This window comes from Chryseobacterium limigenitum (genome assembly GCF_900114875.1).
In the GTDB taxonomy this organism is placed as follows: domain Bacteria; phylum Bacteroidota; class Bacteroidia; order Flavobacteriales; family Weeksellaceae; genus Chryseobacterium; species Chryseobacterium limigenitum.
In genome coordinates this window covers 288,357-346,027 of sequence record NZ_FPKW01000002.1, presented here as the reverse complement: position 1 = coordinate 346,027, position 57,671 = coordinate 288,357, and the positions used below count along the sequence as shown (strand labels likewise).

The following is a 57,671-nucleotide window of genomic DNA, read 5'->3' as shown; positions in this document are numbered from 1 at the left end:
AGTTTAAAAATGCAGAATTGAATGAAGAAGTTACAAACTTGAAATACAGTTTGCAGAACTATCTTTATGCAATTGATGCTAGCAATATATCAGGAAAAAACAGATCTATTAAAAGCTTTGAAAAGTCTTATAAAAAAATTCAGAAACTGAGACAAAGTCTTAACAAAGATGACGACGAAGTACTTAACAGGTATTTGGTAAGATTAAAAACCAATATTACCGTTATCGAAGATTCCTTAAAAGGAAATTAAAACAACAAACAACAATTGAGCTTTAATGATTAAAATTCAGGCGGAGGCCAATGTTCCTACAGAACACGGCAGTTTCCGAATGATTGCTTTCTCTGAAAATGAAAATGATTGGATGCCTCACATGGCTATTATTGCCGAAAATACAGACTTTTCTAAGCCTGTAAATGTACGTTTCCACTCAGAATGTATTACCGGAGAAGTTTTCCATTCAAAAAAATGTGAATGCGGGCAGCAACTTGATGCCGCAATGAAATATACCCATGAAAATGGAGGAATGATCATTTACCTTCGACAGGAAGGAAGAAATATAGGAATCATCAATAAGCTTAAAGCTTACTCTCTTCAGGAAAAAGGATTTGACACCGTAGAAGCCAACCTAAAGCTAGGGCTTCCGGCAGACGACAGAAATTTTGAGGTAGCCATTGAGATTCTTAATATATTAGATGTAAAAGATATTAACTTACTTACAAATAATCCTGAAAAGGTGAAGCACGTAGAGAGAAGTAATATCCATCTCAACTCAAGGATACCTTTACAGATTCCGGCCAACGAGAATAGTAAAGAATACTTACAAACAAAGAAAGATTATTTTGGTCATCTTCTTGATGACAACGATAATTAATTAAACTTAATAAAAGCAAAGGCTCCGAAAGAAATTCTTCCGGAGCCTTTTTAATTATAAAAAATTGAAAAGATAATATTCTTAATTTACTTTAGTGTTAGTAACGTTAGAATCATTAAGATTGAAATATTTAACTACAGCATTATAATCGTTGTAGTCTACACCAGCAGATTTAGCTGATTTAGAATTTTTACCTGTAGCGTTAGCAGGAACAAGAACAACTCTAAATGTTTGATTGGATAAATACTGAGCTGTTTCGGTTGCATTTAAACCTGTTGTTAAATTAAAATTCTCGTCATCTATTCTAATCTGCACTTTTTTAGTATCAAAAACAAAATTATACTGAAAAATTCTATTACTAGGCATTCCTGCTACATCCGGTAAGATAACTAATTTAGGAATAAGCTGCCAAGCATCACCTACATGTTTGTATACTAAAACTACATCTGTACTTTCAATATTAATATCCATTATTAGTTGAAAGTTATTAGCACTCGAAAATGTTCCTGTAGCGTCTTTCATTACAGCAACCGTATCACTGTCAACATGATTATCATCATTATTATCACAGCTAAATATAAATAAGCTTACAAAAGCTAATAGTAAAATTGGAAGAAATTTTTTCATTTTATAAAAGTTTAATTATTATTGATATGACTTATTCAAAACATATACCAAAAAACTCAAAAACTTTGTTTTCATCATTTTTTTAATTGTATTTTTGTTCATATTCAAAAAGTCATGAAGAAAGTAGTTTATATTTCCCTCTTTGCATTCTTATGTATTGGCACAAAAATCACAGCGCAATACCAGCCGAAAAATATTTCACGTGCAGACATAGATAAAGCCAATCAATGGGTTGATACAACGTATAAATCTCTTTCTCAGGATGAAAAATTAGGCCAGCTTTTCATTGTTGCTTTATACACCAATAAAGACGAAAATCACATCAATCAGGTAAGAAACATTGTTTTAAACGATAAAATCGGTGGTTTGATTCTGATGCAGGATGATGCAGCAAGAGAAATTAATTTAGTTAATGAATTTCAGCAAAAATCTAAAATCCCATTAATGATCGGGATGGATGCAGAATGGGGTTTATTCCAAAGAATTGCTGCAGCACATAAATTCCCTTGGGCAATGACTTTGGGAGCTATTCAGGATAAAAATTTAATTGAGCAGATGGCTGCCAAAATAGCCGAAGACTGCCATAGAATGGGCATTAATTGGGACTTTGCCCCAGTTGTTGATGTCAATACAAATCCAAATAATCCCATCATCGGAAACAGAAGTTTCGGTTCTGAGGTTAATAATGTAATTAATTCAGCATTATCTTACTCCAACGGACTTCAAAATAACAATATTCTTGCTGCAATAAAGCACTTTCCCGGACATGGCGATACGAGTACAGATTCGCACCTTGATCTTCCGGTTGTTTCTCATAGTTTAGAAAGATTAAATACCATCGAATTGGCACCTTTCAAAGCCTTGATGAATAAAGGAATCGGCGGTGTTATGGTGGCGCACTTGTATGTTCCAAGTTTAGAATCAGGAAAAGGAATTCCGGCTTCCGTTTCTAAAAATATCATCACAGGTTTATTGAAAGAAAAATTAGGCTACAAAGGTTTAATCATCACAGATGCTCTAAATATGGGAGCTGTAGCCAACAAATACAATCCGGGTGAATTAGATGCGATGGCTTTCAAAGCTGGTAACGACATTATGCTTTTTTCTCAAGGTGTAGCAAACGGTAAAAAATTAATCCAAAAGGCAATTGACAACGGAGAAATTCCTCAATCAAGAGTTGAAGAAAGTGTAAAGAAGATTTTATTGACAAAATATTATTTAGGATTAACTCAATACAATCCAAAAAATCCTGAAAATGTAAATCAGGATCTTAATAATGATTCTCATAAAAATTTAGTCCAAAACCTTTACTCAAATGCTCTGACCTTAATAAAAGATGATAAAAAACTGCTTCCATTAAACGGAAAACAAGTGTATTACGTTCCTTTGGAAGAAGCACCTTATCAAACATTTGCCTCTCAATTGGGTTCAAATATAGTTATTAAAAAAGCTGGAGAAATTAATTCAATTCCAAAAAACTCTACGGTAATTGTTGGTTTTCACAAAGACAATTCAACAGCTTATAAACCTTATAAAATTTCAGATTTATCTAAAAAAGTTTTATCTGATTTAACGAAAAATCAAAAAGTAATTTTAAATGTCTTCGGAAGCGCTTACGCGTTGAAAGATATTGACATTTCAAAAGTTTCAACTGTTCTCGTTTCTTATGAAAACAATGATGATTCAATGACTGCAACAGCCAATGCATTCAACGGAAAAACAAAAATCTGGGGCAGACTTCCTGTTTCAGTTAACGATAATTTGAAAGCAGGAATGGGGATTGATTTAAACCCTACTTCCGCTTCCAATACAAAAGTAAGTTCAACAGTATTTACAACATCCAAAAAACAACAATAAACTAATGAAAATAGGCATACTTTGCTATCCAACATACGGCGGAAGCGGAATCGTGGCAACAGAACTCGGAATGTCTCTTGCCAACAAAGGTTATGAGGTTCACTTCATAAGTTCCGCGCTTCCTGCAAGACTAGATATTACCAATCCGAATATTTTCTTCCACAGAGTAAATGTTCAGACCTATCCGCTTTTCCAATATCAGCCTTATGATATTGCGTTAAGTTCAATGATTTACCGTGTCGTAAATCTTTATAAACTGGATTTGCTTCACGCTCATTATGCGATTCCTTATGCTTATGCGGCTTTTACGGCTAAGCAAATGTTACAAGAGGACAACAACGACGTTCCATTGGTAACGACACTTCACGGGACAGATATTACGCTTGTCGGGCAACATCCAAGTTACAAGCATGCAGTGGAATTCTCGATTAATCAATCAGACGCGATCACTTCCGTTTCTGAAAGTTTAAAAAGAGACACACTGCAGTTTTTCAAAATCAAAAAAGAGATTCAGGTGATTACCAATTTTATTGATAATTCTGAATTTGACGAGCCAAGTGATTGCCAGAGAACTCAATTTGCCAATCCGGACGAAAAAATATTGATTCATGTTTCCAATTTACGTCCTGTAAAACGTGTAGAAGAAGTTCTTCAGATTTTCAAAAATGTTCAGAATAAAGTAAAATCTAAACTGATCATCATCGGAGAAGGTCCGGATATGGAAAAAGTTAATCAGTTTTTAGAAGAAAATCCGGATCTGATTTCGAAAATTCGTCTTTTAGGAAAAGTGAATGATTTGTATAGAATTCTTCAGCTTTCAGACGTTTTTTTATTGCCTTCAGAGCAGGAAAGTTTCGGTTTGGCAGCATTGGAAGCAATGGCAGCAAATACTCCGGTTATCAGTTCAAATGCAGGTGGAATTCCGGAAGTAAATATTCAGGGAGAGACAGGTTTCTTGGCCGAAATTGGAAATGTAGAGGCGATGAGCAACTACACGATCAAATTGTTGAGCAATGAAGAACTTTTAACCCAAATGAAGAAAAACGCGAAAGAACAGGCGATAAAATTCGATTTAAAAAACATTCTTCCTATATATGAAGAAATGTATAGAACAACGATAGAAAATTTTAAAAAGGAGTTGTCTAAAGTGTAGCAGTCTGCTATATTTGTAAGACACTTATGACGGAAAAACTACTTCAATATCTTTGGAACTTTAAGGTTTTTAAAAATTTTGACTTCAAGGATATTGAAGGAAATTCCGTTGAAATATTAGATTTCGGCAAATGGAATACTGATTCCGGACCCGATTTTTTATTGGCAAAAATTAAAATCAACAATGTAATTTTTGCAGGAAATATCGAGCTTCACGTAAAATCCTCCGACTGGATATTTCACAATCATTCTATAGATCCCAATTACCAAAACATTATTCTTCACGCTGTTTTTCAAAACGATGCTGATATTGATGAACTGAAAAATAAAAGTATTCCAACACTGGAATTGAAAAGTTTCATTGATGAAAATATTCTCTGGAAATATGAAAAACTGGTTAGCGAAAATCAATTTATTCCCTGTGAAAATATTTTTGACCAGACCAAAATCCCCATCCATTTTCATGAGGAAAATGTTTTGAAAAAACTGGAACAGAAATCTTTGGAAATAGAAAAAAGTTTAGAATTATATAAAAATAATTTTGAAGCTGTTCTTTTTCATCACCTCGCCTACTCTTTTGGATTAAAAGTGAACGCATTTATTTTCAAACAAATTGCAGAAAGCATCAACTTCACGATCATCAATAAAATCAAACAGAACGAAACTCAGCTTGAAGCTTTATTCTTTGGAATTTCCGGTTGGCTGGAAAATCAGGAAGATGACCAAATGCAAATTTGGAAACGAGAGTTTGATTTTATTAAAGCTAAATTTAATATTTCTGAATTAAAATTTCGTCCAAAATTTTTAAGACTGAGACCTCCCAATTTCCCTACTATTCGTTTGTCTCAATTGGCTAATCTTTACCATCAGCATCACAGTTTATTTTCAAAAATCATTTTTGCGAAAAGCTCTGCGGAATTATTTGAAATTTTTAAAGAAGTAAAAGCCTCAGAATATTGGGACAACCGTTTCAATTTCGGAAAAATATCAACAGTAGATCAACCTAAAATTTTGACCAAAGATTTTATTGAATTAATTATTTTAAATACAATTCTTCCTTTAAAATATACCTATCATAAATATCACAATGAAGAAAAAACAGATGAGATCTTAGCATTTTATACAAATATTTCATCCGAAAAAAATTCAATTATTGATCAATGGAAAAGTCTTGGTTTAAAAACTAAAAATGCCCTGGAAAGTCAGAGCCTGATTTATCACTATAAAAATTTCTGTGAAGAAAAAAATTGCTTAAATTGCGGTATTGGATTTAAACTTTTAAAAGAAACCTAAAATGTTCGATAATATCCGCCATAAAATGGAAAGAGAATGGTTTGGCGTTCTTACAAGAATGGGTGCTAAATTGGGAATCCCTGTGTCTAAATTGAGGGTTTTCTTTATCTACTCTACTTTTGCCACGGCAGGTTTTTTCTTTCTTATCTATTTAGGATTGGCGTTTACCCTTTGGATCAAAGATATTTTTATCACAAGAAGACCCAGCGTTTTCGACTTATAATCTATGGAATTTTTACCGATTACATCATCAGACGACTTTAGAGTCGAGGAAATTTATACTTCTTATTCAAGCTCCTTCCCCGAGGATGAAAGACGGGATTGGGATAAATTTATAAAGCTTTTTGAAAATTCAAATGTCAAAATAATTTCTGTTTTACACGAATCAAAAACTATCGGTTACCTCATCCTTTGGGAATTGAGCAATTTTGTTTTTGTTGAACATTTTGAAGTATTTAAAGAATTTAGAAGTCAGAAATTCGGGTCACATATTACCGGATATTTATTTGAAAATTATCCAAGAATTATTTTAGAAATAGAACCTGAGCATTTAGGTGAAGACGCAAAAAGACGCTATTCTTTTTATCAGAAAAACGGCTTTAAGCTTCTTGATGAAATGTATGTGCAACCAAGTTATGGTGAGGGGAAAAGCCCAATTGACATATGGCTGTTATCAAATTATTCTCCTGAAAATTTGAAGGAGGTTAAAGATGAAATTTACGATATTGTTTATCATTAAAAATATAAATCCGAAGTTTTAATGCTCCGGATTTTTTGTTTTTTCCAATTGATAATTAATAGAAAAATTAATTCACCTCATATTCCAACTTAATCGTAATACTCGCTTCTTTTTCTTTAGAAGATGTATTGAAAGTTCCTCCGTAGGAATAATCTTCATTAGAATTTGGAGCTGTAATCTGGATAACTCCCATTGTTGCTTTTTTAAGATTTCCTAATTTACTTCCAGAATTTTCAGCAATTTTTTCGGCTCTTTCTTTAGCATCTTTCGTTGCAGAAGCAATCATTTCCTGCTTTACAGTCGCCAATTTTGTATAAAAATAAGAGGGTGACGAAGAAGTAAATTCTATTCCACGATTGATAATTTCCGTAATATTTCTGGAAAGGTTTTCAATTTTTGCGACTTCTTTACTTTCAATAGAAACTTTCTGCGTCAGATTATATCCCGAGAATTCTCCCTGAACATAATTTCCGTTAGAATCATTATAACTTCTGAATTGTTTCTGAATATCTACCGAAGAAAAAACGATTTCATTCTGTTTAATCCCTTTTGAAATCAGATAATCATTGATAACTTTTCTGTCCATCGCTAATTCATCATAAGCAGATTTCAAGTCGGCATTGTTTTTAGAAAAACTTCCCGACCATGTAATCAAATCGGAAGTAAATTGTTTTGTTCCCAAACCTGTAATAGAAATGGTATTTTCAGATTTATTTCTGTTTTTAATAGCGTTTCCTAAAAGTCCAAGACCAATAATGAAGCCTAAAGATGCAACCGCGATTGCAATAATGTTTTTATTCATAAAAATTCGTGAATTTGGTTGATTTTAATTCTATGAGTATATCAATTTCCATTCCGAAAATTTAAGATTTTATTAACATTTTAATTATTGTTTGATTTGATTTAACCTTTCAACATAAAGAGGGATTGTCTCCTCAAGGCTTAATAACACTCCCGATAGGTTTTTGGCTTTAACATAAGTCCTCGTATGAGGTTTTGTAAGAAAAGAAAACTCAATAAACTCCGAAATTCTTTCAGCAGGAATTCCTGCTTTTGTAAAATAATCATCATCAACTCTATTGCGGATCCACATAATATGCTCCTGCAGATCATCATACCGATATTGACGTTTTTGCCTTCTTGCTTTTCCACTTACAAGGTCGTAAACGCCCTGCACATTAAGATTTCCTAAAAGAATCGGAAGCAAAACGCTTTTCACTTCTGCAGGCTTTTCCCTCATTTTACCGATTGGCTGAGGAAGTCCGACTGCCTGTTGAACGATTTCTCCTTTATTCACTTTTGCGACAGCTCTGGAATCATCGGCCAAATCACCTGTCAATTTTTTGGCGACTTTAACCTCTTCTATTTCTTCAGGAATTTTAATGAGTGTAATAAATAATTGAGAATTGATTCCGTCTGTCATTACTTTTTTGGAAACTCTTTCGTATCCGGCTCTTACAAATCTTAATTCATTATTATTAAAGGCTTCAATAGAAAATTCACCCTGAGAATTGGTGTATACTTTTTGATCAGTCGAAATATTAATGACCGTGACAGAACCAAGATTAATACCATTATCATCTGTAATTTTCCCTGTTACTATCTGTTGTGAAAACACATAATTACACAAAAAAACAAGGAACAGAAAAAGTTTTTTCCAGCCTGATAAGAATGTATATTTATTATTAAACTTCACTATTTTTTCTTTACTAATCTCCTATTTTTTCAGTTTTCTTGTATAATGCAAAAGCTACTCTCAATTCAGTTTCAACAGTATCTGTATTGAAATTTTTTCTGTATTTTTTAGCTAATCCTCTTGTATCATTAGCATACAGCAAGAATTTGTCAATCTGCTCCTCTGTCATTCCATACTTTTTAAGAAACTCCAGATCCATTTCTGTTTTGAGTTTATTGATAAAATCCCGACTTTCAAAATAATCTGGTTTTGTAATTTTAGGCTGAGTTGCTTTTTTTACTAAACCTATTGCAGAACCAATTAGCTTTACCATATCAACTTGTCCCACACTGAAATCATGTCCTTGAAAGGTTTTCGAGATTGAATTATTCGGTAAAGCTTCATTCAACGGACTCTTCATATATTTTTCCATTGAAGAATTCAAAGAAGCAATTTTCCTCGAACCATCAAGATATTTACTGTCTTTTTCAAGATTTCCTGTAGGTTTATAGGTAATTTTAACTTCAGGAATCACAGTTTCGGCTTTTAAAAGCGTTACATTAAAAGGAATATTTACATTTCCATTCGTGATCTTTTTATCAGTACGATAATATCCATCTTTCACAAAACGGACTTCATCATTTTCCTGAGCTTCAATCACAAACTGTCCGGAAGGGTCACTGTGAGAACTTTTATTACTGGAAATATTTACAATTAAAACAGAATTTAGACTAATATTATTCTCATCAACTATTTTACCTGTAATTTTCTGCTGAGAAAATAAGTCTGCAAAAACAAAACAAGGAATAACAAAAAGGCTTTTTCTTATAATACAAGTATTCATCTTTGCCTATTTTTGAGTTTGAGGAGCACGATAAGACGAAATTCTCGTTAAAACAAATCGTTGAAATCTATACAAATCTGCATCACTGCAATAACCATATTTTAAAATATTATTCCTCTCAAAACCACCTGCAAAAACATAATAAATGAAATTCTGAGTCAATGCTTTATCTATTTTAAGATCTGTAAAATACTGCTCTCCCAAAGCTTTTGTAAGATAATCCATTAAATCAACATCATCCCATTTATTTTTAATTTTTCCGATAGAAAATCCCTGTCCTTTTGGCTGGACAAATTCTCCTGGTCTCGCAGCCAGAATTCTTGGATCAGATTTTTGAGACATATAAACAGCCAGATCGCTTTTTAGTTTCTCAACTTTTTTAGGAGGATTAAGATTTTTAGAATCAATTTTTAAATCTCCTGTGAGTCCTTTTTTAATTTCAACCTCAGCAATTAATGCGGCAGATCTTATCAAGGTAATATTAAGCGCAGAACTGATATTCTCAGACGTCACCTTTTTATTAAGTCTTTCATAACCGGCTTTCACAAAACGGAGTTCATCTCCTTGTCTTCCAAAGATCATAAAATGTCCGTCTCGGTTGGTAGATACCCTTTCATCAGTTCGGATATTAATTACCGTAACATCGGGCATTTCAATATTTTCTTCAGAAGATATCTTCCCAAAAATATAATCCTGTGCATTGATATTGATGAAAAATATGGTAAATAATAAAAAGAGTAGTTTAAATTTCACGGAACGTTTTTTATAACGCAAAACTAAAGCTATTTTTAAATTAAAATACAAGTTTAACCACAGTTAACGCGTTTTAGGAAATTTTTGTGAATTTTCTATTTCCAAATTGTTAAATAGGGAATTGAATTTGTTAAAATTTCACTTAAAAATTAGCTAACTTGCACTCTCAATTCTTTCAAAAAAATGCAAAATTCTTATACAGTGATCAATGCTTCTGCGGGCTCAGGGAAAACTTATGCCTTGGTTCAGAGACTTTTGATGATCTGTCTTCGGTATCCTAATCAACAGCACGCCATCAGAAATATATTGGCTTTGACCTTCACTAATAAGGCCGCCAATGAAATGAAAGAAAGGATTTTATCCTGGTTGAATAATTTCGCCGCAGAGACTTTTGCTAAAAATGCAGATTTAAAAAATATTCAGAAAGAATTTGAAGAACAAGGTTTAAGAATAACGATTGATGAATTGCATACTCGTTCTAAAAAACTGCTGGATTATGTTCTCCATAATTATTCCACATTAAATATTGGCACAATTGACCGCTTCAATGCCAGATTGGTAAGAAGTTTTTCTTATGAATTAGGCTTAGCCAAAAATTTTAATCTTGAAATTGATGCAGAACCTTTTTTGATCGAAGCTGTAGACAAAATGCTCGATCAGATCGGTGAAAATGAATCTATTTCTAATTCTTTCATGGATTATGTAGATTACAGCCTTGAAAATAATGAAAGAATTAACCTTAATAAAAACCTTTACGACTCGGCAAAAGAATTTGTAAAAGACATTCATTACGAACAACTGAAAAACAATAAAAGTTTTGATGATACAAACTATGAAAGTATAAAAAATACGATCCGAAAAGAGATCATTTTCAATAAAAAGCATTCTTTAGAGATTGCAACAAAATCAATTGAGTTATTTAAATCAAGAAATATTGAGATTGAGGATTTTGCTCAGGGAAAAAATGGAATCGGAGGATTTTTTACCAAAGTTTTAGATTTTTACAATCAAAAAAGACCTGGATTTCCGTTCCCGACGACTCAGGAGGAATCGGTTGTGAATAATTACAGAAAAGGCGCTTCTGCAAAATCTAAAAGCAAAGAATCAGAAATTTTTGAAATTCTAGAACAATTGTTAGAAAACAGAATGCAGCTGATTCTTTTATTCATCGAAACTCAGAAAAAAGAGAAAATTTTATCTGCACTTCTTCCTTTGAAGGTTAATAAAGATATTCAGGATGAATTGAAAAAAATTGAAGATGAGAATGATCTTGTCTTGCTTTCAAAGTTTAATATTTTAATTAATGAAAATCTTAAAAATGAGCCGTCAGCTTTTATTTATGAAAAAGTAGGCTCACAGTTCCAGCATTATTTCTTTGATGAATTTCAGGATACTTCTGAGCTTCAGTGGCAGAATTTTGTTCCGTTAAGAGATCACAGTGTTTCAACGGAAAATACTTCTTTTACGTTAGTTGGAGATCCGAAGCAAAGTATTTACCGATTTCGTGGCGGAGAAAGTAAATTGATGCTCGATATTATCAATAAAAAAGAGATTTCACCTAAAGAAGCGCAGTTACTTGTTTTAAAAGACAACTGGCGAAGTGCAAAGAATATTGTTCAGTTCAATAATGAATTATACGAATATCATTCTAGAGATCTTGAAGAAGAGCATAAAAATATTTTCGGAACCGATGCCGAACAAAACGCCAAATCAGCACATGAAGGCCGCGTTAAAGTAAATCTTATTGAAAATCTTACCAACGAAGATTTTTACAACGATACTTCCGAAAGGATGAAAACAGATATTCAGGAATGTCTGAATAATGGTTTTAAGTTTTCTGATATTACAATTCTTTGCCGTGGAAATTTTGATATTTTCAGTTACTCTCAAAAACTGGGGAGTCTGAAAGTCAATTATCGTGGCGAAGAAACGAATATCAAAACTATTTCTGACAAAGGACTGACCTTAGAATTATCAAATACTTTACAGGCTGTTATCGAGTTTTTGAAATGGGAAACCAACCCGAAAAACAAACCTAATCTGATCATGATGATGTATCATCTGAATACATTAGGAAGAGTAAACATGGCTGATTTCACATTGGAAATGAAGGAAATTCTGGATATTGAAACGCATGAGGAGATTTTACAATTTCTTCAACTAAAATATTCTTTACAATTAAAACAGGAAAATTTCCCTAGGTTTAATTTATACAACTTTGTAGAATATTATGTCAACGAATTTTCCCTTGAAAATAAAGAAACCGATTTTCTTCTGAATTTTTTGGAAATGCTTTTCAACTTCACACAAAATGCAGGAGCCAGTACCAAAGAATTTTTGAAATATTGGGATGAAGAAGCTTCTACTTACACGATTCAGGCTTCGGAAAATATTGATGCGATCCAGATCATGACTATTCACAAATCTAAAGGACTGGAATTCCCAATTGTTTTTATTCCGATGATGAATAAGAATCGTGACAGCGAATTTACCAACTGGTTTGAAACAAGCAGTGATGAAGCTTTGAAGTCTGTTAATATCAATCAGTTCAGTAAAAATCTTGAAGTTTACGATCAGGAAATTGAGAAATTCAACAAGCAAAATTCTTACAAAAACCTTGTCGACAGGCTTTGTCTGCAATATGTAGCCACTACCCGACCTGTTGAACAGTTATTCTTTTATCTTCAAAAAGCAAATAAAACCTCAAACAATCTTGAGCTTTTAGAATTTCTGCAAACTAAAAATGTTAATGAAAGTGATGAGTTCGATTTATATGAAGTAAAGCCAGAAATGCTGAAAAAGTATTCGAAAGATAAAACTTCATCCTTCAAAACAAAAAATATTGAAAATCTTAAAAATATCAATGAAAAAAGCAATTCTATAAAAATTGCCACTCCATCTAAAAACTATCAGGTTCGAAATGAGAAAGTGAGAATTGGACTTTTCGTTCACGAATTATTATCAAAAATCAATACCGAAAAAGATATTGCGAAAGTTCTTGAAAGTTATCTATTGGAAGGACAGATTACGTTGGAAGAAAAGAATGACATTCAGCAAACTCTAGAAGAGATCGTCAATACTTATTCAGAATTTTTTGACGAAAAATGGGAAGTGATCAATGAGCAGGACATCATGATCTCAGAAAATGGAGAAAGCAGAATCTACAGACCCGACCGAATTTTGAAAAATAATGATGGATATATTATTGTGGATTTCAAAACGGGTGAAGAAACGACGAAGAATGATCGACAGATTGAACAATATAAGAATGTGTTGGAGCATTTGGGAAGAAAGGTGTTAAGGACTCAGCTTATTTACTTGTAAAAGAGTTTCGGCGGCACCTTTGGTGCCGCCGAAACTGGTTATCTTAAACTTATTTAAAGTTAAATCTTAAGCTGTTGCATTCGCAACAAAAACTCTCTGTGACAATTCCTGATCAAAAAGATATAATGCTGATGGATTATCAGACACCATTTTGATTTTCGTAACATATTGAGAAGCGCTTGCTTCCTCTTCTACCTGCTCGTTGATAAACCACTGTAGGAAAGAAGTTGTAGCAAAATCTCCTTCGTCATTCGCATTTTTCACGATGTTAAAAATACTTTTCGTTACTTTTTTCTCATGTTCCAATGCCTTTTCAAAAATGTCGATGGCATTTGCAAATTCGTGTGGCGGTTTTGCAATTTCCCCGATAATAATTTGTCCTCCGACATCATTTAAATAATCAAACATTTTATCAGCATGCATTAATTCCTCTTTGCTTTGTACTCTGAAATAATTGGCGATCCCGTCAAGGTCTTTGCTGGAAAACCAAGCAGACATTGAAAGATAATATTGTGCGGCGTATTGTTCGTGAGCTATTTGTTCGTTAATTAGTTGTGCAATTTTATCGCTTACCATAATAATAAATTTTACAGTAAAATTATGGAATAAAACCCCGAAATCAAAAGATTTAATCAAAATTAATACAAAAAGGACGGAAATACATCCGCCCTTCATACATTAAAAAATCAAAACTGAAAACTCTTAATTCGCAGCAGGAGCAGCCGTATCCATTGATCTCTTCATTTTTCCACCCTTCATTCCTCTATCTTTCATTGCTGCTTTTCTTTGCTCCATTTTAGCCTGTCTGTCAGCTTGCCATTTACCGTACTGCTCAGGAGTTAAGATTTTTTTCATATCTGCATCCATTTGCTCTCTTTTGCCTTTCATCTTCTCCATTTTAGCTTGCCTTTCTCCTTTGTTTTTATCAAAATCAGCTTTCATTTCAGCTTTTCTCTTTTCGTGAAGATCTTTTATCTGAGCTACCTGTGATTGATTTAAGTTTAAATCTTTCTGCATTTTATCTAAATGTTCCTGCTCCTTTTGTTGCATTTTCTGCTGCATTTCTGCTCTTTTAGCTTGCTTGTCCTGAGGAGTAGTTTGTTGTGCCATTGCAAAACTTCCCATTCCGATAAATGCTATTGCTAATACTAATTTTTTCATCTTTTTAAATATTTAATTATTAATTAATTGTTATACATCTTTTTGATACTTAATTAAAACAGAAGTTAAATACTAATATTCATAAAAAATGTTAAATTTTAATATCAAAACAACAAAATAAAAAAAATAAAAAAAAGGACAGATTATAAAAATCTGCCCTTCACACCACTTAAATATAATATATGAAAATTAATTACTTGTTAATCTGAAGCCTCCGGAAGCACTTCTGTTTCCACCTCCATTATTACCTTGTCTTGGAGCAGAGCTCTCAGATCTTTGTTGTCTGAAACCTCCGTTGCTTTCTCTTGGCGCAGAACTCTCTCTTCTTGTCTCATTTCTAAATCCACCCAAACTTCTGGTTCCATCGCTATTTCCTGTAGTTCCTCTAAAACCTCCGTTATTTTCTCTAGGAGCAGAAGGTTCTGTTCTTACATCATTTCTGAACCCTCCTGTGTTTCTGGTTCCCCCACTGTTTTCAGTTCCTGCTCTAAAACCTCCGTTATTTCTTGTTCCGTTATTTCCGGAATCACGGAAACCTCCTGAATTATTATTAGACTGATTACGGAATCCTGAGTTATTATCTCTTCCAGATCCTCCTCTAAACCCATTGTTTTCTCTTTGGCTCGTTCTTACAATATTAAAGGAAGGATTGTTATTCCCTCTAAATTTAGCTCGGTCTACTCTGTAAATATTGATATTTACGCTTCTATAACGAGGCATCGGTCTGCAGATGGAAGCATAATGTGTTCTTCTGTAATTTTGAAAATACACAACCGGGCTAGCTCCTCTATAATAATTGTTTTGAAAACTAACAAAAATCTGAGGTCCCATAATTCTTTGTAACGCATAGAATCTATCATAATACCATCTGTCCGGATTGTATCTGTAATAGTTATCCCATGTTGAAAAACTTACATACAGATTATTCAATCTTAAGATTTGATCAATTTGCCAACGGTTCAATCTATTTTGATTAAAGAACACATTCCAGTTGACATTTACGATACTGCTTCTGTAATCGTTATAGTTATTCTGATAATAATCTGTTGGATAATAATCCTGAGGATAGTTGTAGTAATAATCATCAGGGAAATAATTCTGATCATCTTCGTTAGAATAATATCCGTCATTACTTCCATAGTTGTTATTTTCATAACCATTATTTCCGTAACCGTTATTGTATCCGTCGTTACCATTACCGTAACCGTTGTTTGGATATTGCTGAGCAAACGACAAAGTCGCCAAACTCAAAGCAAATCCCAAAAATATTTTTTTCATTCTTATTGTCGTTAATTGGTTAATATATAGTAGACTATCTCTAATCTATCTTTTGGATATAAATAAAAAAAAGAAGTTAAATCTTTCGATACAACTTCTTTCATTTTATTATTAACTAATTGATAATCAAATGTTAAATTTACAATCTTCCACTGTCTTTAACCCAATATTTTATTTTTTGGTTAAAATCTGTACTGTTTTTTAAATCTTTTAAATTTAAATGCATTCTGTAACGCCAATAATGCGGAAATACTGCAGGATTATTAATCCTTTCATTATCCATTTTAGGATTGGTAAGCTCTTTATCCGTTGCAAAAAACTCCTGAATCGGGAAAATAGCCAGCATTGCATCCGTATAAAGATGCTGCTTCATAATAATCTCGGCTAAATGAGCATCCAATTCTTCCGGCGCTTTTCCGTATTGAATTAATTGTTGGTTAAAATATTTCTGGGTCAAAGCCGGGTCTTCTTTCCACCATTGTCTTAACGTTGAACTGTCGTGCGAAGAAGCAGTAATTACATTCAGATAACTCGCATTTTTAGGATTATAAAAAGGAATATTATCTGAAGGCATACGCTGAACTTTCAGTGCTATGATCGCCAATTCGTCCATTACAGCAGGTACACAATCAGGAACCATTCCTAAATCTTCACCACAAATCAGCATTTCTGTAGCATTTAAAATCATTGGAAGCTTTTCCATTGCTTTTTCACTCCAAAGCTTATCCTGTCTCTTGAAGAAATAATCGTGATACAGATCGTAAATAGATTTCTTTTCCCAATCCGACAAATATTTGTAAGACTCGGTATTATAAACATTAAATCTTGGATGATAAACGGTTTCGCCTTCTCTTTCTTCGGTTAAAAATAAAACATTCGCACAAAGGGCAATCAGTTGTTCTTCAACCGAACCTCTTGGATTTTTCTTAAAGAAATCAGATAATTTTCTCTGTGTATCAAACTCTTCTTTAAATGAATATGTTCCATTATGATTATTATTGATAAACTCTAGTGCCTTACCATGATCTTCTCCGAAATAATTCCAAAGAATCTGATCATTGATAAACGGTTTGCAATACCTGTTAAAATCAAAAGGAATATGCCATGCCTTAAATTCCTGTTCAGTAATCGGAACTGCAGGATAAAAATACCCCAAAATCCCTTGAGTAGCAGAAATTGGCATTCTCCAGATTCTGAAAAACCCTAAAATATGGTCAATCCGCATTGCGTCAAAATACTGTTCCAATGCTTTGAATCTGTTTTTCCACCATGTATAATCGTCAGCTTTCATCGCTTCCCAATTATAGGTTGGGAATTCCCAATTCTGACCCAATTCCGTAAATTGATCAGGCGGTGCTCCGGCTTGGAAATCCATACCGAATAATTCAGGCTCCGTCCACGCTTCAACAGAATGGCGATAAATCCCGATTGGCAAATCTCCTTTTACGGAAACCCCTAAACTATGGATATATTCAATCGCATCTTTCAACTGCTTATGAAGCTGATATTGTACCCAGGCATGAAGCATTGAGGCATCATATTCTTTATTTTTTACTGAAAAGAATGGTGAAATTTTTCCTGCGATATATTTTTTATGCGTCTTCCAGTCATTGAAATTTGGAGTTTTGTATTTATCTCTCAACACACAGAATGCAGAATATGGAATGAGCCAATCTTCATTATCTTTTATAAATTTTTTGAAGTTTCTGTCTTTATAAACTTTCTCTTTTTCTGTATTAAAAATGGCTTTTAAAAATTTCCATTTTCCGGAAATCATTGCTTCGTAATCAATTAATTCTAAAGAATTTAATTTTAATTTTTCAGTATTATATTCTTCAACTAAATCCTTCGGCAATTTAAAATCAAGATTATCAATAGAAATATATTGTGGATGTAAAGCATACACAGAAACCGCTGCGTAAGGGTAAGAATCTGTCCAAGTGTAATTGGCCGTTGTATCATTGATCGGAAGAATCTGGATAATTCCTAAGCCTGTTTCTTTTGTCCAGTCCGCCAATTCTTTCATATCAGAAAACTCTCCGACACCAAAACCATTTTCACTTCTCAAAGAGAATACAGGAACCGCAACTCCTGCATCGTGATACATTTGATATAGTTTGAATTTAAAATAATGACTCGAAACGATCTGCAAAACATCTTTCTGTTGATTCGCAAGGGCAAACCGGTTTTCTCCGGTTTCTATATCAATTACTTTACCTTCTTTTTTGTCGTAAAGACAATATTTGAATTGAATAAATTCGTTTTCAGGAATTTCAACCGAAGTTTCCCAAATACCGAAATCCGTCTGAGATAAATGAATCACTTTCTCATAGTCCCATTTTCCAAGAGACTCTGTACTCCCGAACAATACAATCTTCCAATTCGGATTGTACACCGGAGCTTCTAATCTGAATAAATGAGTATGTTTTTTTAACACCGAAATCTTTTCAGGAACAAACTGATTCAGCTTATTGTAAAGAATTTTATTGTTTAGATAATTTTCCGGGAAATTTTTATTGTTCCACTCATCGAAAATAGAAAATTCTTTATAGTTATGAGGGAAATTAAGATGATGCAAAACAAATTCTTCTCTAAGAATACTTTCTTTTTCACCTGTAAGCTGATATTTATAAGAGATCGATTTTGAAAAATAGTCTACTTCACATTTCCACAAACCGTTCTCGGTGCAAAACATTTTATGAGTTTTGGGTACAGCTCCTTCTTCATTGATGACCAACTGCAAAGATTCCCCTGTTTTTGCGCTGTAACCTATATTAAAGTATAATTTCATCTATATTTTTTTATAAAAATACATTTTAATCTCGAAAAACAAAACTTATTGAATGTCAAATATTCATTAAAAAAGCCTTCTCAGATATTTGAAAAGGCTATAATTTATAAGAAAGCTAAAAGATTATTCTGTTATAATGATTTTCTTGCTTAATAATATTTTTCCGGACTCATTAGCGACACTCACAATATAAGCTCCATTAATGAGATTTTTCAAATAAATCTGTTGGTTTAACGAACCGTCTTTTACGGATAAATTCTGTTGCATTACATTCTTGCCCGAGATGTCAAAAATAGTAAGTTTGAGATTTCCTTTTACCGATTTATCATTCACATTTACGTTGATCAATTCCTCATCAACTCTCGTAGGATAGATATCTAAATTTGCTAAGGCGTTATTTGAAATAGCTTTATCATTAGCGAAATATTTACTCGCCAAATCATAAATATGTAAATTTAAATTTCCGGGAAGTTGTTTTGCCTGTAAATCATTTAAATTCACTTCATATAAAGGCGCTCCTTTTGCACTTGCAATCACAACTTTTCCTTTGGAATTCACCGCTGCTCCGTTTACAGAATATCCTTCAGGAATTCCTGTGATTTTTCCGACAAATTTTGCTTTTAATTCTTTCGTTGAAACTTTGAAAACATTTCCTGATGTTGCAAAAACATAGAAATTATTATCTGCATCAGCAATCATATCACCTCCAAAGCCAGTTTCTATCATTGTGAAAGAGTTTTTCCCGTTTGAAGAATCATCTTTTACGATTCCGAGGTCATTAACAACATATTGACTGTTCTTTTTACTGATTTGTAAAAACTGCGTTCCGGAATTATTCATCGCGTAAATATTTCCGTCATATCCTGTCGCCATTCTCGTTATGTGAGAATTGATATCGCAAGAAGTTACTCTCACAACAGTGTTTTCAACCAGAGTGATTTCTTTCGTTTTAGAATTTAAAACATAGATATTTGATGAAAACATCGGCATGTACACCAGATTATTATTTCTAGAATCATATGCTAAAGTCGCCATTGACGTAGCTTGAGAATTGTTGTAAGAATTTTTATCCTCAGTTACAGAACCGTTTCTTGTCTGTGAAAATATTTTTGCAGAAGAATCAGCTGTGAAAACAGCTTCTCCGGAAGTTCCGTTTACCGCATCAATGGCACGGAAATCATTGAAAACAATACCGGGAGTATCTTTTCCCGTCAATGCAAAAAAATCTTGCTGGGCATGAGCGTTTGCTCCAAGTAATACCAAAAATAAAGGGAATAAATGTTTTTTCATAATAAGTAGAATTTAGATTCGTAATGATTTTACTATTACTAAGTTACATAATTTTCAAATTGAATGACAAAAAATATCCATTAATTGAATAACATTTACAATAATTTAATTTTAATGATGTGATTATGATAATTTAGAGAATATTTTAACTTAACAAATTCTTTTACATTTAATTTTTAACCAATAAGATTTTTGTTTAAAGTTTTAAGATTATTAAGATAGGGATTTCTCCTTCGTCGAAATGACAAACAATACGCATAAAAAAACTCCCACAGAGTTGTGAGAGTTTAAGTATATACTATTTTTTTGAATTTTAATTTAAAACGTAAGTTGTTCCGTCTCTTCCGTCCTTCAATTCGATACCTTCAGCAAGGAGCTTATCGCGGATTTGATCTGAAAGGTCAAAGTTCTTAGATTTTCTAGCCTGATTTCTCAGTTCAATTAAAACCTGTAAGGTCTGATCCAGTTTTTCATTATTATTTTCTTCAACCGCCTGAAGTCCTAAAACATCAAATATCAAAGCATTTAAAGTTGATTTCAAATCCTCTAAATCTTTCGTTGAAACGGTTTCTTTTTCATCATTTAAAGCAAAAATAAATTTCACAGCTTCAAACAAATGAGCAATCAAAACCGGAGAATTGAAATCATCATTTAAAGCATCATACGCTTTATTTTTCCACTCTTCCAAATTAAAACCAGATTGTTTTTCATCATTCGGAGTGATTGAATTTAATACTTTTACCGCTTCCATTAATCTGATGAAACCTTTTTCACTTGCAATCATCGCATCATTAGAAATATCCAGGACACTTCTGTAATGAGCCTGTAGGAAACAAAAACGTACAATCGACGGATGGAAAGGCTTTTCAAAGAAATCGTTATCTCCTGTTACCAACTGCATCGGTAAGATGTAATTTCCTGTTGATTTGCTCATACGCTGCGTATTCATTGTCAGCATATTGGCATGCATCCAATAATTTACCGGAGCGGTATCATTGCAAGCTTTTCCCTGAGCGATCTCACATTCGTGGTGTGGGAATTTCAAATCCATTCCACCACCGTGAATATCAAATTTTTCACCTAAATATTTAGTACTCATTGCAGTACACTCAAGATGCCATCCCGGGAAACCTTCTCCCCAAGGCGAATTCCATCTCATAATGTGTGCAGGTGAAGCTTTTTTCCAAAGGGCAAAATCCTGTGGGTTTTTCTTTTCACCCTGTCCATCTAGATCGCGGGTGTTTGCGAAAAGCTCTTCAATATTACGCTTTGAAAGTTCGCCGTAATTCAGTCCTCTTTTATTATATTCAAGAACATCAAAATATACAGATCCGTTGCTTTCGTAAGCGAACCCTTTTTCAATTAGTTTTTGAGTTAATTCTATCTGCTCAACAATATGACCAGTGGCGGTAGGTTCGATGTTTGGAGGAAGTAAATTAAACATTTCCAAAACCTTATGAAAATCAACCGTGTATTTTTGTACGATTTCCATCGGCTCCAGTTTTTCAAGACGAGTTTGCTTTACAAATCTGTCGTTATTTACGTCTCCATCGTCTGTAAGGTGCCCAGCATCGGTGATATTTCTTACATATCTTACTTTATACCCCAAATGCGTTAAGCTTCTGTAAATAAAGTCGAAAGAAAGGAAAGTTCTCACATTTCCCAAATGCACATTGCTGTAAACAGTTGGTCCACAGACATACATTCCGACGTTTCCTTCTAAAATGGGGTTGAATATTTCTTTTTCTGCTGTAAGCGAGTTGTATATTTTTAATTGCATTTTTTTTAAATTAAAAGATTCAATGATTAAAAGATTTAAAAATTAGATAAAATAATAATCAGCAACAACAAATAATTGTCATTACGAAAATTTTATCTGAGCTTTTTTTAAATTTTATCATTATTAAATTGCTTTTAAGTGATATTTTAAATGATCAACATAATCCTGAATAATAAATTCCAAAGTGAAATTCTGAGGATTTGTTTTTGTGGTATCACAAGTTCTTTGTAATGCCTCATCAGGAATATTTTCAACGGTATGAACAATTTGAAAATTCAAAAATTTCCAAAGATTAATCACATCCTGAGTCGGAATATTCTGATAATTTTGAGCCTGTACCCAAAAATCCTGATCATAAACAATATTCTCGTTTTCTTTATATTGAGTGACTACAAATCTCCTGATGTTTGTAATTGCACTATCACAAAGATGACCTAAAATTTCTTTTTTTGACCATTTTTCAGGTGAAATTTTATAACACCAATCTTCTTCATAAATAGTTTCAAACCTTAGAAGTTCTTCTTCAATAATATTTTTAAGAATCTGATAGTTCATTACAGTCAAATTTAATCCAATTTAGCATGGCTTCCTACATAATGTAAGAATTCCTGTCTTGTTATTGGGTTTGTTTTGAAGATTCCGCTTAATTCCGCTGTTATTGTAGAACTTGCTGTGTCTTTAATTCCTCTGCAATTTACACAAAGATGTTTAGCATCAATGATACAGGCAACATTTTTTGTTCCCAAAGCTTCTTTTAAAGCGTTCACGATCTGCATCGTTAATCTTTCCTGAACCTGAGGTCTTTTCGCGTAATAATCTACAATCCTGTTAATTTTTGAAAGCCCAATTACCTCGCCATTTGAAATATAGGCAACATGCGCTCTACCAATGATCGGTAAAAAGTGGTGCTCACAAAAAGAATATACGGTGATATCTTTTTCAACCAACATTTGGCTATACTTGTATTTATTGGAAAATGTAGAAATTCCCGGTTTATTTTCAGGCAGTAATCCTCCAAAAATTTCATTCACATACATTTTAGCAACACGCGTTGGAGAATCTTTCAAGGAATCATCCGTCATATCCAATCCAAGTGTTTCCATAATCTCACCGAAAAGTTCAGTGATCTTTTCTATTTTTTCCTGTGGCGATTTATCAAAAGCATCTTCCCGTATAGGCGTATGTTCTTTTCCTGTGAAAATATCATCGTCGTTATCAGTAAAATCAACCATTTTTTATTTAATTTGCAACAAAAATACGGATAATATCTGTTCGTATATTTCAATTTAACCCAAAAATATTACCTCATCTCCTCATTCGTATAAAAGTTATGATTATTGCTGAAGAAGTACACCATGAAAATCAGAAAAAGGAATTTCTAGAATTCCCTGTCAGACTTTATCAACATGACAAAAACTACATCAGACCTTTAGATAAAGACATTGAAGCTATTTTTGAGCCTCAAAAAAATAAATTCTTCAAAACCGGAGAATGCAAAAGATTTATATTTAAAAATAAAGACAATAACACTGTTGGGAAAATCGCGGTTTTTGTCAATCAATTATACGAACAAAATCAACCAACCGGAGGAATTGGATTTTTTGACTGCATTAATGATCAGGAAACAGCTAATTTTATTTTTGATTATTGCAAAAAATGGCTTCAGGAAAGAGGAATGGAAGCGATGGACGGACCTATAAACTTCGGTGAAAGAGACAAATTCTGGGGATTGCTCATTGACGGATTTGTAGAACCTTTATACGGAATGAATTATAATTTCCCGTATTACAAAGAACTTCTTGAGAATTATGGTTTTCAAATTTATTTTGAACAGCTTTGCTTTTCAAGACCAATTTTTGCAGAAGTTTCGAGAGTTTTTACAGTAATGCATGCAAAACACAGTAAAAATCCTGCAATTTCAGCAAGGCCATTGAAAAAGAATAATCTTGAAAAATTTGCAAAAGATTTTACTGAAATTTATAACAAAGCCTGGGCAGCTCATGGAGAAGGAAAACAGCTTGAGGAAGCAAAGACATTGAAAATGTTTAAAACGATGAAACCAATCATCAATGAACATATTTCATGGTTTGTTTATGAAAATGAAAAACCCGTTGCGATGTGGATGAATATTCCTGATTTGAATCAATGGTTTAAATACATGAATGGAAAATTTGGATTTATCGAGAAGCTAAAGTTTCTATGGATCAAGAAATTCAAAAAGAATGAAAAAATGGTTGGTCTTGTTTTCGGTGTTGTCCCTGAATGGCAAAAAAAAGGACTTGAAGGTTATATGATATGGGAAGGCACCCAACATCTAAGAAAATACACCGATTTTAAAGTTACCGAACTTCAATGGATCGGTGATTTTAATCCTAAAATGATAAAGATTGCCGAAAATCTGGATACGGAAGTGACTAGGAAATTGGCGACTTATCGGTATTTATTTGATAGGGAGAAGGTTTTTGAGAGGCATCCGATGCTATAAGATATAGTTTCGGCGCAGCCTTTGGCTGCGCCGAAACTATTAAAATCAAATATTTTAAAACAGCTCACCAGCCACTTTTTTAATATTATCACTTTTACCCATCGAATAAAAATGTAAAACAGGCACTCCAAAGTCAAGCAATTCTTTACATTGATTGATTGCCCATTCTACTCCGATTTGTTTTACGGCTTCATTGTTTTTAGCACTTTCAACTTCATTAATTAAATCTTCCGGTAAATCAATCTTGAAAACCTGTGGCAATAATTTTAAATGTCTTTTTGTTGCAATTGGTTTAATTCCTGGGATAATTGGAACCGTAATTCCCATTTCTCTCGCTTTTGTCACAAACTCGATAAATCGTTTATTATCAAAAAACATTTGGGTAACGATGTAATCCGCTCCGGCATCTACTTTTTGCTTTAGCCATTTTAAATCATAATTCATGGAAGGTGCCTCCATGTGTTTTTCAGGATAACCCGCTACTCCAATGCAGAATTTGTTATTTTCTTCACAAGCCTGCTCGTCATGAAGATACTTCCCTCTTCCTAAATCATTGATCTGATGAACCAAATCCATTGCACTTTCATGACCTCCTTTTGTTGGTTCAAAATACTGGTGTCCTTTCATCGCATCACCACGAAGCGCCATTACATTATCAATTCCAAGATACATACAGTCTACCAAAAGGTATTCTGTTTCTTCTTTTGTAAATCCTCCGCAAAGCAAGTGTGGAACCGTATCTACATTATATTTATGCTGAATTGCCGAACAAATACCCAATGTTCCGGGACGCATTCTGGTAATTTTTCGTTCCATCAGACCGTTGCCTTTATCAATGTAAATATATTCTTCGCGAGAAGTCGTCACATCAATAAAAGGAGGTTTAAACTCCATCAAAGGGTCTATATTCCTATACAAGTCTTCAATTCCAATTCCCTTTTGTGGCGGAACAACTTCTAAGGAGAACAAAGTTTTTCCGTTTGCATTTTTTATGTGTTCTGTTATCTTCATTTTATATTTTTGTTGCTTGTTGAGAGTTATTAGTTGATAGTCATTATTAAAAACTAGAAACCAACAACTCTCAACTATTAACTTTTAAATTAATCTGCTAAATTCGGTGACAACCATTTTCTGGCTTCCTGTAAAGAAATTCCTTTCCTTTTAGAATAGTCTTTTAACTGATCTTCTGTAATTTTTCCGAGTCCAAAATATTTTGCATGCGGACTTCCGAAATAATATCCGGAAACCGCTGCTGTCGGGAACATCGCTAAACTTTCCGTAAGATACACTCCGATATTTTCTTCCACTTTTAAAAGATCCCAAATGGCATGTTTTTCCAAATGATCGGGACAAGCCGGATAGCCAGGTGCCGGACGAACTCCTTTATATTTTTCGGCAATCAAGTCTTCATTGCTTAAACTTTCCTGATTGGCATATCCCCAATATTCTGTTCTTACTTTTTTATGTAAAAATTCGGCATAGGCTTCTGCAAAACGGTCGGCCAAAGCTTTTACCATAATTGCATTATAATCGTCATTGGCTTTTTCATATTCATCTGACAACTCATCAGTCCCGAAACCTGTGGTCACACAGAAAGCTCCCACATAATCAGTTTTTCCCGAACTTTGAGGAGCAATAAAATCGCTTAATGCTAAATATTCTTTGCCTTTAGACTTTTGAAGCTGTTGCCTTAATGTGATGAATTTCGATTGTTGTTTGTCATTTTCGTCAAAAATCAAAATATCATCATCTTCAGTTGAATTTGCCTTAAAAATTCCGAAGATCGCTTTAGCTGTCAACGATTTTTCATCTAAAATTCTCTTTAAAATAACCTGAGCGTCTTTAAATAATTCTTTAGCCTGAACACCTACCACCTCATCATCAAAAATATTCGGGTATTTCCCGTGAAGATCCCAGCTTCTGAAAAATGGCGACCAGTCGATAAACGGAACCAATTCATTTAAATCCTGACCTTCGAAAACCTGTATACCTAAATTATTCGGTGTGAAAATTTCTTCGTTTTCCCAATCAATTTTAAATTTATCTTTTCTTGCATCTTCAATCGAAACATATTCTTTATCAATCTGTCTGTTCAGGAACTTTTCACGGAAATCTGAATAATCATTCTTTAAATCGCTTACATATTCTTTATTTCGATCTCCCAACAAAGAACTCACCACATTTACCGCTCTGGAAGCATCGTTAACGTGAACAACCGCATTTTTATATTTTAAATCTATTTTTACCGCTGTATGTGCTTTTGAAGTCGTTGCACCACCGATCAATAAAGGGAAATTAAGATTCTGACGCTCTAATTCTGATGCGATGTACACCATTTCATCTAAACTTGGCGTGATCAGACCACTCAAACCGATAACATCAACATTATGTTCAATCGCAGCCTGAATAATCTTTTCGGCCGGAACCATTACCCCAAGGTCAACAATTTCGTAATTGTTACAGCCCAAAACAACGCTCACGATGTTTTTACCAATATCATGAACGTCTCCTTTTACCGTTGCCATTAAAATTTTACCGTTAGCAGGTCTTTCACCGTCTTTTTCAGCTTCAATAAACGGCTGTAAATAAGCAACCGCCTTTTTCATTACCCTCGCCGATTTTACAACTTGTGGCAGGAACATTTTCCCACTTCCGAACAAGTCACCGACAACGCCCATTCCTGTCATTAAATTAACTTCAATAACATGCAAAGGCTTGGCAGATTGTAACCTTGCTTCTTCTACATCTTCTTCAATAAAACGGTCGATTCCTTTTACTAAAGAATGCGTAATTCTTTCCTGTAAAGGTCTGGTACGCCATTCTAGCTCTTCAACTATTTCTTTTTTGACAGATTTATTCTTTTCAGAATAATCCAACAATCTTTCTGTTGCGTCTTCTCTTTTATCGAGAATTACGTCTTCTACAAGACCTAATAATTCTTTATTAATTTCATCATAAACCTCCAACATCGCGGGATTTACAATTCCTATATTCATTCCCGCCTGAATTGCGTGATAAAGGAAAACTGAGTGCATCGCTTCTCTTACAGTATCATTTCCTCGGAAAGAGAACGAAACATTGCTCACTCCTCCACTTACAGAAGCGTACGGAAGATTTTGGCGAACCCATCTTGTTGCTTCTATAAAATCGATTGCATTTCTCCTGTGTTCATCCATTCCCGTTGCAACAGGGAAAATATTTAAATCAAAAATAATATCCTCTGCCGGAAACTTCACTTCATCGACTAAAATATGATACGATCTTTTTGTGATTTCAAGTCTGCGATCATACGTATCAGCTTGTCCGTCTTCATCAAATGCCATGACAATAACCGCTGCACCGTATCTTTTGATAGCTTTAGCCTGTTTTACAAATTCCTCTTTACCTCCTTTTAAACTGATAGAATTAACTACAGATTTCCCCTGAACAACCTGTAATCCGGCTTCCAAGATCTCCCATTTTGAGGAGTCGATCATGATAGGAATTCTGGAAATATCCGGTTCTGAACCTACTAAGTTCAGGAATTTTATCATGGAAGCTTTTCCATCGATCAATCCGTCATCAAAATTAACGTCAAGGATCTGCGCACCGCCTTCAACCTGATGACGGGCAATATCCAAAGCTTCAGAAAATTTCTCTTCTTTAATTAATCTTAAAAACTTTTTTGAACCGGCAACATTTGTTCTTTCACCAACGTTGATGAAATTACTTTCCGGCGTTATAATCAAAGGCTCTAGGCCCGATAATCTTAGATACCTGGTGTTTGGTGTTTGGTATTTGGTGTTTAGTAATTCTCCTCTATTTTCCATCTTCTTGTTTTTTGAAATAATTAATAAATCCATTCAACAACTTTTTGGATGTCTGGATTTCCTCATCAATTTTAATAAAAAAAGTTTCATCAATATAATTTTGATCAAACGCAATATATAGTTGAGTTTCTAATTCGAAAATAGAACCTCTTGATATGTATAAAAAAACTAAAGTTCCTTTTGGTGTGTTCCTACCACATCCCTCTGCAATATTTGAAGTAATGGAAACAGCACATCTTCTCATTTGATTTGTTAATCCAAATTGTTCACCACCGGGAAACTCTTTTGTTATGTTATAAATTGAATTGGTTAATTTTCTTGCAAATAACCAAACATCTAATTTTTTAAAATCCTGAAAACTCATAAATCGTTGTAATAATCTAAATACCAAACACTAAAAACTAAATACAACTTTTCTAGGCTCATACTTATCAACCAAATCTGCAATTGCTTTGATGTGATCTGGCGTTGTTCCACAGCAACCTCCGATAATATTGATGAGTCCTTTTTCTACGTATTCTCTGATTTGTTCTGCCATAAATTCTGGTGTTTCATCATATTTTCCGAACGCGTTGGGAAGACCGGCATTGGGATAAGCTGAAACAAAGAAATCTGAATTATGTGCCAACGTTTCCAAATATGGCGTCAATTGATTGGCTCCCAAAGCACAGTTAAAACCAACACTCAATAAATTCAAATGTGAAACTGAGATCAAAAATGCTTCTGCGGTTTGTCCACTCAATGTTCTGCCTGAAGCATCGGTAATTGTTCCTGAAACCATGATCGGGATTTTAATTCCTCTTTCTTCATTAATTTCATCAATCGCGAAAAGTGCTGCTTTTGCATTTAATGTATCGAAAATAGTTTCAACCAATAAAATATCTGAACCTCCGTCTAGTAAAGCTTCAGACTGTTGTTTGTAAGCAATTCTCAATTCGTCAAAAGTGATCGCTCTATAACCAGGGTCGTTTACATCCGGACTCAAACTTGCCGTTCTGTTGGTTGGCCCGATCGAACCTGCTACAAATCTTGGTTTATCAGGATTTTGGGCGGTAAATTCGTCACAAGCTTTTCTTGCAATTTTTGCCGACTCATAATTCAGTTCGTACACCAGGTCTTCCATGTGATAATCTGCCATCGCAATGGTTGTTCCTGAAAATGTATTGGTTTCGATGATGTCCGCTCCTGCTTCCAGATATTTTTTATGAACTTCCTCGATCGCATGAGACTGCGTTAATGAAAGTAGGTCATTATTTCCTTTTACAGGATGTTCATAATCCTTAAACCTTTCTCCACGGTAATCTTCTTCCTCGAATTTATATCGCTGAAGCATTGTTCCCATCGCTCCGTCTAACACAAGGATTCTTTCGGATAATGCTTTATATAGTTGTTCTGAATTTTTCATTTTATTTATTTTTTCATCGTTGAATTAATGATTAATATTTTTTCCACAGGTTTCACCTATGCCTATTGTTGTTGAACCTTCCTGATTCTTTTGCAGCCCGACTTGAGCGGAGCTCTTTTTTGTGTAGCAAAGCGAAACAAAAAAAGCGGGAGCGGAAGGCGGAGATAGCTGCCCAAATTATTTTAATCCAATGCCTGTTTCAGATCTGCGATGATATCGTCTACATTTTCCAGGCCTACCGAACAACGAACTAAACCAGCCGTAATTCCTACTTCATTTCTTTCTTCATCTGATAATTTCGAGTGTGTGGTAGAAGCCGGATGTGTAACAATCGTTCTTGTATCACCAAGATTGGCAGAAAGAGAACACATTTTTATTTTATCTAAAAAATTTCTTCCGCCTTCAATTCCGCCTTTGATCTCGAATGCAACGATATTTCCGCCCAACTTCATCTGCTTTTTTGCCACTTCATAACTTGGGTGAGATGGTAAGAATGGATATTTTGTTAATTCTACATTCGGGTGGCTCTCTAAAAACTCAGCTACTTTTAAAGCATTTTCGCAATGTTTCTCAACACGGATCGCTAATGTTTCCAAGCTTTTTGATAAAACCCAAGCATTGAAAGGCGACATTGCAGGTCCCGTATTTCTTGCAAAAAGATAGATCTCACGAATCAAGTCTTCTCTACCAACCGCTACTCCTCCTAAAACACGACCCTGACCATCGATCAATTTTGTTGCTGAATGAACAACAACATCTGCACCATATTTAATCGGCTGTTGAAGATAAGGTGTTGCAAAACAATTATCTACAATAAAAATAAGATTATGTTTTTTTGCTATTTTTCCAAAAAACTCTAAATCTAATACTTCAATCGCAGGATTTGTAGGTGTTTCAAGGTATAAAATCTTGGTATTTGGTTGAATATATTTTTCTACGTTTTCCACATCTTCCGCTTTGAAATAAGTTGTTTCAATATTCCATTTTGGGAAATATTTTGTGAACAACGTGTGAGTAGATCCGAAAACTGACTGACAGCTCACAATGTGATCTCCGGCATTTAACAAAGTTGCAAAGGTTGAATAGATCGCGGCCATTCCTGTTGCAAAAGCATATCCGGCTTCTGCACCTTCCATTTTCACAATTTTATCTGTGAATTCCGTTACATTGGGGTTTGAAAATCGGCTGTATAAATTCTTTGGCTTTTCTTCTGCAAAACTCGCTCTCATATCCTCCGCATCCTGAAAAATAAAGCTGGATGTAAGATATAGTGGCGTAGAATGTTCGTCAAACTGGGTTCTTTCAGTTTGCGTTCTTATGGCGAAGGTTTCAAAATTTTCGTTTTCCATTATTTTTTTATTTTTCCATAGGTTTCACCTACGGCTATTGATATTGAACCCTTCGGGTTCGCTGATTATTTAGTTTCGCTTACTCTTAAAATATCTCCGAAAACACCTCTAGCAGTAACTTGCGCTCCGGCTCCGGCTCCCATGATCACGATTGGATTTTCACCGTAACTTTCGGTATAAATTTCAAAGATTGAATCTGAACCTTTTAATTGCCCTAATGCAGAAGTTGCGGGAACAGAAATTAATTTTACATCCAATTCACCTTTATCTTTTTGTAAATCACCATGCAAATCACCAACATATCTTAATACATGACCAGGCTCTTGGTTTTCTTTGATTTTTTGGTATTCTTCATCTAATTCTCCAAGTCTCGTAAGAAATTCCGGTTTAGAAACAGATGATAAACTTTCAGGTACAAGATTTTGAATATTGATGTCATCAAATTCATTTATTAAATCTAACTCTCTCGCCAAAATCAATAATTTTCTCGCCACATCGTTTCCAGATAAATCTTCTCTTGGATCCGGTTCTGTATATCCTTTTTCTAACGCTTCATTAATGATCGTTGAAAACTTATCATCTCTTAAAGAAAAGTTGTTGAAGACATAGCTCAATGTCCCGGAGAATACGCCTTTGATTCTTGTGATATTTTCTCCTGAAAGGTGTAGTAATTTTATGGTATCAATTAACGGTAATCCCGCCCCAACATTGGTTTCATACAAATAACGTCTGTTATTTTTGTTCAACGTATATCTTAGTTTACGGTATTCCTCGATTGGAAGTGTATTGAAAATTTTGTTGGAAGAAACCAAATCAAATCCATTTTCTGCCAAAGCATGATAATTATGAACAAAATCTTTGCTTGCCGTGTTATCAACAACAATCAGATTTTCCAACTGATTTTCTTTTGAGAATTTGATTAATTCCTGAACATCTGATGGACTTTCTGCTGTCAATACCTCATCATTCCAATTGGCATCAAACCCATATTTGTTGAAAGCAATTTTTCTTGAATTGGCTACTGCTACAACTTTAAGGTCGATTTTTTTACGCCTTCTGATTTCTTCCGATGACTGTAAAACCTGTTCGATCAAAGTTTTCCCAACATTTCCGTGACCGATAATTGCTAAATGAACCGTTTTTGGTTTTTTAGAAATTTCGGATTCGATGATATTTTTTGCTTTTTCATCTTGTGAAGAAGTTACCACGATATTTACACGTCCTTCGCTCGCTACTTGATTTAAAAGTAACGGGAAAACGTTATTTCTAGCCAATTCTGCCAAAACTTTGTTGAAATCCTCTGCAACAAAGCCTAAAACTGACACATTATTTATGCTGTAAATCTGAGAAACTTTCCCTGACTTTCTTTCTGCTTCAAATTCGTCGATCAGACAATTTACCGCTTTTTCGGAATCGGCTTCCTGAACTAAAATTGATAATCCGTTTTCAATTGCCTGTTGAGAAATTACTCCAACACTGATTCTCGCTAAAGTAAGCGCTTTAAAAATTCGTCCGTCAATCCCGATTTCACCTAAGAAATCCTCTCCTTCAAATTTGATGATTGACCTGTTTTTTAAAAATTTTATTTCGTTAGCATTTTTCATCGTCTATAAAATATTTTTAATGATGTTATTTAATTGTTCGTATTCCATTAAAAAGGCGTCGTGCCCATGAATTGATTTGATCTCGTGATAGAAGACATTTTCCTTTTTTTCTTTAAGCTTTTCAAAACACATTCGGATTTCGGAAGCGGGAAAGAATAAGTCTGTATCAACGGAGATCATGTGCATTCGCGCCTGAATTTTCTCCAATTGAATTTCTTCTGCGTTAATGTTCATTAATAAATGATTCATCAGTTTATAAGATTTTAAACTAAATCTCTCGTTTAATGAATTTCCGTGATAAACAAGCCAATCTTCCGATTCTAAAAGCTGTTTTTCCTGATTGTATTTGTTTTGAAATCTATCGTTTAAGGATTGAGGTGTCCTGTAACACAACATCGCATGAATTCTCGCTTTTTGCAATGGTTTATCATTTCCATTTAATAAAAATTTCTGAACCATACATTGTGCATGAAGCCAATCATGAGTTTTGTAATCGCAGGCAATAGGGATGAAAATATCGGCAAGCTTTGGGTGTTGAACCAACATTTCCCAACCGATTCCTCCTCCCAGAGAACCTCCAATAATGGCGTACAAGTTTTTTATATTAAGTTTTTCAAGACCTTTTAAAAAGATATTGGCAATATCTGAAGGCGTGAAATCTTCATATTCATCAATTAAAAAATTATCATAGCCGTTTCCGGGAATGTTGAAACACAGAACTGTATATTTGTTTGTATCAATTACCTGATTTTCACCGATTAATTTTTTCCACCATCCTTTTTCTCCCGAAACATCTGAGTTTCCGGTTAAGGCATGATTAACTAAAATGATCGGTGCTGAAAACAGGTCTTTCCCGAAAAGCTGGTAGCTCAACGGGATATTGTATTCCTTTTTGGAATTTGTCTGATACGAAAGATTAATATATTTTAGTTCTGTTTTCAATTCTATTATACTTTTTGATAATACAATTTGAAAATGCCACGAGAAATGGCTGAAAGAACTTCAGTAAGTTATCTGTCCAAATAAATTTTGGTAGAACGTAGCACCTTCTTCGCTTGCACAAAGGGTTGCTAAGGTTTCACAGGGTCTAATCCCTCAACCTTTCTTGATAACATTTTCAATATGTGAATGATCGAATGCTGCAAAGATAAAACTTTTATTTTAAAAATTTATAAAAATTTAATTTAATCTCGAAAAGCCTTTAAACAAAAGAGTTTCAGAGTTATGTTACATATTATTCAGATTCAAAATGTTGGAATTATTTTTCAAAAAACCTACCTTCGTCATGAAAAGTGATGAAATATGAGTGTTGAAAAACAAAGACTACAAGATAAAGACTGGAAAAACTGGGGACCATATGTAAGCAACCGACAATGGGGAAATGTGCGTGAAGACTACAGTCCGGACGGTAACGCATGGGGATCTACAAGTCATGATAAAGCAGAAAGTTATGCTTACAGATGGGCAGAAGAAGGCATCGCGGGAATCTCAGATCCAAAGCAGCTTTTATGTTTTGCTCTTTCTTTCTGGAACAAAAAAGATAAAATGGTAAAAGAGCGATTTTTCGGGTTGAGCAATCATCAGGGAAATCATGGCGAAGACATCAAAGAGATCTTTTATTACTTAGATAACACACCTACTCATAGCTATATGAAAATGGTGTACAAATATCCTATTAACGCATTTCCGTACGACCAAATTATTGCCGAGAACGGAAGACGAAGCAAAAAAGAACCCGAGTACGAGCTTTTTGATACCGGAATTTTTGACAATGATGAATATTTCGATATTTTCATTGAATACTGTAAAGCTGAGCATAATGATATTTTAGTAAGGGTAACGGTAGCCAACAGAAGCCAGAAGGAGGCTCCTATATTGGTTGCTCCGACTGTATGGTTCAGAAATAACTGGAAATGGGGATACAATTCTTACAAAGGCCTCATGAATGCCTCTTCAGAAAGTTGTATTGATATTAATCATGACAGTATTTCTATTAAAAAATTCTATTCGAGAAAGAGTAATTCAAACAGTGTTTTTTGTGAAAACGAGACCAATGCTCCTAAATTATACGGAACACTTTATTCAGGAAACACCTATTTTAAAGATGGTATTAATGATCACATTATCTATGGAAGCAACACTGTAAATCCTGAAAAACAAGGAACAAAAGCTTCTTTTTTAATTGATGAAATGATTGAAGCTGGAGAATCAAAAACTTTTGATTTCAGACTTTCTCCGAATGAAACAGATGAGCCATTTAATCATTTTGATGAAATTTTTAAGGCTAGAATTTCCGAAGCGGATGAATATTATAATGACATTCAGCACGATGTAAACAGCGAGGATGAAAAAAATGTTCAAAGACAAGCCTTCGCAGGATTACTTTGGAACAAACAGTTTTATCATTACAATGTCGGAAAATGGCTAAAAGGTGATCCCAATTTCGAAGCTCCGAGAAATTTCAACAATTATGTAAGAAATACGGAGTGGAATCACATGCACAACAAAGATATTATTTCCATGCCTGATAAGTGGGAATATCCCTGGTATGCAACTTGGGATCTTGCTTTCCATTGTGTTCCTTTTGCTATAATTGATGCTGAATTTGCCAAAAACCAGCTTCTTTTATTAACTAAAGAATGGTATATGCATCCAAACGGACAACTTCCGGCCTATGAATGGAATTTGAGTGATGTAAATCCGCCTGTTCATGCATGGTCATGCTTCCGGGTTTTTAAAATTGATGAAAAAACAAACGGAAAACCGGATCTTTTATTTTTAGAAAAAGTTTTCCAAAAACTTCTTCTTAATTTCACCTGGTGGGTGAACAGAAAGGATAAAAGCGGGAATAATATTTTCGGTGGAGGTTTCTTAGGACTCGATAACATCGGTGCTTTTGACCGAAATATGGAACTGAAAGACGGTCAACACCTCGAACAAGCCGACGGAACAAGCTGGATGGCAATGTACGCCCTGAATATGATGAGAATGGCCATGGAACTCGCTCAATATTATCAGGTTTATGAAGATATGGCCATCAAATTCTTTGAACATTATCTTTACATCGCCGAAGCCATGGAAAACATGGGAGATGGCAAAGAAGGCTTGTGGAATGAAGAAGACGGATTTTTCTACGATGTTTTACAATTAGGAAACGGCGAAAGTGTTTCTTTACGTTTGAGAAGTATTGTAGGCTTGATTCCACTATTTGCAGTAGAGGTTATTGACCATCATTTATTGGATAAAATGCCCAATTTCACCACAAGAATGGAATGGATTTTAAAAAATAAACCTGAACTTACAAAACTCGTATCTCATTGGGAAGAAGAAGGACAGGGAAGAAAACATCTCATGAGTATTCTTCGTAAAAACAGATTATCAAAAGTACTGACCAGAATGCTCGATGAAAAAGAATTTCTAAGTTCTTACGGAATCAGGGCAATGTCTAAAGTATATGAAGAAAATCCGTTTGTATTTTCAGTTCATGGAAGAGAAAATATGGTGTATTATACTCCTGCGGAAAGCGACAGCAGGATGTTTGGAGGAAACAGTAACTGGAGAGGTCCGATTTGGTTCCCTATCAACTTTTTGATTGTTGAAAGTTTACAGCGTTTTCATTTTTACTACGGAAACAGCCTTAAAGTAGAATTACCAACCGGAAGCGGAGACAAAAGAAATCTTGACGAAGTTGCCCAAGATATCAGCGGAAGATTGTGTTCTATTTTCTTAAAAGATGAGAACGGAGAACGAGCTTTTAACGGCGGAAACGCTAAGTTTAATTACGACGTCAACTTTAAAGATTACATTACTTTCTTTGAATATTTCCATGGAGATAACGGTCGCGGAGTTGGCGCTTCACACCAAACAGGATGGACGGCCACCGTCGCAAAATTGATGAAACCTAGAATGACATTATAACTAAAATAAGACACCTCTGAAAATTTTGGAGGTGTCCTTTGTTTATTTTTTCTTTATGAAAATACTAATTTCAAACTGAGTTTCTAAACGGAAAATATATTTTTTTGCAGAAACCCACTGGTTTAATTCTTTAGATTTGAAGATGTTTTCAATCTGCTTCTTACTATCTTCATCTGTAGTTTTTAAAAATTTCACCTTTTCGATATTGTTTTTTTTACCGATTGTTACAAGCAGTTTATTTTCACCTTCTTTTGATCTTGAATTTGTTTTAAATTGTTTGAATATTATCATCCTAAACCCAGTTGCACCTGTTTTAAAATATGCATCTTGATAAGTTTCAGCACAGCAAAAAGAAATATAACCTTCTTTTTCAAGCTTTTCTATTCGCTCCTTATCTTTTTCCACCTGTTTATTAATCACTTGCTTTACGCTATCAATCTTCAAAGAATCTTCTTTTGAAATAACTGTTCGTAAGTTCTCCAAAGTTGATAGATAATGTTCTAGCTGGTTCTTTCTTATACTACAGCTAATCAAGAAACTCAGCATCAAAATAAAGAAAACCCATTTTTTCATATTTATTTACCTTTCCAGTCAGTACTATTATACCCATTTACACCTACAAATAATATTTTCTCTATTTTCATATTAGCAAAAAACTGAGCAAAAGTACTATTCCATTCGCCATGATTTTGTAATATCATGGTTTTTATTTGAGCAGGTATTTCATCCTGAAAAGTAATAGATACCCAAGGGTACTGAAAAGAATTATTTGTTGCGACAGGCCACATTTCAGAATCCTCGAAAAATAAATCTAAAACATAATATTTTGACCCGGGATCTGTTTTATAATCGCAACCAAATTTTGCAACACTTATTTGTTTGCTTAATAGCTCGGTATAAAAGGTTGAAAAGTTTTGTCCGTAAAATTGTGTTTTATATGGAACTATGATATTAAGTTTTGGAACTACTCCATTATAAAAAGTGATATAATCATTTGTTGTCTGCGCTTTACAATTATGTATAAAAAATATACTTAGGATAAATATGGTTTTAAAAAATATGGTTTTCATTGTATAATATATTAATTTAATTAAGGGCATTTTGAAACTGTCACTCCTTCTTTTACAGCACCACCACTTCCAGGAACTGTTATTTGTTCAACCTTAGTATTTATTTTTTTTAGGTTTCCGTTTGCATCTACGTTTGCAATACTCATACCTATATTAAACTTCTCCAAAATATGCGCCATTGCCACTGCTCGGGGTTCATAATTTTCACCTGAAGTATCATCAGATCTACCCTCAGAATAATGATAAAATGCTTTATAAAATTCTAAGCCTATTGGACTATCTCTCTTAATAGTATGATCTTCATTGGTATTATTACAGTTTTCACTTTCAGGATATTGGCTGAGAAAAGCTAAAGCTAAGCTCGGATTATTTATTATTAATGCATACACTTCTGGTGTACCATTATTGTTACCATATACAAAACGATATTTGAAATCCGGCTGAGTAAGCAACCCTTTTATCATTTCATATAGGTCTCCACCCGAAGGATTTCCACGAGCTCCCTTGTGAGAATGTCCGTCGCCGATAAATGGATTCTGGAGCTGAGAGACAGGAATGCCTACACTATTTTGTCCCGGAATTCCTTCAACTGCATTTGTAACCTCAATACCACTAGCTGTTTTTCCTAATGCAACTGACCATTCATTCTGGGCTTCTATTTTCCCTTTTAAAATGGCATCCATTTTTTGTTTTACATTTGTATTTTTATAGATAGTATTAGCGCCTGTTATGGATGCTAAGGCTTTCGTACAAGGATTTTGATTTTGCTGGGGATTGGTATTGCCACCGGAGCCGCCACCATAAGGAAGCCCGTCGTCTCCACTATTGTCTCCTCCCATATCATTATCTTCAAAACTGTCTTCACTGATACATTTTACTACCACTTGAGGATAACAGTCCTGTGTGCCGTCATTATTCGGAAAGCAAAACAGGTAGGTTCTTGAGGTGCAGACGATCTTGGCATTCTCTGCGATTTCTTTTACAGGGGTCAGTTTTTTGTTTTCCGAAGAAATAAGATGAGTGAAGAAAGACTTTGCCTTTTCATCTTTAGAAAATTTGAAGTAGACCCTATCTTCTATCCTTTTTACCGTAACTACTCCTGTTACCTTATCTTCTCCGAAAACAGGAACCATAAGATAGCTTTCATCAAAGTTTCCGAAAGTCATGGCATATTCCCATTGGGGTAAACCTCCGTGATTGTTTTTGAAGCTTTCAAGGCTTGCATTTTTCAGAAATATTTCCTTTACATTGTTTATAAAGACCATATCTTCTTTCCAGAGAGATTTGGATTGGATTTCCTGCTTTTCCTTTTCAGAAGAAGAATAGAGGTCTTCATTCATACAGGAATACAGAAAAATACTGAAGACAGCTAACAGGAGCAGCCTGATAATAGATTTGTTTTTCATTCAGTTGAGTTTTAATTGTTAAATATAATTATTTTTATCACACCAAAGTGACCTGTGACAAAACTAAAATAAATTTATTTCCTATATCATTAATATTTTAATATTTTTGATTAAAATATTAATAAAATGAGTTTAGGTACTAAAGTAAGGCAATACCGTGAAGCAAAAAACTGGTCTCAGGATGATTTGGCTTTTAAATTAGATGTTACGCAAAGCACTATATCTAATATAGAATCTGATAAAAGTATTCCCAATTCTATGTTACTCAGCAGAATTGCAAAAGAATTTGAAATAGATATGAATCAGTTATTTGAAGATAAAATTACAAATATCAATCAAATAGAAAAGATTGAAGGAGCTGTTAATTTAGGAAATGGTACTATAAATATGCAATCACCAGAATTGATAGAAAGCATATTAAAAAACCAAGATCAGATCACCAGACTTATAGAATCTCAAAATAAACTCATAGAGAGTTTATTGAAAAAATAGTGAAGAAGTAAAGAAACTATTTGGGTTTACATCGTCTCAAGCTGAGATCGTACAATCCCAAATAAGTTCTAGCTGTCTCAGGTTGAGAAAGCCTTAACCTAAAAGAGTTGGCTTTGTCATAAATTGAGACTCTTTTAACCAATATAAGTTCCGTCCGTCTCAACAGGAGAAATCAAAATACTATATAGCAGACCACTTACAACAGTTACTTTGTCATGCTGGAAGCATCTCTACAAAGTGGGTTTAGATTCCCTACGGGAATCACAAACTTTAGGCTAGATTTTAGGGATTTACTGTAGATTGAAGTACGCAAGAGTAACACAAATATCAATACAAATCAATAAAAAAAATTATTATGGACAACCAAAAATTGACTTCCCTTCATCTCATTAGTTTACATCACGCAGAATTCGGGCAGTTTATCGTTCGTTTTTTTGAAGATTTTTCTCAAACTTCTTTAGATGCCAATACGGATGCGGACTTCAAAAGAATGTTTGATGCTCTGCAAAATCAAATTCCAAACTATAACAGCGCACTAGACCAGATACGCGCCAGTGAAGAATCTGAAAAGATTGCAAATGCAGACAAGGTGAGAGATACGGATGTTCAGGCTTTAAAGGATTCTATAAAACCTTATAGAAATGCAAAAGCCCAAACTGAGAAAGATGCCTATACTTCTATTAAAATATTGCTGGATCAGTATAAAGGCGTAGAAGATGCATCCTATGAAGAAGAAACCAATAAACTGAACACTTTAATTACAAAACTTCAATCTCCCGAGTATAGTTCCCAAGTGGCAACGTTGGGGATTGTGAAGTTCGTTAATCATTTGTCAGATTCTAATACTGCATTTAATGATCTATTTGCCCATCGCTCTTATCAGACTTCCCAAAAGCAAACCTATGATGTAAAGGTTCTAAGAAAAACCCTTACCAATGATTACAGGCAAATGGCGAATTACACAGCTACTTTAGCCAACGTGAAAACGGATGCTTTTTATAAAGATGCATTAGCGGTTATTAATAACGGAAGAAAGTATTTCTCAGATGTGCTGGCAAGAAGAAGCGGAAAGCCCAGTCCTCCGAAAACTGAGAATAATATCAAAAAATAAAGAAATCGTTTTTCAATATTTTACCCTTTCATTCAATGGAAGGGTATTTTTTTATAATTATTTACCATCCTATCAGAAATAATTAGAATAAAATACATTAAAACCTGTTTTTAATTAAAATTCAATACTTAAATTTAAATTATATTAAATTATTCGCAACATATTGCATATATTAGCGATACAAAAAATACAGCTTTTATGAAAACAAAACTACTAAAGATTACAGGCTTGCTGTTGTCAATAATGTTCATTAATCAAACCAAAGCACAGGAATATCAGCCGATCTCTATTCAGAGCGGATTCAATGCCGATGTTATCGCTAACGGCGTTGGTCCTTCTGCTTCATCCATCAACAATGATGTAGACGGAGTAAGCTATGCCTTTGTATCAAAAGATTTTCAACTGACTTCTTCAAGCACACCGCTTACTTATGGACTGCCAGTCAACAGGATTATCAATTCAGCGGTAGGTTCTACTTCAGGATTGAGCTATCAGCTGGCGCCCTACAGCTCCAACAATTCTTTAAGACTAGAAAACGTAAATGATTCCGGCACGTTAACTCTTTCAACACCTACACCGGTTCTAAGCCTGTATATGCTCGCAACTGGCGGAAGTGGAGATTGTACCGTTAATGTTACCGTTAATTTTTCAGATGCTACCACTCAAACTTTCAGCGGAATTGCTATCTCGGACTGGTATTACGGTTTAAATTTTGCCATTCAGGGGATTGGAAGAATTAATATAAATAATGACAATTTAGAATCCGGCAGCGGAACAGATCCCAGATTATATCAAATCCCTTTAGCCATAAACCCGGGGAATCAATCTAAAAATGTACAAAGTATTACGGTAACCAAAGCATCAGGCGGGATTCCTAATATTTTTGCTTTTTCAGCGGATCTTTATTCTGCATGTTCGTCTCCTTCAAATATTACTTACACTTCTACAATGACGAACGCCACTGTAAGCTGGACACCTTCTGCCAGCGCCCCTTCATCAGGGTATCAATATTATGTAAGCACCTCTCCTACTGCACCAACAGCAACAACGACACCAACAGGAAGTGTAGCAGCAGGAATAACTTCTGTAACCTTAAACAGCCTAATAACAGGGCAAACTTATTATTTCTGGGTAAGATCAAACTGTGGTTCATCACAAGGTTTCTGGAAAATGAAAGAATTCGCAACCGGGCAGGTATCCACAACATACACCTCAGGAGATATTAACACAATGTACAGCAGTGGTACGCCAAGCCTAACAGCGACAACAAGCTGTCCCGGCTTACTTACAGTTGCCATTCCGGCAGGTTACAAAATAAAATCTACCAGCGTGTCTTATGCCATGACCACTCAGGCAGACGGATGGATGGAAGAACAAAACAGTTTGCTGGTCTGCACTACCAACAATACTTCAGAGCCATCTGTAACAACGGGCTCAGGTGGAAGTCCTGGAACTTTTTTATATGAAAGATCTGGTTTAACTTTAGCCAATAACCTTACAGGAAATGTGAATTTCGAACTGAGAGCATGGAGAACATATGGAGGATCTGGCTGTAACGCAGATTATAACCAGGTTGATAATAACACATGGAAAGTAAATGTAACGTTAGAGCCATTGGTTTTAGCAACAAATGAAGTGAAAGCTGAAAAGCAATTAAGTGTTTATCCTAATCCTTTCACAAATGTTTTAAATATTGAAAAATCAGACAACGTAAAACGTGCCGTGGTAACGGATCTTTCAGGAATTACAGTAACAACTTTTGATAATCCATCTTCAGGATTACATTTGGAAAGTCTGAAAACAGGAGTTTATATTTTGACGTTAACAATGAAAGACGGCACTCTAAAAAGTACCAAGATCATTAAAAAATAATATCACAAAAAACTTATTGATAAACAAAAACCGGACGCAGAGTCCGGTTTTTTTATCTCGTGAGGTAGAGAAAAAGTACTTAAATTTTCTCTCCGTTTACGTAAACTTCATATCCAATTTCTACATTCGGCTCTAAGGTTTTAGAAACGGAACAGTATTTTTCAAAAGATAATTCGGCTGCTTTTTGTGCTTTTTTAGCGTCAATATTTCCTTCCAGCAAAAATTTAACTTTAATAGCCTGGAAAGGTTTTGCATCATCAACCTGAACCCTTTCTCCTTCTACTTCTGCTTTAAAATCAGTGATTTCCTGTCTTTGTTTTTTCAAAATAGAAACTACATCTATTCCGCTGCATCCTGCAACTGCCATTAAAACACTTTCCATTGGAGAAACTCCTTTTGCTCCGGGTTGTGTTGTATTATCCAAAAGAATGGAATTCCCTTGAGAATTGGTGCATTCAAATAAAAAATCGTCGTTGAGTCTGTTGAGTGTAATTTTCATTTTTAAATATATTTGAAGATGCCTCGACTCCGCTCAGCATGACAATCCTGATACGATCTGCTTAAAACACGATGTTAACCAATGTCACGCTGAGCGGAGTCGAAGCGTTTATGTATAAATTATTTTATCCGTAAAATTATAAAATTCCTCTCGCTTTTATCTCTAAATATTTATTGATAACATCGATATTTAAATTTTCAGGAAGTGTGTAAACTGTATAGATCCCGTATTTACGAAGCTCCTGAATGATTAGTTTCTTTTCAAATTCAAATTTCTCTGCAATAATTTCATCATAAATTTCCTGCATACTTTCAGGATTTTTATTGATCAATGTGTGAAGTTCTGCATTTTTGAAGAATACGACCACTAATAAATGGTTTTTTGCAATTCCGCGGAGATATTTTAACTGACGGTTGAGTCCGTCCAATGTTTCAAAATTCGTAAACAATAAAATCAAACTTCTCTGATTGATCGAATATTTTACATCCTGATATAATCTGTTAAAATCACTTTCAAAAAAGTTGGTATTGATATTATAAAGTGCTTCCGAGATCTTTTTAAGCTGACCGGATTTATTTTCTGCCGCAATTTTATTTTCGGTTTTCTTTGAGAACGTCATCATTCCCGCACGATCACCTTTCTTTAAAATAATATGAGACAAAGCCATCGTTGCATTGATTGAATAATCCAAAAGACTCAATCCGTTGAAAGGCATTTTCATGGTTCTTCCCGTATCAATCAACATAAAAATACGTTGGGATTTTTCATCCTGAAATTGGTTAACCATCAAACGATTCGTTTTAGAAGTCGCTTTCCAGTTGATCGTTCTGATATCATCACCGGGAACATATTCTTTAATCTGCTCAAATTCCATAGTGTGCCCCAGCTTTCTGATCTTCTTAATTCCACCCAGCAAAAATTCACTTTGAAGTGCCATTAATTCATACTTTCTGAGGTGTACAAATGATGGATATGAAGCTAAATTTGCATCTTTCTGAAACCTAAATCTTTTTGAAATAAACCCTATCGGGGACGATGCATAAATATTTAAACTCCCAAAATTATATTCTCCTCTTTCCTTTGGCTCTAAAGTATATTGAAAATAGATGTTTTTTCCCGAGTCTATCTGTTTTCTGATCAAGAAATCCCTCTTCTGAAACTGAAACGGTATTTCGTCAATAATTTTAGTCTCGATCTTAAAACCATAATTATTTTTGACATCAATTTTCACAGGATTTTCATCGCCATTTGATAATTTCTCAGGCAAAATTCTTTGTGCTAAAACTCCCTCTTTTTGGTTAAAAAGCAAGAGATAATCAACCATCGCTGCAAGAAAACAAATCAATAAAACAGCATGAGCCACCACCATTAAAACAGGGAAGAAAAATGCCAAGACATAAAGAATCCCCACTCCGATGAGCGCAACGAAAAAGCGAGTGTTTATGTATAAATTTTTCATAGGCGTTAAGATGTAAGCAGCAGGCGATAAGCTTTAAAACTTTGTGGATAACTAAGTCCTAAACCCTTATTCCTAAAACCTACCTCGGAATCTCTATTCCTTCTAATATTTGTCGGATTATTTCATCAGCGGTTAAGCCTTCCATCTCTCTTTCCGGAGAAACGATTACCCTGTGTCTCAAAACGGCATAACTTGCTTCTTTGATGTCTTCCGGGGTTACAAAATCTCTTCCTCTCAATGCTGCGAAAGCTTTTGAAGCTGTTAATAAAGCCAAACTCGCTCTCGGTGAAGCTCCCAAATATAAGAACTGATTTTCTCTTGTATTAATAATGATTTTTGCAATATACTCTATCAAATGAGTCTCAACAATCACTTCTTTAACTAATTGCTGGTAACTTTTCAATTGTTCCGCACTAATCACTCGGTTTACGGCTTCTGTTTTATCTTCTCTTTTGCTTTCGTGCTGATTTTTAATAATCGTAATTTCCTGTTCAAGATTAGGATACCCAACATTAATTTTAAATAGAAAACGGTCTAATTGAGCTTCAGGAAGTCTGTACGTTCCTTCATGCTCAATTGGGTTTTGTGTGGCAACTACCAAAAACGGCTCCTCCATTACATAACGGATTCCGTCCATTGTAATTTGTCTTTCTTCCATTACTTCAAACATCGCAGCCTGAGTTTTCGCAGGTGACCTGTTGATCTCATCGATCAGAATAAAATTGGAGAAAATCGGTCCTTTTTTAAATTCAAATTCAGAATTTTTGACATTGAAAATTGATGTTCCCAAAATATCAGAAGGCATTAAATCCGGCGTAAACTGAATCCTGCTGAAGCCAACATCAATTGTCTTAGCCAGTAATTTTGCCGTAATCGTTTTTGCAACTCCCGGCACCCCTTCGATCAAAACATGACCGTTAGATAAAAGTGCTGCCAAAAGATGCTCGACCATACTTTCCTGACCTACAATTACTTTTGCAATTTCAGATTTCACTTTTTCTAAACTTGCACGAAGTTCAATCATATCAATTCGAGATTGAAAATCGCTTTCTTTTTTATCGAGATTTATAGAATTTTGATTTTCTATGTTTTGGTTTTCAAGGTTTTCCATAATTTTTAATTTTTAAGCTCTGTAGGAGCGACACTTTAATCATTATAAAATTCAAACAAGTATTTTTCTTCATATTGTATTTCAAATTTATTCAAAAGATCAAGATATTCTTCTTTAAAACTTTTCTTTTTGTGATGCTCTTCCTGATTAAGGATATAATTAACAACTTTATTAATCTGACTTTTTGAATACGAAAATGCCCCATAACCTTCCTGCCAGTTAAACTTTCCATTTACCCATTTCTCTTCATTAATAAATCTGGAAGAATTTGCTTTAATTTCGCGCATAAAATCTGAAATTTTAAAATTCAAACTATTAAAACCTACAAAAAGATGAATATGATCCGGATTTGCATAAATAGCCAGTAATTTTTGATTTTTATATTTAATAATTCCGGAAATATATTTATGTAAATCTTCTCTTTTTGAAGAATGAATCAGATTTTGTCTTCCCTGTACAGCGAAGATAAATTGAATATAAATCTGAATATACGTATTTGCCATTTCTGTTTCACTCCTACGGAGTTCAAATTATAATTATCTGTTTTATCTACAAACATTTCGCTCCTACGGAGCTCACCTTCTTAAGTCTCACTTTAAAATATCATCCAAAAGTTTATTCATTCTAACCAGATCTTCCTTCATTACGCTTGCATAAGGATCCTGTGCTTTTTTAATAAGGTTTATTGCTTCATTCATCATTTCAATCGGTTTTCCTGTTTTCAGCTGAAGTTTTTTAGCAAATTTTTCATCTAAATTTTGGGTATCAATGAGGAAGTCAAGCCTTACTTTATTCAGAAAATATTGGGCTTTTTTAGCCATCATATCATGAAAATCGCCTTCCTGAAGATAGAGGTTTCCGATACTTTTTACAAAATCTACCGAAGTATTTTTCAGAGGTTCAATGACAGAAACAATACGCTGTTTCCTTTTTGCATTAAAGAAAACGAATAATACCAATCCGCCCAAAAATACCCACCAGGCATATTTCAATGCCGGATTTGACAAAATAAACCTCATAAAGAAATGAGAAACTTTTGCGCTACTTTCTACAAACCAAATCGTTTCTTTATCGTCAAGATACGAAAAAACATCTTGAGCATATTTTATGTTTCCGGGTTTCAAAAGATAATAATTCGTCATGAAAAGAGGTTCGCAATGAACGTAAATATTTCCTTTTCCGAATTTAATTTTAATAAAATTAGCCTGATCCGAATTGTTCTTTTCAACTGTTTTTCCGAGAACTTCAACCTGAGGCTTTATATAAGAAAACCCTCTTCCTGACGGAAATTTATCTAATTTAATAAAATCGTTCTGGTATTTTTTATCAGTCAGTTTCAACACATTTTCATCTGCAAAAGATATTTCTGAATCATAATATCCGATGCTGTCTGAAACCTCTTTTGGAATTTGACTGACAATCAACATCGCATCTGAACCTTTGGAAACCTGATCTAAAATCTTGTTCCAGGATTCTGTGTCTACTTCAGTTTCTACAACCAGAATATTATGTGATCCTTTTTTATGAGTACTGTAATAGTCGTAAGGCGTCTGATCTATTTTTTTCAGCTTATTTTTAAAAAGATCTTTAGCTTCATGATCAAAAATAAACAATCCGAAAGGTGATTTCTCATTCGTATCAAAATTCTTACGCCAATCGGTAACCTCTTTTTTGTTCACTTCAAGCAACGCCAAAATCACCATCACAACGATGAAAATTACAGCATATATTTTGAAAGTTTTATTCATTATGAAAAGAGTTTAATTAAGGTTTAAATGCCTGGTATTGGGCTTTGAATTTCTGATAACCCTGCTCATCAATGCTGAATTCTCCATACCAAACATATTCGAAAATGTATGATAAATTAGAAAATTCATTTTTCAGATTCGGTACTTTTAATTCTGTCACGTAATCTTTATTGGTCTTTTCGGGATTCCAGTTGATGGATTTTTTATCGCTTAATTTTTTAAGTACAAATAAAAACTGATAACGAATTGCAGAACGATAATCTCCCTCCCTTTCAAATTTGGCAATACTTTCAGGGAAATTGATCTCATGAATGTTTTCATGAAGTTCTTCATCTTTAATAATTACTTTCTTATTCTTTTTTCCGAAGATAAAATTTCCATCTTTTCCGATCAAATATTTAATAATAAAATACAGAAGAAAACCGACCAGAACAATGGCAAATATCCGCATTAAAATCCCTGCAATATTACCGGATTTCGTGAAAACCGTATCTCCAAAAATACTTTGCAATATTTTATCGATCTTTCTTAAAAGCTTTTGCCAGAAAGATTCTTTAGGTTTAATAGTTGTATAATCAAACTCATTTCCTTTATATCTCGACTGAATATTTTCCTTGAATTTTTTTGGATAGACCGTGTTTTCTGAAACCGGATTTTTAAGCAAAACAGAATCTGCACGGTACATATTTTTGTAATGTCCCGTGTTCAATGAATCTATATATGCTTCCGCAACAGGCGGCGGACCTGTCTGATCCTGAGCAAAAGAAGATTCAAAGGAGAAAAATATCAGTAAGAAAAAAAGGATTTTATTCATTATTACCGATGGTGTCTATTTCTGCTAATTCTACTTTTTGATGAAGGTCTGTTCTGCTGTCGTAATACATTAATCCTGAATTCACGTACATCATATTTGAAAGGAAAAATGATACAAGCATCGAGATTCCGTAAAAAACAAAGAAAAGTATTCCGGCTGTTCCTGCAAACGGATTCTGTTCAAAATTACCATCCGGAGCGGACGTTAAAAGTGATCCGTAAAAAAACATCAGCGGAACAAACGTAAAAATTGATGTCACAACATATAAAATAATTGAAACAATGATCGTTGCTCCCCAATATTTCCAATACGGAGATTTCTCTCTGCCGTTCGGATAAGAAAATTGAGAACGGATGGAATAGCTTAAACTTTCGAAAAAACCTCGATTAGAATTAAAATAATCATACATCAAAAATGTAACAACATTGAATAAGGTAGGAAAAACCAGCAATATCAAAAAGATTCCTATCACGATTAAAACCAACACATAAGAAAATCCTATTATAATGAATGACAGCGGTGTAACGACAAATACCATTCCCAAACAAAGCTTGGCAATTTTTCCTGCATTGTTTTTAAAATCGCTCAAAATATCATCCGTTTTGATCTTTTCCTGACCCTGTCCCAATCTCTTCAGATAAAAAACGGGAAACAGATAATTAACGATCATTAAAATCAAGAAAAGAAGAAAGGTAAGAATCCCGACAACGATCAGCATTCCGAGATTGTCCTCAAAATATTGTTGAAAATAATAGCTTTCTCCGCTAAGATTAGAGCCAAAAAGTTGTGAGAACAATTCTCTGTACCCTAATACAAATACTGTGACCATTAGGATCATCAGCAAACCATTCAGTAAAATATAATTTTTGAAGTAATTCTTACCGTATAGTTTGAAAAAATTAAAACTATCACTTATAAAAGTTCCGAAATCTCTTTTTTTATAAAACTGCATCATTGATTTGGCTGTTAGTTTTTTTATTAACAATTGACGGATAAATAATATAATAGAATCCTATGATCGCCAATGTTCCGAAAATAATAATTAAATTCAGAATCAAAGGCATTTTTAAAGCATGTCTTGTGATATATCCTTCAATAATTCCCGCACAGATCGTAAAAGGAATTGTGCTTAAAAATATTTTAAATGAATCTTTAAATCCGTTTTTAAAAGAATTAAATCTCGAAAAAGTTTTCGGAAATAAAATAGACGCTCCCAAGATCAATCCGCACATCGCTTCAACAACCATCGAAAAAATCTCAAAAACCCCGTGAAGCCAGATTCCTCTTGCGCTGTCTTTCAACGCTCCGTAATCGTAGAAAAAATATTGGAAAGAACCCAACATCACGCTGTTTGAAAGCAAAGCGTACAATGTTCCGACTCCGCCTGCAATTCCGTAGATGTATAATTTTGCGCCGACTCCGATATTGTTGAAAATAATTCCGATCGTACTTCCCCACGTTGAGCCGCTTTGATATATTCCGACAGCATTTCCTTGTTTAATATTTTCTATGGTTTCGTTAACATAGCTTTCTCCAAGAATAATATTCGCAAAATTTTTGTCATAAATGGCAGAAAGAACCCCAATCAAAGTAAACAAAGTAAAAAACAAAAATGCGTATGTCAAATATCTTCTGTACTGATAGACCAATAAAGGAACTTCAGTTTTGAAAAAATACAGCAATCTGTTTTGCTCTACTCTTTTCGTTTTGTAAATTTTTTGAAATATCTGAGAAGATAAGTGGTTTAAATAAACCGTTGTATTACTTTTGGGGTAATAAGTCTGCGCAAAAGAAAGGTCATTGATAAGGTTGATGTACAACGAAGACAGGTCATCAGGATTTTTTTTAATTTTCCCTTGAATAACCTGTTCAATTCCCAACCATTTTTCTTTATTTTGTTTAATGAAATAAACCTCTCTCATAATTGTAAGGCTAAAATAATAAAAAATATGTCTCAAATTGCGATTAATACTTCACAAAATGTAAATATTAATTTCAACATCGCCAGTGTTGGAGAAAGAATGCTTGCGTTTATCATTGATCTTCTGATTAAGGTTGCGTATGCAGTGATTGCTTTTTACGTATTTTTCAATTTTTTTGATCTTGGATATTTATTAAACGGGCTCGATCAATGGTCGCAAATGGCAATTTATATTGCGATTACATTTCCTATCTATATTTATCCTGTTGTGCTGGAAAGCTTGATGGAAGGCCAGACACCCGGAAAAAAATTAATGAAGATCCGAGTTGTGAAAATTGATGGTTATCAGGCAAGTTTTGGAGATTATCTGATTCGCTGGATGTTCAGATTGATTGATACTTCTTTTGCAGGTGTTGTTGGTTTAATTTCTATGATCGTTTCTAAAAACAATCAGCGTTTGGGAGATATTGCTTCAGGAACGGCGGTGATTTCTTTAAAAAACAGCATTAATATTTCTCATACGATTTTAGAAAATATTAAAGAAGATTATATCCCATCATTTCCGCAGGTTATTGCTCTAACCGATAATGACATGAGAATTATTAAAGACAATTACACAAAAGCTTTACGAGTTGATGACAGACAGATTATCAGTAAACTTTCTGATAAAATAAAAGGCATTTTAAAGCTTGAAGTTGATGCTACAAAAATGACGGAAAGGCAGTTTATTAATGTCGTTATTAAAGATTATAATTATTATACGGGAAAAGATAATTAAGAATGGGAATGGTCAATTTTGCTTTGCAAGTGAATTATTAATTATCTTCACTATAAAAAAATTGACGCGAGAATCGAATTGACTATTCACAATTCACCACCTTAAGTCGGTGCAGTTTTTGTATTGAATCAACACAAAGCCTTAATTATGAAATTTGAAAACAATAAATCCGGAAACGGTGGAGTTCTTACGTTAAATAACGAGATCAAAGAAATCGGAAGACTCACTTATACTATTTTCCCTGAAGATAATAAATTGATCATTTCATTCGTCTTGGTTCATCCGGAATTTGAAGGAAGAGGAATGGGAAAATATTTGGTAGAAGAAGCCATAAAATTCTCTAGAGAAAATAATTGGAAAGTATACCCTCACTGCTCTTACGCAAGAGCTGTAATGACGAGAATGAGTGATATTGATGATATCTTTTTAAAGAATTAAAACCTCATTGACCAATATTTGCTCAATATCATCCGGGTAGTCAACTTTCAGATGATGATCGGTAGCTACCCAATCTTTTATTTCATTTAAATCTAAAACTTTAGAATTTGGGATTCCCATTTTATCTAAAGCACAGGCATTACATTCCTGCTCGTATTGATTATGAATAGGAATAACGAATAATTTTTTATCCATAAAAAGGGCTTCGGCAGGGGTTTCGAAACCGGCGTTGCATAAAATACCTTCACAGTTTTCAAAATATTTTAAATATTGAATTTCATCAATTGGGAAAATTTCAACATTTTTTACTTTAGTCTGAACTTTACTGTGTTTAGAAAACACTTTCCATTCAACAGGAATTTGTTCTAAAACTTTAATGATATTTTCATCAGAAAAACTCGGTAAATAAACAAGATAATACCCTTTTTTATCAGGATTGAGGTTCCTGATCTTATGTCTGATAACAGGTTTTTTAATTTGAGGATGATAATTTTCAAAATGGAAACCTATCTTCCTTTCACTCGGAACGTAATATTCCAAAATTAATTCTCCAAGAAAATCTTTCTTTTTGGGCTTAGGAGTTTCAGGAAAACTCATAGAAGCTTGGTGACTTAATTCGATCATTGGAAGCTTATTTAATTTAGAAGCCCAACCCGTCAAAGGTTCGTAATCATTAATAATTAAATCATACTGCATTAGCTCTAATTCCCTGATTGTTTTTACGGCTTCAAGAAATTTATTCTCAAAAAACGTTTTTCGGTAGGATAATCCTCCGGTTTTATTGTAAAGAAGGGAAATGCCCTTATGTTGATAGTTAATATCAAAATCAGCCTTTAATTGCGATTGGTGACCACTGATCAAAGTATCAACCGAAGCGTATTTTTTTAGAATAGGAATAATTTCCTGTGCTCTTGCGACATGTCCGTTTCCGGTGCCCTGAAATGCGTATAAAATCTTCATTTAAGAAAAATTAGTTACTATTTTTAAAAGCTCAGAATTATCCATCTCCTGAATTTCTTCTGCTTCATCATCTTTCAACAAATGTTTATGTTCGTCGTAATAAAAGATCTTCCATTCGTTATCGTTGTATTCCAATGCCGAAAGGTTTTCAATCCAATCTCCTGAATTAAGATAAGTACAAGACCCTTTTTTAGTTACAACTTCACGGATTTGAGGCTGGTGAATGTGTCCGCAAATAACGTAATCATAATGATTGTCAATGGCCAGTTCAGAAGCTGTTAATTCAAAATCTCCGATATATTTCACTGCTTTCTTTACGTTGTTTTTTATCTTTTTTGAAAATGAGTATTTCTCTTTCCCCATTTTCTCTAAGAACCAATTTACAACATTATTGATTACAATTAATAAATCGTAACCTTTTCCTCCTAATTTCGCGATCCATTTAGAATGCTGGACGGATGCATCAAAAACATCTCCATGAAAGATCCAGGTTTTCTTTTGGTTGATATCTAAACAGATTTTGTTGCAGACTTTAAGCTTACCCAATTGAAAATCGGTAAACTTGCGGAACATCTCGTCGTGGTTCCCTGTGATGTAGTACACTTCGGTATTTTTGGTGGCCAATGAAAGAATTTTCTTGATCACCTTTAAATGAGGTTTAGGGAAGTAAGACTTTTTGAATTGCCAGATATCAATAATATCACCATTCAATACTAAAGTTTTAGGCTGAATAGAGTTCAGATATCTTAATAATTCTTTAGCCTTACATCCATAAGTTCCCAAATGAACATCCGAAATAACAACTAACTCAATATCTCTTTTCATAGTTTTATGCAAAGAAACTAATTGAAAGTTAACTGTATATGAATGTTATATTATTTTTATAGAGCGTTCATCAACTCTTCTGTGATTTCCATGTTGTGATAAACGTTTTGTACGTCATCATCTTCCTCGAAACGGTCAAGCATTTTCATGTTTGCCTTGAACTGCTCTTCTGTAACTTCTTTTGTATTGTTGGCGATTCTTTGAAGCTCTGCACTTTTAACCTCGATTTTAAGCTCATCCAATTTATGAGATAAAGATCCGAAATCTTCAAAAGCAGTTGTTATCATTACTTCTTCTTCATCTTTTTCTACATCTTCTGCTCCACCGTCGATCATTTCCATTTCGAAATCATCCCAATCCATCTTGATTTGAGCTATATCGATACTGAAAATACCTTTTCTGTCGAAGATAAAAGCTAGCTCACCATTCTTACCAAGGTTACCGTCAAACTTATTGAAAATAGCCCTTACGTTTGCAACAGTTCTTGTTGTATTGTTTGTTGTACATTCTACAAAAAACGCAACACCACCTTGTCCGTATCCTTCATAAGTGATCTCTTCATAGTTTTCTGCATCTGCACCACTTGCCTTTTTTATCGCTCTTTCAACGTTATCTTTTGGCATGTTTGCACCTTTCGCATTCTGGATACATCTTCTCAATGCAGGATTTGCTTCAACATCAGGGCCACCGGCCTTAACTGCTAATGCAATGTCTTTACCTATTTTAGAGAAAGTCTTGGCCATTTTATCCCAACGGGCCATTTTAGAAGCTTTTCTATATTCAAACGCTCTTCCCATTTTTATTTTTAAATTTTCAACAAAATTAATTAAAAGTAAACGAAAAAAAAATACCCCCAGAGAACTGGAGGTATTTATATTTAGAAAAATTTAATTATTTTTTCTTTTTAGCAGCAGCTTTTTTCTTAGCTGGAGCTTTTTTCTTAGCAGTAGCTTTTTTCTTAACTTTTACTGGAGTTGCATCCTCGTAGTCTCTTTTCTTAAGAGCATTCCACTGAGCAGCATCTTCAACAGCAGTTACAACTACTTTTCTGTCAACTTGTCTTTCAGCATCAGAAGCAGAAGCAGGAACTTTAGCTTTAGCAGCACCTACACCGATTGATTTAAGAGCGCTAGCATCTACACCTCTTGCATCTAAAGCAGCAACTACAGCAGCAGCTCTTTCTCTAGATAATTTCAAGTTGTAAGCAGCAGCACCTTTAGCATCAGTTCTACCTTCTAAAAGATAGTTACCACCGTCTTTCTTAATTAATTCAGCAGCAGCATCTAATGCTGGAGTAGATTCAGCTTTAATTGTAGCTTTGTTGAAATCAAAGAATACACTTCCTAATTTTTCTTCAACACCTGTAGCTGTAGCAGTTCTTGGCTTAGGACATCCGTTATATTCTGGAAGACCTGGAACTGTAGGACAAGCATCATCTTTATCAAGGATACCGTCACCGTCTGTATCTGGCCAAGGACAACCGTTGTTTTCTTTTGGACCTGCAACTGTAGGACAAGCGTCATCTTTGTCGATTACACCGTCACCGTCTGTATCTGGCCAAGGACAACCGTTATTTTCAACCGGACCAGCAACATCTGGACACTGATCGTCTTTATCTGGAACTCCATCACCGTCAGTATCAGGACATCCTTGGAATTCTGGTAAACCTGGTGTATCTGGACATAAATCGTCTTTATCTAAGATACCATCCTTATCTCTGTCTCTGTTTCCGAATCTGAAGTTTAATGAAGCAGAAGCTTGCCAGAAGTTAGCAACAGTAGACTTATCACCTGGAGTTGAAACGTAATCTCCTTGAACACCTAAACCGAAGTTTTTAGTCAACCAGAAGTTTACCCCAGCACCAGTAGAAACTGTAAAGAAGTTAGCTTTACCGTTTTCGTTACCGTTGTCTCCATTAGATACAGACTCAACTAGATTTCCGTTATCATAGCTATTTCTAGGAAAAGTAAGAGCAGTATAATCATGTCTTAAGTAGTTAGCACCAACTCTTAAATATGGATCAAACCAAGATTCTTCGTTCCATAAAAGACCTGCAGCCTTTACTTGTAAACCAAGACCTGTCATCAACATAAACTCTTTACCTGTGTTGAATCTTTTGTTTTCAACATTACCAACAGAAGTCTGCCAGTCTACTACAAAACCTTTAGCTACATTTCTAGCAACTGTAAGTTTAGATAGTGGAGGTGTAATAGAGAAGTTGTTCGTGTTGAACAATGTCTTTGATAAGTTATCAGCAGAAAATGTATTGCTAAAGCCTACTCGCGCCGCCTTATGGTTTTCCGCATGAGCACCAACTCCGATCATCCACGGATTGTTGGTAGTCTGAGCGAATACAGTAGAAGCTACAGTAAGCGCTAAAACTGAAATTCCTAATTTTAGATTTTTCATAGAATTAAATGATTAAATAATTGATAATGCAAAATAAATATAATTTTTCTTTATATACAAAGTTTTTCAAATGATTTTTAACTTTTCTTTAATATTCTGTCCAGATTTCGTTTGTTTTCTCTATCTTTTATGCTCTCCCTCTTATCATACAGCTTTTTCCCTCTTCCCAACGCTATCCAGACCTTTGCTTTTCCTCGGTCATTGATATATAGTTTTAGAGGAATTATAGTATTTCCTGCATCTTTTAACTTCTTTTCGAGTTTCTGCAATTCTTTTTTGTGCAACAGCAATTTCCGTTCCCTTTTTGTTTTGTGATTATAAAAAGTTCCCAATTTATATTCATCAATCATCATATTAATGATGTACAACTCCCCATTAATAAACTGACAGAACGATTCTGTTATAGAGGCTTTCGAAGAGCGTAAAGATTTGATTTCAGTACCCGTTAAAACCATACCTGCTTCCATTTCTTCGATAAATTCATACTCGAATCTGGCTCTTCTGTTTAATATATTGACTGTTTTTTCAATCTTCATTTTAGTATTCCTAATAGTTACATTAAAATTGAGTCTTACCCAATCCTACACGGGGTTACCCCTTTTAGGGCTCCCCTTTTTTAAATTTCGTTAATGAAATATATAAAAAATACCCCACATTTAAAAACTTGAATATTACATTATTACGAAATACCCAAATTCTTTTCGTATTTTTGCGCCAAATTTACAAAACTATATGTTAACAGTATCTAACTTATCTTTACAATTCGGGAAAAGAGTTCTTTTTGATGACGTAAACATCATGTTTACAAAAGGAAACTGCTACGGAATCATCGGAGCAAATGGTGCAGGAAAGTCTACATTCCTTAAAATATTAACAGGAAAGCAGGATCCAACAACAGGACACGTATCTCTGGAACCAGGGAAAAGAATGTCAGTTTTGGAGCAGGATCACTTTGCATACGATCAATATACTGTTCTGGAAACTGTTTTAAGAGGAAATAAAAAATTATTTGAAATAAAAGAAGAGATGGACGCTTTGTATGCCAAAGAAGATTTCTCTGATGAAGATGGTATCAAAGCAGGTGAACTTGGTGTAGTTTATGATGAAATGGGCGGCTGGAACTCAGAATCTGATGCACAGACGATGCTTTCTAACGTAGGTATCAAAGACGGTATGCACTGGCAGATGATGAGTGAACTTGAAAATCAGGACAAGGTAAAAGTTCTTTTGGCTCAGGCTCTCTTTGGAAATCCGGACGTGCTGATTCTGGATGAACCTACGAATGACCTTGACATTGAAACAATTGCCTGGTTAGAAAACTTCCTTGCAGACTACGAAAATACAGTAATTGTTGTATCTCACGACCGTCACTTCTTGGATACGGTCTGTACAAATATCGGAGATTTAGATTATGCTAAATTAAACCTTTATACAGGAAACTACTCTTTCTGGTATCAAGCTTCTCAATTAGCAACAAGACAAAGAGCTCAGGCTAACAAAAAAGCTGAAGAAAAGAAAAAAGAACTTCAGGACTTCATCGCAAGATTTAGTTCAAACGTTGCAAAAGCTAAACAGGCAACTGCGAGAAAGAAAATGATCGATAAATTAAACATCGATGATATTAAACCTTCTTCAAGAAGATATCCGGCAATTATTTTCGAAATGGAAAGAGAAGCAGGAGATCAAATCTTGGATGTAAAAGGTCTTGAAAAAACGAAAGACGGAGAATTATTGTTCTCAAACATAGACTTAAACCTTAAAAAAGGAGATAAAGTTGCTGTACTTTCTAAAAGTTCTTTAGCCATCACAGAATTTTTCGAAATTCTAGCAGGAAATACTGAAGCAGATAAAGGAACTGTTGCTTGGGGAGTTACGACAAACCAGTCTCATATGCCTTTAGACAACACTAAATTCTTCCAGGAAGATATCAGCTTGGTAGACTGGTTGAGACAATTCACTAAAAACGATGAAGAGCGCCACGAAGAATTCATGAGAGGATTCTTGGGAAGAATGTTATTCTCTGGTGATGAAGCGCTGAAATCTTGTACAGTATTATCAGGAGGTGAGAAAATGAGATGTATGTTCAGTAGAATGATGCTTCAGAAAGCAAACGTTCTTTTACTTGATGAACCTACCAACCACTTAGATTTGGAGAGTATTACAACATTGAACAACTCATTGTCTAACTTTAAAGGAAATCTTCTATTGTCATCTCATGACCACGAAATGCTTTCAACGGTCTGTAACAGAATCATCGAATTAACTCCTCAAGGAATTATCGACAGAGAAATGACTTACGACGAATATCTTGCTGATAAAAAGATCAAGGAACTAAGAGAGAAAATGTATTCTTAATCATTAAGAATCAAAATAAATTATAATAAAATTCCTCAAAGTAAACTTTGAGGAATTTTTATTTTTAAAAAGAAATTTTAAATTATTTCGTAAGTTTTGCTGTTGGTAAAGTAACCGCGCCAGGATCTTTCCATAAACCGTCTTTTTCTGCTCTTTTCTTAATAGCCTGAGCTCTTTTCTCGCTGTCAGGGTGAGAATTAAACATTTTTTGAAAACCAGACTGAGTACTTCCTTCCGAAAGCAATGCTAATTTTTTGAAAGCAGTGTAAGCTCCCACAACATTATATTTATTCGCTTTCATGAAATCATAAGAATAGGTATCCGCCTCTGATTCTTGTTTTTTACTGTGAGAAGCATCAAGAAATTCATTGGCCATTTTACCAACCTGACTGTCAT

General features: G+C 34.2%; 53 protein-coding genes and 1 riboswitch (2 of these 54 cut by a window edge). Of the genes, 16 read left to right on the top strand and 37 right to left on the bottom strand.

Annotation, left to right across the window (positions count from 1 at the left end):
• Both BT156_RS04325 and ribA read left to right on the top strand, forming a co-directional pair.
• Positions 1-251, top strand: the 3' portion of a protein-coding gene (locus tag BT156_RS04325; RefSeq protein WP_072407520.1) for a hypothetical protein. 208 nt of this gene lie to the left of the window's left edge; 251 of the gene's 459 nt are visible here — the last part of the coding sequence; its start codon lies beyond the left edge, outside the window; it ends in the stop codon at positions 249-251.
• 25 nt (positions 252-276) lie between these two features.
• Positions 277-873: a GTP cyclohydrolase II gene (ribA, locus tag BT156_RS04320; protein ID WP_072407518.1), complete on the top strand. Its 597-nt coding sequence runs from the start codon at positions 277-279 to the stop codon at positions 871-873.
• 81 nt (positions 874-954) lie between these two features.
• Here ribA and BT156_RS04315 read toward each other — a convergent pair whose 3' ends face one another.
• Complete coding sequence (locus tag BT156_RS04315) at positions 955-1,500, bottom strand: hypothetical protein (RefSeq protein WP_072407516.1); 546 nt, start codon at positions 1,498-1,500, stop codon at positions 955-957.
• A gap of 114 nt (positions 1,501-1,614) precedes the next feature.
• On the opposite strand from BT156_RS04315, the gene BT156_RS04310 reads away from it, so the two are divergent.
• Genes BT156_RS04310 through BT156_RS04290 form a run of 5 tightly spaced genes read left to right on the top strand, consistent with a single transcriptional unit; the run spans position 1,615 to position 6,541 of the window.
• Positions 1,615-3,357, top strand: a complete 1,743-nt coding sequence (locus BT156_RS04310; RefSeq protein ID WP_072407514.1) for a glycoside hydrolase family 3 protein — start codon at positions 1,615-1,617, stop codon at positions 3,355-3,357.
• Between the two features lie 4 nt (positions 3,358-3,361).
• Complete coding sequence (bshA, locus tag BT156_RS04305; protein WP_072407513.1) at positions 3,362-4,510, top strand: N-acetyl-alpha-D-glucosaminyl L-malate synthase BshA; 1,149 nt, start codon at positions 3,362-3,364, stop codon at positions 4,508-4,510.
• A gap of 26 nt (positions 4,511-4,536) precedes the next feature.
• Complete coding sequence (locus BT156_RS04300) at positions 4,537-5,802, top strand: DUF2851 family protein (protein WP_072407511.1); 1,266 nt, start codon at positions 4,537-4,539, stop codon at positions 5,800-5,802.
• Between the two features lies 1 nt (position 5,803).
• Positions 5,804-6,025: a PspC family transcriptional regulator gene (locus BT156_RS04295; protein WP_034712816.1), complete on the top strand. Its 222-nt coding sequence runs from the start codon at positions 5,804-5,806 to the stop codon at positions 6,023-6,025.
• Positions 6,026-6,028: 3 nt separating this feature from the next.
• Entirely contained in the window at positions 6,029-6,541 is a 513-nt protein-coding gene (locus tag BT156_RS04290; protein ID WP_072407509.1) for a GNAT family N-acetyltransferase, read from the top strand.
• Between the two features lie 67 nt (positions 6,542-6,608).
• On the opposite strand, the gene BT156_RS04285 is transcribed toward BT156_RS04290, so the two are convergent.
• The 4 genes from BT156_RS04285 to BT156_RS04270 form a co-directional block, all read right to left on the bottom strand.
• Positions 6,609-7,343, bottom strand: coding sequence for an SIMPL domain-containing protein (locus BT156_RS04285; protein ID WP_072407507.1), 735 nt, complete (start codon positions 7,341-7,343; stop codon positions 6,609-6,611).
• Between the two features lie 84 nt (positions 7,344-7,427).
• Positions 7,428-8,237 carry a peptidase associated/transthyretin-like domain-containing protein gene (locus BT156_RS04280; RefSeq protein ID WP_072407505.1) on the bottom strand — a complete coding sequence of 270 codons (810 nt, stop codon included), beginning with the start codon at positions 8,235-8,237 and terminating at the stop codon, positions 7,428-7,430.
• Positions 8,238-8,250: 13 nt separating this feature from the next.
• The gene (locus tag BT156_RS04275) at positions 8,251-9,060 is read right to left on the bottom strand and encodes a hypothetical protein (protein ID WP_072407503.1); all 810 of its coding nucleotides are present in this window, start codon (positions 9,058-9,060) and stop codon (positions 8,251-8,253) included.
• 6 nt (positions 9,061-9,066) lie between these two features.
• Complete coding sequence (locus BT156_RS04270) at positions 9,067-9,813, bottom strand: peptidase associated/transthyretin-like domain-containing protein (protein WP_072407501.1); 747 nt, start codon at positions 9,811-9,813, stop codon at positions 9,067-9,069.
• Between the two features lie 183 nt (positions 9,814-9,996).
• On the opposite strand from BT156_RS04270, the gene BT156_RS04265 reads away from it, so the two are divergent.
• Positions 9,997-13,137 (top strand): UvrD-helicase domain-containing protein, encoded by a 3,141-nt coding sequence (locus BT156_RS04265; protein WP_072407499.1) that lies wholly within the window; start codon positions 9,997-9,999, stop codon positions 13,135-13,137.
• Between the two features lie 66 nt (positions 13,138-13,203).
• Here BT156_RS04265 and BT156_RS04260 read toward each other — a convergent pair whose 3' ends face one another.
• The 8 genes from BT156_RS04260 to folE form a co-directional block, all read right to left on the bottom strand.
• Entirely contained in the window at positions 13,204-13,713 is a 510-nt protein-coding gene (locus BT156_RS04260) for a ferritin (protein ID WP_066759553.1), read from the bottom strand.
• 126 nt (positions 13,714-13,839) lie between these two features.
• A complete protein-coding gene (locus BT156_RS04255) occupies positions 13,840-14,298 on the bottom strand; it encodes a hypothetical protein (RefSeq protein ID WP_072407497.1) in 459 nt (152 codons plus the stop codon).
• Positions 14,299-14,487: 189 nt separating this feature from the next.
• Entirely contained in the window at positions 14,488-15,576 is a 1,089-nt protein-coding gene (locus BT156_RS04250; RefSeq protein ID WP_072407495.1) for a hypothetical protein, read from the bottom strand.
• 139 nt (positions 15,577-15,715) lie between these two features.
• Positions 15,716-18,367: a 4-alpha-glucanotransferase gene (locus tag BT156_RS04245; protein WP_072407493.1), complete on the bottom strand. Its 2,652-nt coding sequence runs from the start codon at positions 18,365-18,367 to the stop codon at positions 15,716-15,718.
• A 123-nt stretch (positions 18,368-18,490) separates the two neighbouring features.
• On the bottom strand, positions 18,491-19,657 hold the full coding sequence (locus BT156_RS04240) for a T9SS type A sorting domain-containing protein (protein ID WP_072407491.1): 1,167 nt from the start codon (positions 19,655-19,657) through the stop codon (positions 18,491-18,493).
• A gap of 313 nt (positions 19,658-19,970) precedes the next feature.
• The gene (gene cysS / locus BT156_RS04235) at positions 19,971-21,437 is read right to left on the bottom strand and encodes a cysteine--tRNA ligase (protein ID WP_072407489.1); all 1,467 of its coding nucleotides are present in this window, start codon (positions 21,435-21,437) and stop codon (positions 19,971-19,973) included.
• A 123-nt stretch (positions 21,438-21,560) separates the two neighbouring features.
• Positions 21,561-21,992, bottom strand: a complete 432-nt coding sequence (locus BT156_RS04230; protein WP_072407487.1) for a DinB family protein — start codon at positions 21,990-21,992, stop codon at positions 21,561-21,563.
• Between the two features lie 11 nt (positions 21,993-22,003).
• Complete coding sequence (gene folE, locus BT156_RS04225) at positions 22,004-22,669, bottom strand: GTP cyclohydrolase I FolE (protein ID WP_066752686.1); 666 nt, start codon at positions 22,667-22,669, stop codon at positions 22,004-22,006.
• Between the two features lie 98 nt (positions 22,670-22,767).
• Between folE and BT156_RS04220 the strand changes: the two genes are divergently transcribed.
• A complete protein-coding gene (locus BT156_RS04220; protein WP_072407485.1) occupies positions 22,768-23,922 on the top strand; it encodes a hypothetical protein in 1,155 nt (384 codons plus the stop codon).
• 54 nt (positions 23,923-23,976) lie between these two features.
• On the opposite strand, the gene metF is transcribed toward BT156_RS04220, so the two are convergent.
• The 7 genes from metF to BT156_RS04185 all read right to left on the bottom strand — a co-directional run bounded on the left by metF (position 23,977) and on the right by BT156_RS04185 (position 33,031).
• A complete protein-coding gene (metF, locus tag BT156_RS04215) occupies positions 23,977-24,933 on the bottom strand; it encodes a methylenetetrahydrofolate reductase [NAD(P)H] (RefSeq protein WP_072407483.1) in 957 nt (318 codons plus the stop codon).
• A gap of 89 nt (positions 24,934-25,022) precedes the next feature.
• On the bottom strand, positions 25,023-27,731 hold the full coding sequence (gene metH / locus BT156_RS04210) for a methionine synthase (protein WP_072407760.1): 2,709 nt from the start codon (positions 27,729-27,731) through the stop codon (positions 25,023-25,025).
• Positions 27,721-28,095: a four helix bundle protein gene (locus BT156_RS04205; protein WP_072407481.1), complete on the bottom strand. Its 375-nt coding sequence runs from the start codon at positions 28,093-28,095 to the stop codon at positions 27,721-27,723. Before BT156_RS04205 ends, metH begins: the two co-directional genes overlap by 11 nt.
• Before the next feature lie 30 nt (positions 28,096-28,125).
• Positions 28,126-29,136, bottom strand: a complete 1,011-nt coding sequence (locus BT156_RS04200) for a homocysteine S-methyltransferase family protein (protein WP_072407479.1) — start codon at positions 29,134-29,136, stop codon at positions 28,126-28,128.
• A 182-nt stretch (positions 29,137-29,318) separates the two neighbouring features.
• Positions 29,319-30,485, bottom strand: coding sequence for an O-succinylhomoserine sulfhydrylase (locus tag BT156_RS04195; RefSeq protein ID WP_072407478.1), 1,167 nt, complete (start codon positions 30,483-30,485; stop codon positions 29,319-29,321).
• A gap of 65 nt (positions 30,486-30,550) precedes the next feature.
• Entirely contained in the window at positions 30,551-32,089 is a 1,539-nt protein-coding gene (locus BT156_RS04190) for an ACT domain-containing protein (RefSeq protein ID WP_072407476.1), read from the bottom strand.
• 3 nt (positions 32,090-32,092) lie between these two features.
• Entirely contained in the window at positions 32,093-33,031 is a 939-nt protein-coding gene (locus tag BT156_RS04185; RefSeq protein WP_072407474.1) for an alpha/beta fold hydrolase, read from the bottom strand.
• Positions 33,032-33,096: 65 nt separating this feature from the next.
• Positions 33,097-33,204, bottom strand: a riboswitch (SAM riboswitch).
• Between the two features lie 187 nt (positions 33,205-33,391).
• Between BT156_RS04185 and BT156_RS04180 the strand changes: the two genes are divergently transcribed.
• Positions 33,392-36,007 (top strand): MGH1-like glycoside hydrolase domain-containing protein, encoded by a 2,616-nt coding sequence (locus BT156_RS04180; protein WP_072407472.1) that lies wholly within the window; start codon positions 33,392-33,394, stop codon positions 36,005-36,007.
• Between the two features lie 42 nt (positions 36,008-36,049).
• Here the strand turns inward: BT156_RS04180 and BT156_RS04175 are convergent, their stop codons facing one another.
• Genes BT156_RS04175 through BT156_RS04165 form a run of 3 tightly spaced genes read right to left on the bottom strand, consistent with a single transcriptional unit; the run spans position 36,050 to position 38,483 of the window.
• Positions 36,050-36,580: a hypothetical protein gene (locus BT156_RS04175; RefSeq protein WP_072407471.1), complete on the bottom strand. Its 531-nt coding sequence runs from the start codon at positions 36,578-36,580 to the stop codon at positions 36,050-36,052.
• A gap of 2 nt (positions 36,581-36,582) precedes the next feature.
• Positions 36,583-37,077 (bottom strand): hypothetical protein, encoded by a 495-nt coding sequence (locus tag BT156_RS04170; RefSeq protein ID WP_072407470.1) that lies wholly within the window; start codon positions 37,075-37,077, stop codon positions 36,583-36,585.
• Positions 37,078-37,097: 20 nt separating this feature from the next.
• Positions 37,098-38,483 (bottom strand): hypothetical protein, encoded by a 1,386-nt coding sequence (locus BT156_RS04165; protein WP_139255401.1) that lies wholly within the window; start codon positions 38,481-38,483, stop codon positions 37,098-37,100.
• Between the two features lie 126 nt (positions 38,484-38,609).
• Here BT156_RS04165 and BT156_RS04160 point away from each other — a divergent pair, with 126 nt between their 5' ends.
• From BT156_RS04160 to BT156_RS04150, 3 genes are all read left to right on the top strand, one after another.
• Positions 38,610-38,975 carry a helix-turn-helix domain-containing protein gene (locus BT156_RS04160; RefSeq protein ID WP_072407466.1) on the top strand — a complete coding sequence of 122 codons (366 nt, stop codon included), beginning with the start codon at positions 38,610-38,612 and terminating at the stop codon, positions 38,973-38,975.
• Between the two features lie 355 nt (positions 38,976-39,330).
• Positions 39,331-40,086, top strand: coding sequence for a DUF6261 family protein (locus BT156_RS04155; RefSeq protein WP_072407464.1), 756 nt, complete (start codon positions 39,331-39,333; stop codon positions 40,084-40,086).
• 198 nt (positions 40,087-40,284) lie between these two features.
• A complete protein-coding gene (locus tag BT156_RS04150) occupies positions 40,285-41,958 on the top strand; it encodes a T9SS type A sorting domain-containing protein (protein WP_072407462.1) in 1,674 nt (557 codons plus the stop codon).
• Between the two features lie 79 nt (positions 41,959-42,037).
• Here BT156_RS04150 and BT156_RS04145 read toward each other — a convergent pair whose 3' ends face one another.
• The 8 genes from BT156_RS04145 to BT156_RS04110 all read right to left on the bottom strand — a co-directional run bounded on the left by BT156_RS04145 (position 42,038) and on the right by BT156_RS04110 (position 49,511).
• On the bottom strand, positions 42,038-42,457 hold the full coding sequence (locus tag BT156_RS04145) for an OsmC family protein (protein WP_072407460.1): 420 nt from the start codon (positions 42,455-42,457) through the stop codon (positions 42,038-42,040).
• 136 nt (positions 42,458-42,593) lie between these two features.
• Positions 42,594-43,916, bottom strand: a complete 1,323-nt coding sequence (locus BT156_RS04140; protein WP_072407458.1) for a DUF58 domain-containing protein — start codon at positions 43,914-43,916, stop codon at positions 42,594-42,596.
• A gap of 79 nt (positions 43,917-43,995) precedes the next feature.
• Positions 43,996-45,027 (bottom strand): AAA family ATPase, encoded by a 1,032-nt coding sequence (locus tag BT156_RS04135; protein WP_072407456.1) that lies wholly within the window; start codon positions 45,025-45,027, stop codon positions 43,996-43,998.
• A 35-nt stretch (positions 45,028-45,062) separates the two neighbouring features.
• A complete protein-coding gene (tnpA, locus tag BT156_RS04130; protein WP_072407454.1) occupies positions 45,063-45,530 on the bottom strand; it encodes an IS200/IS605 family transposase in 468 nt (155 codons plus the stop codon).
• Between the two features lie 87 nt (positions 45,531-45,617).
• Positions 45,618-46,775: a DUF4350 domain-containing protein gene (locus BT156_RS04125; RefSeq protein ID WP_072407452.1), complete on the bottom strand. Its 1,158-nt coding sequence runs from the start codon at positions 46,773-46,775 to the stop codon at positions 45,618-45,620.
• A 16-nt stretch (positions 46,776-46,791) separates the two neighbouring features.
• Positions 46,792-47,589 (bottom strand): DUF4129 domain-containing protein, encoded by a 798-nt coding sequence (locus BT156_RS04120; RefSeq protein WP_083582282.1) that lies wholly within the window; start codon positions 47,587-47,589, stop codon positions 46,792-46,794.
• Positions 47,582-48,544 carry a DUF4013 domain-containing protein gene (locus BT156_RS04115; protein ID WP_072407448.1) on the bottom strand — a complete coding sequence of 321 codons (963 nt, stop codon included), beginning with the start codon at positions 48,542-48,544 and terminating at the stop codon, positions 47,582-47,584. The genes BT156_RS04120 and BT156_RS04115 overlap by 8 nt, the downstream gene beginning before the upstream one ends.
• Positions 48,528-49,511, bottom strand: coding sequence for a stage II sporulation protein M (locus tag BT156_RS04110; protein WP_072407446.1), 984 nt, complete (start codon positions 49,509-49,511; stop codon positions 48,528-48,530). Before BT156_RS04110 ends, BT156_RS04115 begins: the two co-directional genes overlap by 17 nt.
• A 27-nt stretch (positions 49,512-49,538) precedes the next feature.
• Here BT156_RS04110 and BT156_RS04105 point away from each other — a divergent pair, with 27 nt between their 5' ends.
• Entirely contained in the window at positions 49,539-50,288 is a 750-nt protein-coding gene (locus tag BT156_RS04105) for an RDD family protein (protein WP_072407444.1), read from the top strand.
• A gap of 147 nt (positions 50,289-50,435) precedes the next feature.
• Positions 50,436-50,726, top strand: coding sequence for a GNAT family N-acetyltransferase (locus tag BT156_RS04100; protein WP_072407442.1), 291 nt, complete (start codon positions 50,436-50,438; stop codon positions 50,724-50,726).
• Here the strand turns inward: BT156_RS04100 and BT156_RS04095 are convergent.
• From BT156_RS04095 to smpB, 5 genes are all read right to left on the bottom strand, one after another.
• On the bottom strand, positions 50,715-51,686 hold the full coding sequence (locus BT156_RS04095; RefSeq protein WP_072407440.1) for a glycosyltransferase family protein: 972 nt from the start codon (positions 51,684-51,686) through the stop codon (positions 50,715-50,717). The genes BT156_RS04100 and BT156_RS04095 overlap by 12 nt on opposite strands.
• Positions 51,687-52,511, bottom strand: a complete 825-nt coding sequence (locus tag BT156_RS04090; protein WP_072407438.1) for a UDP-2,3-diacylglucosamine diphosphatase — start codon at positions 52,509-52,511, stop codon at positions 51,687-51,689.
• A gap of 56 nt (positions 52,512-52,567) precedes the next feature.
• On the bottom strand, positions 52,568-53,308 hold the full coding sequence (locus BT156_RS04085) for a YebC/PmpR family DNA-binding transcriptional regulator (protein ID WP_072407436.1): 741 nt from the start codon (positions 53,306-53,308) through the stop codon (positions 52,568-52,570).
• A 94-nt stretch (positions 53,309-53,402) separates the two neighbouring features.
• The gene (locus BT156_RS04080; RefSeq protein WP_072407434.1) at positions 53,403-54,920 is read right to left on the bottom strand and encodes an OmpA family protein; all 1,518 of its coding nucleotides are present in this window, start codon (positions 54,918-54,920) and stop codon (positions 53,403-53,405) included.
• Positions 54,921-54,997: 77 nt separating this feature from the next.
• On the bottom strand, positions 54,998-55,456 hold the full coding sequence (gene smpB, locus BT156_RS04075; protein WP_072407432.1) for an SsrA-binding protein SmpB: 459 nt from the start codon (positions 55,454-55,456) through the stop codon (positions 54,998-55,000).
• 196 nt (positions 55,457-55,652) lie between these two features.
• Here smpB and BT156_RS04070 point away from each other — a divergent pair, with 196 nt between their 5' ends.
• Entirely contained in the window at positions 55,653-57,275 is a 1,623-nt protein-coding gene (locus tag BT156_RS04070) for an ABC-F family ATP-binding cassette domain-containing protein (RefSeq protein WP_072407430.1), read from the top strand.
• A gap of 82 nt (positions 57,276-57,357) precedes the next feature.
• Here BT156_RS04070 and BT156_RS04065 read toward each other — a convergent pair whose 3' ends face one another.
• A protein-coding gene (locus tag BT156_RS04065) for a M48 family metalloprotease (RefSeq protein WP_072407429.1) crosses the window boundary here: on the bottom strand, positions 57,358-57,671 show its 3' portion. Its footprint extends 499 nt past the window's final position; only the last 314 of its 813 coding nucleotides appear in the window; its start codon lies beyond the right edge, outside the window; it ends in the stop codon at positions 57,358-57,360.

What these genes read in the sequence shown, in the direction of transcription:
- ribA (WP_072407518.1), top strand. Translation starts at nt 277, where the DNA reads ATGATTAAAATTCAGGCGGAGGCCAATGTTCCTACAGAACACGGCAGT.
- BT156_RS04315 (WP_072407516.1), bottom strand. Translation starts at nt 1,500, where the DNA reads ATGAAAAAATTTCTTCCAATTTTACTATTAGCTTTTGTAAGCTTATTT.
- BT156_RS04310 (WP_072407514.1), top strand. Translation starts at nt 1,615, where the DNA reads ATGAAGAAAGTAGTTTATATTTCCCTCTTTGCATTCTTATGTATTGGC.
- bshA (WP_072407513.1), top strand. Translation starts at nt 3,362, where the DNA reads ATGAAAATAGGCATACTTTGCTATCCAACATACGGCGGAAGCGGAATC.
- BT156_RS04300 (WP_072407511.1), top strand. Translation starts at nt 4,537, where the DNA reads ATGACGGAAAAACTACTTCAATATCTTTGGAACTTTAAGGTTTTTAAA.
- BT156_RS04295 (WP_034712816.1), top strand. Translation starts at nt 5,804, where the DNA reads ATGTTCGATAATATCCGCCATAAAATGGAAAGAGAATGGTTTGGCGTT.
- BT156_RS04290 (WP_072407509.1), top strand. Translation starts at nt 6,029, where the DNA reads ATGGAATTTTTACCGATTACATCATCAGACGACTTTAGAGTCGAGGAA.
- BT156_RS04285 (WP_072407507.1), bottom strand. Translation starts at nt 7,343, where the DNA reads ATGAATAAAAACATTATTGCAATCGCGGTTGCATCTTTAGGCTTCATT.
- BT156_RS04275 (WP_072407503.1), bottom strand. Translation starts at nt 9,060, where the DNA reads ATGAATACTTGTATTATAAGAAAAAGCCTTTTTGTTATTCCTTGTTTT.
- BT156_RS04265 (WP_072407499.1), top strand. Translation starts at nt 9,997, where the DNA reads ATGCAAAATTCTTATACAGTGATCAATGCTTCTGCGGGCTCAGGGAAA.
- BT156_RS04260 (WP_066759553.1), bottom strand. Translation starts at nt 13,713, where the DNA reads ATGGTAAGCGATAAAATTGCACAACTAATTAACGAACAAATAGCTCAC.
- BT156_RS04255 (WP_072407497.1), bottom strand. Translation starts at nt 14,298, where the DNA reads ATGAAAAAATTAGTATTAGCAATAGCATTTATCGGAATGGGAAGTTTT.
- BT156_RS04250 (WP_072407495.1), bottom strand. Translation starts at nt 15,576, where the DNA reads ATGAAAAAAATATTTTTGGGATTTGCTTTGAGTTTGGCGACTTTGTCG.
- BT156_RS04245 (WP_072407493.1), bottom strand. Translation starts at nt 18,367, where the DNA reads ATGAAATTATACTTTAATATAGGTTACAGCGCAAAAACAGGGGAATCT.
- BT156_RS04240 (WP_072407491.1), bottom strand. Translation starts at nt 19,657, where the DNA reads ATGAAAAAACATTTATTCCCTTTATTTTTGGTATTACTTGGAGCAAAC.
- cysS (WP_072407489.1), bottom strand. Translation starts at nt 21,437, where the DNA reads ATGCAATTAAAAATATACAACTCGCTTACAGCAGAAAAAGAAATATTC.
- BT156_RS04230 (WP_072407487.1), bottom strand. Translation starts at nt 21,992, where the DNA reads ATGAACTATCAGATTCTTAAAAATATTATTGAAGAAGAACTTCTAAGG.
- folE (WP_066752686.1), bottom strand. Translation starts at nt 22,669, where the DNA reads ATGGTTGATTTTACTGATAACGACGATGATATTTTCACAGGAAAAGAA.
- BT156_RS04220 (WP_072407485.1), top strand. Translation starts at nt 22,768, where the DNA reads ATGATTATTGCTGAAGAAGTACACCATGAAAATCAGAAAAAGGAATTT.
- metF (WP_072407483.1), bottom strand. Translation starts at nt 24,933, where the DNA reads ATGAAGATAACAGAACACATAAAAAATGCAAACGGAAAAACTTTGTTC.
- metH (WP_072407760.1), bottom strand. Translation starts at nt 27,731, where the DNA reads ATGGAAAATAGAGGAGAATTACTAAACACCAAATACCAAACACCAAAC.
- BT156_RS04205 (WP_072407481.1), bottom strand. Translation starts at nt 28,095, where the DNA reads ATGAGTTTTCAGGATTTTAAAAAATTAGATGTTTGGTTATTTGCAAGA.
- BT156_RS04200 (WP_072407479.1), bottom strand. Translation starts at nt 29,136, where the DNA reads ATGAAAAATTCAGAACAACTATATAAAGCATTATCCGAAAGAATCCTT.
- BT156_RS04195 (WP_072407478.1), bottom strand. Translation starts at nt 30,485, where the DNA reads ATGGAAAACGAAAATTTTGAAACCTTCGCCATAAGAACGCAAACTGAA.
- BT156_RS04190 (WP_072407476.1), bottom strand. Translation starts at nt 32,089, where the DNA reads ATGAAAAATGCTAACGAAATAAAATTTTTAAAAAACAGGTCAATCATC.
- BT156_RS04180 (WP_072407472.1), top strand. Translation starts at nt 33,392, where the DNA reads ATGAGTGTTGAAAAACAAAGACTACAAGATAAAGACTGGAAAAACTGG.
- BT156_RS04175 (WP_072407471.1), bottom strand. Translation starts at nt 36,580, where the DNA reads ATGAAAAAATGGGTTTTCTTTATTTTGATGCTGAGTTTCTTGATTAGC.
- BT156_RS04170 (WP_072407470.1), bottom strand. Translation starts at nt 37,077, where the DNA reads ATGAAAACCATATTTTTTAAAACCATATTTATCCTAAGTATATTTTTT.
- BT156_RS04165 (WP_139255401.1), bottom strand. Translation starts at nt 38,483, where the DNA reads ATGAAAAACAAATCTATTATCAGGCTGCTCCTGTTAGCTGTCTTCAGT.
- BT156_RS04160 (WP_072407466.1), top strand. Translation starts at nt 38,610, where the DNA reads ATGAGTTTAGGTACTAAAGTAAGGCAATACCGTGAAGCAAAAAACTGG.
- BT156_RS04155 (WP_072407464.1), top strand. Translation starts at nt 39,331, where the DNA reads ATGGACAACCAAAAATTGACTTCCCTTCATCTCATTAGTTTACATCAC.
- BT156_RS04150 (WP_072407462.1), top strand. Translation starts at nt 40,285, where the DNA reads ATGAAAACAAAACTACTAAAGATTACAGGCTTGCTGTTGTCAATAATG.
- BT156_RS04145 (WP_072407460.1), bottom strand. Translation starts at nt 42,457, where the DNA reads ATGAAAATTACACTCAACAGACTCAACGACGATTTTTTATTTGAATGC.
- BT156_RS04140 (WP_072407458.1), bottom strand. Translation starts at nt 43,916, where the DNA reads ATGAAAAATTTATACATAAACACTCGCTTTTTCGTTGCGCTCATCGGA.
- BT156_RS04135 (WP_072407456.1), bottom strand. Translation starts at nt 45,027, where the DNA reads ATGGAAAACCTTGAAAACCAAAACATAGAAAATCAAAATTCTATAAAT.
- tnpA (WP_072407454.1), bottom strand. Translation starts at nt 45,530, where the DNA reads ATGGCAAATACGTATATTCAGATTTATATTCAATTTATCTTCGCTGTA.
- BT156_RS04125 (WP_072407452.1), bottom strand. Translation starts at nt 46,775, where the DNA reads ATGAATAAAACTTTCAAAATATATGCTGTAATTTTCATCGTTGTGATG.
- BT156_RS04120 (WP_083582282.1), bottom strand. Translation starts at nt 47,589, where the DNA reads ATGAATAAAATCCTTTTTTTCTTACTGATATTTTTCTCCTTTGAATCT.
- BT156_RS04115 (WP_072407448.1), bottom strand. Translation starts at nt 48,544, where the DNA reads ATGATGCAGTTTTATAAAAAAAGAGATTTCGGAACTTTTATAAGTGAT.
- BT156_RS04110 (WP_072407446.1), bottom strand. Translation starts at nt 49,511, where the DNA reads ATGAGAGAGGTTTATTTCATTAAACAAAATAAAGAAAAATGGTTGGGA.
- BT156_RS04105 (WP_072407444.1), top strand. Translation starts at nt 49,539, where the DNA reads ATGTCTCAAATTGCGATTAATACTTCACAAAATGTAAATATTAATTTC.
- BT156_RS04100 (WP_072407442.1), top strand. Translation starts at nt 50,436, where the DNA reads ATGAAATTTGAAAACAATAAATCCGGAAACGGTGGAGTTCTTACGTTA.
- BT156_RS04095 (WP_072407440.1), bottom strand. Translation starts at nt 51,686, where the DNA reads ATGAAGATTTTATACGCATTTCAGGGCACCGGAAACGGACATGTCGCA.
- BT156_RS04090 (WP_072407438.1), bottom strand. Translation starts at nt 52,511, where the DNA reads ATGAAAAGAGATATTGAGTTAGTTGTTATTTCGGATGTTCATTTGGGA.
- BT156_RS04085 (WP_072407436.1), bottom strand. Translation starts at nt 53,308, where the DNA reads ATGGGAAGAGCGTTTGAATATAGAAAAGCTTCTAAAATGGCCCGTTGG.
- BT156_RS04080 (WP_072407434.1), bottom strand. Translation starts at nt 54,920, where the DNA reads ATGAAAAATCTAAAATTAGGAATTTCAGTTTTAGCGCTTACTGTAGCT.
- smpB (WP_072407432.1), bottom strand. Translation starts at nt 55,456, where the DNA reads ATGAAGATTGAAAAAACAGTCAATATATTAAACAGAAGAGCCAGATTC.
- BT156_RS04070 (WP_072407430.1), top strand. Translation starts at nt 55,653, where the DNA reads ATGTTAACAGTATCTAACTTATCTTTACAATTCGGGAAAAGAGTTCTT.